This window comes from Stenotrophomonas sp. YJH_SMC_43 (assembly GCF_059372535.1).
In genome coordinates, this window is record NZ_JCAFVQ010000006.1 from 1 (window position 1) to 55,636 (window position 55,636).

Sequence of the window (55,636 nt, forward strand, 5' to 3'; positions counted from 1 at the left end):
CGGGGCCCGGCCCAGCCGCTGGCGGCTGTGCGTTCGGGCGCTTGCGAAGCAGTGCTTCGCAAGCAAAGCGCCCTCACCCATGTAAGCTCGGTCGCCGCATCCATGCGGCTCACGCCCCCGCAACCGGACCCACCCCGCCTTCGACAGTTTCCCGCTATCTGTCGGAACCTGCTGCTGATGGTGGGTGCCGACCGTTGGTCGGCACGGGGTCAGAGCCCGTTGCTGCGCAACGGGCTCTGACCCCACTGTTTGATGATTAGGTATCTGTGGGTTTGTTCATGTCGTGCTCGAACAATTCCCCCTGCACCACCGGCTCCTTCTCGCGGAAGCCGCCGAGCCCGACGCCAACCAGGCGGTAACGCGTCTCCGCCGGCAGGTCGACGCGGGCGCGCAGGGCCAGCGCGATGTCGCGCAGTTCTTCCATCGATTCCGGCGGGCGCTCCGGGGTGAAGCTGCGGGTGAGGATGCGGAACTGCGCGGTCTTCAGTTTCAGCACCACGGTGTGGCCGACGCGTTCGGTCTTGCGCGTGGCCTTCCAGGTCTTCTCCGCCAGCTGCACGATCGCTTCGCCCAGGTCTTCCAGCGGCAGGTCTTCGGCGAAGGTGTCCTCCGAGGAAATCGACTGCACCTGCTGGTCCGGTTCCACCGGCCGCTCGTCGATGCCGCGTGCACGGTTGTACAGGCTGCGGCCGAAGCTGCCGAATGCTTCTTCCAGGTCGATCAACGCCCACTGCCGCAGATCGCCGCAGGTGACGATGCCGCGCGCGGCAAGTTTTCCTTCCATCACCTTGCCGACGCCGGGCACCCGGTTCACTGGCAACGGCTGCAGGAACGCGTCCACCCGCTGCGGGGGGATCACGAACTGGCCATCAGGTTTGCGCCAGTCCGAGGCGATCTTGGCCAGGAACTTGTTTGGCGCGATGCCAGCTGAAGCAGTCAGGTTCGTTTCCTCGCGGATCTGCGCGCGGATGGTGCGGGCGATGTCGGTGGCCAGTTCGATGCCGCTCTTCGGCTCGGTCACATCGAGGTAGGCCTCGTCCAGCGACAACGGCTCGACCAGGTCGGTATGCCGCAGGAAGATCGCGCGCACCTGCTGTGACACCGCCTTGTAACGTGCGAAGTCCGGCGGCACGAAGATCGCATCCGGACACAGGCGCTCGGCACGCACGGCGGGCATCGCCGAACGCACGCCGAACACGCGTGCCTCGTACGAGGCCGCGCACACCACCGAACGCGCGCCACGCCATGCCACAACCACCGGCTTGCCGCGCAGTGACGGATCGTCGCGCTGCTCCACCGACGCGTAGAACGCGTCCATGTCGACGTGGATGATCTTGCGCAGTCGGGTCATGTCAGGCGGAAAGGGCGGGGGCGTGCCGGACGGGCCACACGCCGAAGTATGGTCGTTGCACATCAACAGGATGCGCGTATTCCATTGAAAACACTACGGTTGCGTACGGTTGAAATGTTTGATCGGCGCAGTTTCCACGGGCATCCTCGAGCGCTTGTTTCCCTGTTTCCCCGCTTCCAGGATTGTGCTTCATGACCCGTCTCCACGCGTTCAACCGCGAACAGCTGCTGGCCAGCGCACGCGGTGAACTGTTCGGCACCGCCGCCGGCCGTTTGCCCAACGACCCGATGCTGATGTTCGACCGCATCACCGACATCCGCGAGGACGGCGGACCGCATGGCAAAGGCATGGTACGCGCCGAACTGGATATCCGCCCGGACCTGTGGTTCTTCGGCTGCCACTTCATCGGCGACCCGGTGATGCCCGGCTGCCTGGGCCTGGACGCCATGTGGCAGCTGACCGGCTTCTTCCTGACCTGGCTGGGCGCCCCCGGCAAGGGCCGCGCGCTGGGCTGTGGCGAAGTGAAGTTCACCGGCCAGGTGCTGCCGGAGGCCAAGCTGGTGCGCTACGAGATCGATATCAGCCGTGTCATCAACCGCAAGCTGGTGATGGCCCAGTCGGACGCGCGCATGTACGTGGATGACCGCGAAATCTACAGCGCGCGCGACCTGCGCGTCGGCCTGTTCACTGAAACCGGGAGCTTCTGATGCGTCGCGTCGTCATCACCGGCATGGGCATCACGTCCTGCCTCGGCAATGATCTGGATACCGTTTCGGCTGCGCTGCGCGAAGGGCGCTCGGGCATCACCGCCTTGGCCGACCACGCCGAAGCGGGCCTGCGCAGCCAGGTCGGCGGCCGCGTCGACCTCGACCTGGACGCGCTGATCGACCGCAAGCAGAAGCGCTTCATGAGCGATGCAGCGGCCTTCGCCTATCTGGCCATGCGCGATGCCATCGCCGATGCCGGGCTCAGCGCCGATCAGGTCAGCAATCTGCGTACCGGCCTGATCGCCGGTTCCGGTGGCGGCTCCAGCGAGTGGCAGATCGGCGCGGTCGACTTGCTGCGCGAACGTGGCGTGCGCAAGGTCGGCCCGTACATGGTGCCGCGCACGATGTGCTCGACCGTCTCGGCCTGCCTGGCCACGGCCTACCAGATCAAGGGCGTCAGCTACTCGCTGTCGGCCGCCTGCGCCACCTCGGCGCACTGCATCGGCGCTGCCGCGGACATGATCCGCCATGGCGCGCAGGACATCATGTTCGCCGGTGGCGGCGAAGATCTGCACTGGTCGATGAGCGTGATGTTCGACGCGATGGGCGCGCTGTCGACCAGCTTCAACGAGACCCCGGCCAGCGCCTCGCGTCCGTACGACAAGGACCGCGACGGCTTCGTCATCGCCGGCGGCGGCGGCATGCTGGTGCTGGAGGACTACGACCACGCCGTTGCGCGCGGCGCGCACATCCATGCCGAGCTGATCGGCTATGGCGTGACCTCCGACGGCGCCGACATGGTCGCCCCGTCCGGCGAAGGCGCGGTGCGCTGCATGAAGATGGCGCTGCAGGGCGTCGATCGCCCGCTGGACTACCTCAACACCCACGGCACCTCCACGCCGCTGGGCGACGTCACCGAGCTCAATGCGATCCGCGAAGTGTTCGGCGATGCGGTGCCGCCGCTGTCCTCGACCAAGGCGCTGTCCGGCCATTCGCTGGGTGCGGCCAGCGTGCACGAGGCGATCTACTGCCTGCTGATGATGCGCGATGGCTTCGTCGCCGGTTCGGCCAACATCGGCGAACTGGACCCGAAGGTGGAGAGCTTCCCGATCCTGCGCGAAAGCCGCGAGCAGAAGCTGGATACGGTGATGTCCAACAGCTTCGGCTTCGGTGGCACCAACGCCGCGCTGGTGTTCGGGCGGGTGTGATGGGGAAGGCGTGCCGACCAACGGTCGGCACCCACCAATAGATGTAGAGCCGAGCCATGCTCGGCTCAGTGCCGGCCAACGGTCGGCACCTACCGCTTATTTCGGCAACAACGGCACCAGCAATGCGCGCGCGTCCACCAGCGACCCTACGATGCGGTGGCCCAGTGCGCGCAGCTCTTCATCAGGATGCACCAGGTCCGGCACCTGGATCACGGTCATGCCGGCCGCCAGCGCCGCGCGCGTACCGGCCGGTGAGTCTTCCAGCGCCAGGCAACGCTCCGGCGCCTGGCCCAGCCGCTGCGCGGCCAGCAGGTAGATATCCGGCGCCGGCTTCGGCCGCGCCACGTCGCCGCTGGTGATCACCGCATCGAAGTACGGCAGCAGGCCAGCGGCGGCCAGCTTGCGGTTGGCCCGCGGCTGCCGCGTGGTGGTTGCCACCGCACGCGGGATCGCATGTGCCTTCAGCAGCTCCAGCAGCTCCAGGATGCCCGGCCGCAGCGGCAGACCGGTCTGCGTGCGTGCTTCGTACAGCTCATGGCAACGTGCCGCCACGGCGTCGATCACGCTGTCCTCGATGCCCTGCGCACGCAGCAGCGCGTGCGTATCGCGGTCACCGAGGCCGACCATGCGCAGGAACACCGCCTCGTCCAGGCCCAGCCCGAATTCGTCGGCGGCCTCGCTCCAGCAGGCCAGCGAGACCCGCTCGCTGTCGATCATCAGGCCGTCCATGTCGAAGATGACGGCGTCGGGGAGGAACGGCAGCGCAGCGATGGTGGTCATGGAGCGAACAGCGTATCCAGGTCGGTGGAAGTGAGCTGCCGCCATTGCCCTTCGTCCAGCCCCTGCAGGTCCAGCCCGCCGACGCGGCTGCGGTGCAGGGCCTGCACGTGGTTGCCGGTGGCGGCGAACATGCGGCGTACCTGATGGTAGCGGCCTTCGTGCAGCACCAGGCGCGCGCGACGCGCATCCAGCACCTCCAATTCAGCCGGCAGCAGGGGCGTCTTCTCGGACTCCAGCATCAGCGTACCGCTGGCGAACAGCGCCACCTCGTCGCCGCGCAGGTCATCGCTCAACTCGACCTCATAGACTTTCGGCAGCTTCGACTTCGGCGAGATGATCCGGTGCAGCAGGCCACCGTCGTCGGTCAGCAGCAGCAGGCCACTGGTCTCGCGGTCGAGGCGGCCCACCGTGGACAGCACCGGATCCCGGTCGCGGAAGCGCGGCGGCAGCAGGTCGTAGATCAGGCGGCCGGTGTCCTTGGTCGAGCAGGTGTAGCCGGCCGGCTTGTGCAGCGCGATCGACAGGCCCACCGGCGGGTCCAGCGGCTCGCCGTCGACGCGGATCGCCTCGTGCGGCACCTGGTCGTCGGCATACAGCACCTCGCCGTCGGCGTCGGTGACGCGGCCTTCGCGGAACATCCACTGCACCTGCTTGCGGCTGCCATAGCCCAGGTTGGCGATGAGCTTGACCAGCTTCACTTGCCCTTCCCCTTCACCGCTTCCACCAGCTTGAAGCCATCACGCTCGGCGATCACGCGCACTGCGCCAAAGCTCTCGTTGAGCGTGTACTCGTACGGCAGGTGGCGATTGGCCACCACGTACAGGCGTCCGCCCGGGCGCAGCGCCTGCGCGGCCACGGCGATGAAGCGCTGGCCGATGTCCGGGCGATCGGCGCGCGAGGGCGTGTGGAACGGCGGATTGCTGATGATGACGTCGTAGCCCGGCTCGATGCCGGCGGTGACGTCCTGCCACAGGAAGCGCAGCGGCAGCGGACGCGGCGGCGGTGCCAGGTTCAGCTCGGCCAGTGCCAACGCGCGCTGCTCCGCTTCGTACAGGTCCAGCGCGGTGATCTTCGGGCAGCGCTCCAGCAGCTCGCGCGACAGGTAGCCGTAGCCGGCACCGAGGTCGGCGGCGCGGCCGGCCAGGTCGGCCGGCAGGTGCTCGGCCAACAGCGCCGAGGCCGGATCGATGCGATCCCAGGCGAACACGCCCGGGCGGCTGAGGAAACGGCCGCCGACGATCGGCCGCACCGCATCCAGTGCCGACCAGCGCTTGGCCAGGTCGGCGTCGTGCTGGCCCTGCATCGGGGCGGTCCAGTACACGCGGCAGTGGTTCTTGGTCAGGCTGCCGCCGAGGCCGGTCAGTTGCTTGAGGTCGCCCTCGCCCGAGCGCGCACCTTCGTTGTTGGACTGGCAGGCAACGATGCGGCCGCCGTCGGCGACCAGCGCCAGCGCGCGGGCGAACAGCGCGCGGGCCTCTTCACGCTGGCGCGGCGGCAGCACCAGCACCAGCGGGTAGCGGCCCTTGCCGGCCACATCATCCAGCTGGCCGCTGACGGTCCAGCCGGCGGCCTGCTGCAGCGGCTGCGCGAACGGGGCGAAGCTCTGCTCGCAGTGCACCTCGCGGTTGCCGGCCGCTTCACGCAGCGGCCAGCCGTCGCGGGCACGCAGGAAGGCCACCGGGCCCTCCGGCCAGCGCAGGGCGCCTTGGGAGAACGGCAGGAACAGGGTCTGCAGGGGGGCGTCGTCGCTAGAGGCCATCGGCGCGGGTACTTCAAGCGTGAGGGCCGTCCATTGTACCGGCTTGGCCGGGCCGGCCCCGGTATGCCGCTTTGCGAAACCCGAACGGGGCCTTGATCTGCCAGCAACATTGAAACGTTCAGGGTAGAGGCTCCCCCGGAAACCCAGGAGAACCTGCATGCGAGCCTTGTTCGTCGGTGGCGTGGTCGACAACAGTGAGATGGACCTGGAAGGCAGCCATCCGCCCGTGCATTACCCCGAGGACACCGGCGGCGGCCACTCGCGCTACCGGCTGCACCAGGTCGGTCATGGCGCCGACGGCAGCGTGGCCTATGCGGTGTACGGCGCACCGGACCTGGCCGATGACGAGGTGGCCCGGGTGGCGGAAGAACGCGCCTATGCGCGCCGGTTCGAGGCGACACCGACCTTGTTCGAGCACTGACACACCGGTAGCGCCCGAGCCCACGCTCGGGCGACGGCGCAGCCGAGCGTGGGATCGGCTCTACATCCGATCAAGGCGCCCTGGGTGGCAGACGGTTGACGCTGGCGATCTCGTCCAGCCACACATGGTGCTGCTGCACCGGCGTGTCGTAGTCATCCAGGCGCAACTGGCCGTTGCTGCCTTCGTCGCCGGCGTCGTTGCGGTACTGCTGCACGGTCGGTTTCACCGCCACGGTGCCGAGCAGGCGGCGACCATCGTGCAGGGTCAGTTGCACCTGCGTTTCGCCTTCCAGCTGCGGCAACAGGGCTTCCAGGCGCGCGATCTGCGCCGGATCGGTATGGATGCGGGGAGCTATACGGGACATCGGCGACCTCCTGCGTGCAGGGTCGCCGATCGGCCGTGAATGCTCAGTGCAGCGCGCTGTCCGCGCGTGGCACCTGCACCTTGCGTACCGCAGCCACCAGCTGTGCCACCGAGTACGGTTTGGCGACATGTTCCTGGAAGCCTGACGCCAGCGCTCGGCGCCGGTCATCGGCGCGTGCCAGCGCGGTCACGGCAACCGCCGGCAGGGTCATCGCATCCACGCCCATGTCCTCGCGCAGCGTGCGCACCAGACCATAGCCATCCATGCCCGGCATGCCGATGTCGGTCAGCATCACGTGGTACTGCAGGTGCCCGGTATCGGCCAGCAACGCCAGCGCTTCACCGGCCGAGCTGGCGGCCGACACACTCGCGCCCTGCTCTTCCAGCATGCGCCGCAGGTACTCCAGCACTTCCGGCTGGTCTTCCACCGCCAGCACATGCATGCCACGCAGCGGGTACGGTTCGACGATCACCGGCTCCAGGATCGGCCCGCTGATCACTTCGCGCAGCGGGCGTCGCTCGGCATCGGGAATGTGCTGCGGCAGGCGCACGGTGAAGGTGGCGCCGTGGCCATGGCCTTCGCTGGCGGCGGTGACGGTACCGCCATGCAGTTCGACCAGCTGCTGCACGATCGCCAGGCCCAGGCCGAGGCCGCCATGGCGTCGGGTGGTGGTGCCATCGGCCTGGCGGAAGCGGCTGAACAGATGGTTGAGGAACTCCGGTGCGATGCCATCACCGGTATCGCGCACCGTGATCACCCAGTGGTTGCCGTCGGCCTGCAGCTGCACGTCGATGCGGCCTTCGGCCGGGGTGAACTTGATTGCGTTCGACAGCAGGTTCCAGAACACCTGCTGCAGGCGGGTGGCATCGCCCAGCACCAGGCTGGGCTGCTCCGGCAGCAGCAGACTCACGTCCAGCGCCTTGCCTTCGGCGACCAGTTCCTGCGCACCGATGGCTTCGCCCAGCAGGTCGCGCAGGTCCAGTATCTCCACCTCCAGCTGCACCTTGCCCAGCAGCATGCTGCTGAGGTCGAGCATGTCCGAGATCAGCCGCTTCTGCGCACCGGCGCTGTTGGCGATCACATTCAGGCCCTTGTACAGCGGGCTGGTGTTGTCCACGCGCTGCAGCAGCAGCTCGCTCCAACCGAGGATGGTGGTCAGCGGCGTGCGCAGCTCGTGCGACAGCGTGGCCAGGAACTCGTCCTTCAACCGCGCCATGTTCTCGGCGGCGCTGCGCGCGGCACGCTCGGACTGCAGCAGCTCCTCGCGGGCCAGTTCGATCTCGCGGCGTTCGGTCACGTCCGGGCTGCTGCCGGCCAGGCCGATGAAGCGGCCCATCCGTGAGAAACGCGGGCGTGCGTTCATCTCCAGCCAACGCCACTCGCCATCGGCACGTCGGGCCCGCACCAGCGCATGCATCGACCGCTGCGCCTTCAGTGCTTCCTGCAGTTCGTACTCGAACACCGATGCATCGTCCGGATGCACCAGGCCGCGCCAGACATCTTCCGGCACGCGTGTTTCGTCACCGCCAAAGAACTCACTGAAAGCGCTGTTGACGAAACGGGCATGGCCGCGCTCGTCGAGCACCCACACCGGCATCGGCAGGCCGTCGGCCAGTGCGCTGAAGCGGGCTTCGCTTTCGCCCAGCTCCACTTCCATCTGCTTGCGTGCGGTGATGTCGAAGAACAGGATGCCGACCTTGTCTTCGCCCGGACGGCCCACGCGCACCGCATCAACCGCGAACGAGCGGCCCAGCGCACGCGCTTCCATCTCGAACTGGGCGGGGCGGCCACTGCGCGCGACCTCGCCGTAGATGCGGAACCAGTCCTGCTCGTGGCCCGGTTCCAGCGCCGTCATGCGCTGGCCACGCGCGTCCTTCAGGCCGGTGTGGCGCTCGAACGCATCGTTGACCTCGATGAAACGGTAGTCCACCGCGCGATCGCCCTCGAACAGCACCTGGATCACGCAGAAACCGGCGTTGATGCGCTCAAGCACGCCATGATGCAGGTCGGGTTCGGGCGCTGGCACCATCATCGGTGGGCGCTCCACGAGGGGCGGCAGTGTGGACAAGGGGCGTCTGTGCAGGCCGGATTGGAAGCACAGCATCTTCCAAAGCGCGTATTCACAGCGTCAAGCGCCGTCAGTCATGGTTGACGTCGATGAATTGGCGGCAACCACCCTTGCGCACGACGCAATCGGCCATTGCGGTGGCCCGGCCACAGGATCACACTCGATCTGTGATCAACATCGTCCCCAGCACGGGGACGCAGGAGACCGTCATGAAACGCTCACTCGCGATTGCCCTGCTGGCAGGCGCCCTGGTGGCGGGCGGCGCCAACGCTGCACCGCGCACCGTGACCGATGCGGACGCGCCGCGCGCGTTGCAGGCCGATGGCCCGGTCAGCGTGAAATGGGAGGATCCGGCCAAATTCACCGAGATCCGCCAGAGCACCAACCGCTTCGAGGCCGAACGCGGTGACTGGGTACAGCAGCTGGCCCGCTACCTGCAGACCACCGCTGCCAAGCCGCTGCAGCCTGGGCAGACCCTCGATGTGACCCTGGTGGACATCAAGCGTGCCGGTGACTACGAGCCGTGGCACGGCCCGCGTGGCCGCGACATCCGGATCATGCGCGACATCTACCCGCCGCGGATCAGCCTGCAGTACACGTTGAAGGACGCCAGCGGCCGTATCGTCAGCGAGGGCGATGCGCGCCTCAGCGATACCGGCTACCTGCACAACCTGGGGCTGAAGAGCGACAGTGATCCGCTGCGCTACGAGAAGCGCCTGATCGATGACTGGGTGAAGCGCCAGCTGGCCAGCCAGGCCACCGCTGCGCGTTAGGCCACTCGGTAGGTGTCGACCTTGGTCGACACGCATTACACGGCGCCGACCAAGGTCGGCCGCTACCGAAGCCGAGCGTGGGCTCGGCTCTACACGTATACCTTGCCCACGCGCTTGACCGCGCACGGCAGCTGGTACGCACTCACGCCACAGCGCGGCGCCAGTTCGGACAGCGTCGGTGCGCTGCCCCACAGTTCCACCACGCTGCCGATGCCGGCCTGCGCATGCGCGGTCAGGTCCACCGTCAGCATGTCCATCGACACGCGCCCGATCAGCGCACCGGGCTGGCCGTCGATCAGCACCGGGGTGCCATTCGGGGCGAACTGCGGATAACCGTCGGCATAGCCGAGCGCGACCACACCCACGCGGGTGCGTGCCTTGGCCACGAAGCGTGCGCCATAACCCACCGGCTCACCCGCCTCGATCCAGCGCTCGGCGATCACCTTCGACTGCATCGTCATCACCGGGCGCAGGCGCTCGGTCAGTGCCGTGTTGTCCGGCAGCGGATTGGCGCCATACAGCATCAGGCCCGGGCGCACCCAGTCGCTGCGTACATCCGGCCAGCCCAGCAGCGCCGGCGAGTTGCACACGCTGGTCTCGCCGTCCAGGCCGTCGATGGCCCGCGCGAAGGTCGCGGCCTGTTCGTGGGTGCGTTCGCTGTCCAGCTCATCGGCGCGCGCCAGGTGGGTCATCAGCACGATGCGCTCGACCTGCGGCAGCGCCGACAGGCGTGCATGCGCGGCACGGAAGCTGTCCACGTCCAGGCCAAGGCGATGCATGCCACTGTCCAGCTTCAGCCACACCGTCAACGGGCGCGGGCTGTCGAAGGCAGCAACGGCCTCCAGTTGCCACGGCGAACCGACAGCGAACCAGAAGTCATGCTCGGCCACCAGCGCCATGTCGCTGCGCTCGAAGATGCCTTCCAGCAGCAGGATTGGCGCACGGATGCCGGCCTGGCGCAGCTCCAGTGCCTCTTCGATGGTAGCCACGCCGAAGCCATCGGCCTCGTCTTCCAGCGCCTGCGCACAGCGCACCGCGCCATGCCCATAGGCATCGGCCTTGATGATCGCCAGGGCCTTGCCACCGCCCAGTTCACGGGCGAGCCGGTAGTTGCTGCGCAGGGCGCCCAGATCGATCAGCGCGCGGGCAGGACGCATGTGCGGTTCTCTTGTTGCGGCGCGTGACCGTACTGGCCGTAGCGGAAAATATCCAGGCCTTCGGTGCTGATCTGCGGCTGGCGCGCGCTCATCAGGTCGGCCAGGTAGCGACCCGAGCCGCAGGCCATGGTCCAGCCCAGCGTGCCGTGGCCGGTGTTGAGGTACAGGTTGCGGAACGGCGTGGCGCCGATCACCGGCGTACCGTCCGGCGTGGCCGGGCGCAGGCCGGTCCAGAACTGCGCACGCGACAGGTCGCCGCCCTTCGGGTAGAGATCGCTGACCACCAGCTCCAGGGTTTCGCGGCGGCGCTGCGACAGCGACAGGTCGAAGCCGGCCACTTCGGCCATGCCACCGACGCGGATACGGTCGTCGAAGCGGGTCACCGCCACCTTGTAGCTCTCGTCGAGAATGGTCGAGGTCGGCGCCATCGCCGGGTCGGTGATCGGCAGGGTCAGTGAGTAGCCCTTCAGCGGGTACACCGGCAGTCGCATGCCCAGCGATGCGACCAGCGCCGGCGAATAGCTGCCGAGCGCGACCACGAAGCGGTCGGCGGTTTCCAGCTTGCCGTCGATGCGCACACCGGTGATGCGGTCGCCATCGAACTCCAGGCCGGTGATGTCCTGGTCGAAGCGGAACTCGACACCGGCATCCACGCACATCTGCGCCAGGCGGCGGGTGAACAGCTGGCAGTCGCCGGTCTGGTCACGCGGCAGGCGCAGCGCGCCGACCAGGCCATCGACGTGGGCCAGGGCCGGTTCGGCCTGGATGATGCCGGCGCGGTCCAGCACCTCGTACGGCACACCGTACTGGGCCAGGATCTCGATGTCCTGCGCCGAGGCATCCAGCTGCTGCTGGGTGCGGAACAACTGGGTCGTGCCCAGGTCGCGGCCTTCGAATTCGATGCCGATCTGTGCGCGCAGCTCGTTCAGGCAGTCGCGGCTGTACTCGGACATGCGCACCATGCGCGCCTTGTTGATCGCGTAGCGCTCATGGGTGCAGTTGCGCAGCATCTGCCACAGCCAACGGTACTGGGCCAGGTCCATGCCCGGCTTGATCGCCAGCGGCGCGTGCTTCTCGAACAGCCAGCCGATGGCCTTCTTCGGCACGCCCGGGGCCGCCCACGGCGAGGTGTAGCCAAACGACAGCTGGCCAGCATTGGCGAAGCTGGTTTCCAGCGCCGGGCCGGGCTGACGATCGATGACCGTGACTTCAAACCCGGCCTGTCGCAGGTACCAGGCACTGGTGGTGCCGATCACGCCGCTGCCGAGAACTAGGACTCGCATGGGACTTCTCCAACCCGATCATTCCCTGCACTGGAGCGTGCCGGGACCATAATTGGGGAAGTATAGACAGCCATTCCCAGTTGATTTGCCTGTTTTGAAATCAACCGGCAGGATGTTCTCCTGCAATTCATTCCCCAAGGTTGACGGCCATGGCCACCCGTACCCGCGAACTGGACAAGATCGACCGCAAGATCCTGCGCATCCTGCAGGCCGAGGGCCGCATCTCCTTCACCGAACTCGGCGAGCGGGTCGGCCTGTCGACCACGCCATGCACCGAGCGTGTACGCAGGCTCGAGCGCGAAGGGGTGATCACCGGCTACCACGCCCACCTCGACCCGGCCGCGGTGAAGGCCAGCCTGCTGGTGTTCGTGGAGATCAGCCTGGCCTACAAGTCCGGCGACATCTTCGAGGAGTTCCGGCGCGCGGCGCTGAAGCTGCCCAACGTGCTGGAGTGCCACCTGGTATCGGGCGACTTCGATTACCTGCTGAAGGCGCGGATCAGCGAAATGGCCTCCTACCGCAAGCTGCTCGGCAGCACGTTGCTGACGCTGCCGCATGTACGTGAGTCGAAGAGCTACATCGTGATGGAAGAAGTGAAGGAAACGCTGAGCCTGCCGATTCCGGATTGAGGCGCTCGCAGGATGGGGTCAGAGCCCGCGGTGCGGGATCCGACCCCCGGAGTCCCTCAGCGCTGCTGCGGATGCTTCTGCGAGCGCTGTTCCTGCTGCTTGCCGCCCTTGTGCGGCTGCTGTGGGTCCATCTGTTGCTGCTGTTGCTGCTGCGGGTTGCGGCCCTGCGGTTCCTTGCCGGGATGACGGTTCTGCTGGTTTTTCATGATCGCGATCCAGTGGACGAAGGACATGCGGCGGCGGAATGCCAGCGCAGGGCCACGGTGGTCCCGGAACGGTTAATCGCAGGCGAAAAAGCAGTGATCGCCAAGAGGCTGTTTTCGTGCGTTCAGCCCGCACGACGCGCAGGAGCTGCCAACCTTGCTTGGCCCATAGGTCAGCGCCTGATCTGCTGGCCATCACCGGCAGGCACGCTGTCGTAATAACGGCCTGTACGCGAGTCGAACACGCGGTTCGGGCCGGCCGGGCGCACGCCAGGCACGATGCGGCCATTGCGGTCATAGACCTTGTCGGCCGGCTTCGGTACCGGCGCCGGCGCGATCCGGGCGGGGCCGGTGGACTTGATCGGCTGTGCCGGCTGCGGCGACGGCAGCACCTGCGGCTGCGGGCGGGCAGCCTGTGGCGGAGGTGCCACCGGTTGCGGTGCCACGGTGGTGGCACTGCGGGTGGCGGTCGGGCTCGACGACGTCGGTACCTGGGCCTGCGCAACCAGGGGCAGCAGGCCCATCAACAGCAGGGGAAGGCTCGGTTTCATGTCACGCTCCGGCGTGGATCGCATTCACCTTGCGCCTGCACCTGTGTGCCGCCCATGAACGGCCGTCACACTTGCAAGTGCGCGCCGGCACCCCCACGTTTTCCGGCATCCCCAGGCCATCGACCCCACGGAGCGCCGCCATGACCGCCTTCGACCTGACGCCCCCCACCGCCACCCAGACCGAGGCGCTGGTCGCCGGTCTCAGCGGCGAAGAACGCCGCGTACTGCTGCAGCACGGCACCGAGGCGCCGTTCTGCGGCGTATTCCTCGACAACAAACGCGAGGGCGTCTACTGCTGCCGTCTGTGCGCACTGCCGCTGTTCCGCTCCAGCACCAAGTTCGATTCCGGCACCGGCTGGCCCAGCTTCTTTGCCCCGTTCGACCCGGCGCACGTGCGCGAGATCCGCGATACCAGCCACGGCATGGTGCGCACCGAGATCACCTGCGCGCGCTGCGGCAGCCATCTGGGCCACGTGTTCCCGGACGGTCCGCCGCCCACCTACGAGCGCCACTGCCTGAACTCCGTCTCACTTTCGTTCACCGGCAATGGCGAGCCCTGGCCCGACCCGTTGCAGCGTGGCGGCGCGGAAAGCGGCGTGGCGGGCTGAAACACCCCGCTGACCGGTTTCACAGAATTCCCTCTTCAGAAAACCGGGCGACGGGCCGACAAGGAGATATCCCCTCTCCTTGCGTCGCCCCATGCTCATCATCGTTGGATTCCTGGTCGTCATCATCAGCGTGATCGGGGGCTATCTCGGTGCCCACGGCCGCCTGGGTGCCCTCTGGCAGCCCTACGAGCTGGTCATCATCGGCGGCGCCGCGCTCGGCGCCTTCCTGGTCGGCACGCCGGCCAAGACGGTCAAGCAGACCCTGCAGGCCATGGTCGGCGTGTTCAAGGGCCCGCGCTACAAGCAGCAGGACTACATCGACGTCCTCAGCCTGCTCTATGAACTACTCAACAAGGCCCGCCGCGAAGGCTTCATGGCCCTGGAAGACCATGTCGAGCGGCCGGCCGAGAGCGCGCTGTTCGGCAACTACCCCAAGGTGCAGGCCGACCACCACCTGATCGACTTCATCACCGACTGCCTGCGCCTGATGATCGGCAGCAACATCGAGCCGCACGAGCTGGAGCCGCTGCTGGAACTGGAGCTGGAAAAGCACCATGCCGAGGCCATGGCGCCGTCGCAGGTGCTGACCAAGGTCGCCGACGGATTGCCCGGTTTCGGCATCGTGGCGGCGGTGCTGGGCATCGTCATCACCATGGGCTCGATCGGTGGCGACATCGTCGAGGTCGGTGGCCACGTCGCCGGTGCGCTGGTCGGCACCTTCCTCGGCATCCTGCTGGGCTACGGTTTCGTCGGCCCGATGGCAGCCGCGATGGAGGCCCGCGCCGAGCAGGACAGCCGCATCTACGAATCGGTGAAGACCGCCCTGCTGGCCTGCCTGCGCGGCTACAACCCGAAGATCGCGCTGGAATTCGCCCGCAAGACGCTGCCGTCGAACGTGCGCCCGGCCTTCTCCGATTTCGAGCAGCACCTGAAGACGGTCAAGTAAGCCATGGCCGAGACCAAGCCCACCGTCATCGTCCGCCGGGTCAAGAAGGCCGGCCACGCCGCCCATCATGGCGGTTCGTGGAAGGTGGCCTATGCCGACTTCGTGACTGCGATGATGGCGTTCTTCCTGGTGCTGTGGCTGATGGCCACCACCAACAAGAACGACCGTGCTGCCATTTCCGAGTACTTCCGCAACCCGAGCCCGCTGAGCGGGCAGAACGCCACGCCGGCACCCGGCATGGCCGGCCCGGGCGGCGCCAGCACCTCGATGATCAAGCTGGGCGGTGCCACCGACGTTTCGCGTGGCAACAGCAACGATCCCTTCCAGAACCAGAAGGAAGCAGTACCGCAGCCGGTGGACCAGCAGCAGCGCGACAAGCAGCAGCTGGAACAGCTGATGAAGGAGCTGCAGGAAGCGATCAGCAGGAGCCAGGCGCTGGAACCGTTCAAGGACCAGCTGCTGCTGGACCTGACCCCGGAGGGCCTGCGCATCCAGATCGTGGACAAGCAGAACCGGCCGATGTTCGACCTTGGCAGCGCCACGCTGAAGCCGTACACGCAGCAGATCCTGCACGAGCTGGCCGAGTACCTGAACCATGTGCCGAACCGAATCAGCCTGACCGGTCACACCGACATCACCGCCTATTCCGCCGCTCGCGGCTATGGCAACTGGGAACTGAGCGCCGACCGTGCAAATGCCGCACGCCGCGCGCTGATCGATGGTGGCCTGGACGACAGCAAGATCACCCGCGTGGTCGGCCTGTCTTCGTCGGTGCTGTTCGACAAGGTCGACCCGCAGAACCCGATCAACCGCCGCATCAGCATCGTGGTGATGACCCAGGCCGCCGAAGCGGCCGCCCTGGCCGGTGCCGGGCCACAGGTGGGGCTGTCGGCGCCGACCGCCGACCCGGACGTGCAGGCCGCGCAGGGTGAGGCGCACTGAACCGGGGTCAGATCCCTTTCCCCTGGAAAGGGATCTGACCCCACCTGCGTGCGGCCGCTACAATGGCGGTCTTTCCGTTTCCAGGTGATCCCCCCCATGTCCCAGAACTCCAAGGCCAAGCGCGACAAGCGCAAGAAGCAGCAGGCCAAGCGTCCGTTCCTGCGCCTGAACGCCCAGCAGCAGGTGCAGAACCATGCCGTGCTGACCAACGAAGACGGCCAGGTGGTCGCGGCCATCGGCCTGCAGGGCCGTGAGTGGCTGCTGGCCATCGGCGGCCAGACCATGGGCAACGCCGAAAACCCGGTGCCGATGCTGGCCATGCTCAAGCACCTGTCCAACGTGCAGGAAAAGGAAGGCCGCAAGGTCAACCTGGAGTACTCCGAGCTGCTGCAGAAGCTGCTGGACACCCTGGCAGCCGAATCCGAGCAGACCGCTGACGAGTACCTGGACAAGCTGGTCGCCGAGTTCGAGACCGTGGAAGCCGAAGAAGGCGAAGAAGCCGCTGAGGCCGCCGAAGGCGAAGTGGTTGAAGCTGCTGCCGAGGCCACCCCGGCCGCTGACAGCGACAGCAAGCCGCAGGCCTGAACCGGCCGCGGCGGTGACGGTCTACGTCGATGACGCGGTGCATCCCTGGCGCGGACAGCGCTGGGCGCACCTGATGGCCGACACCCTGGCCGAGCTGCACGCGATGGCGGCGCAGCTCGGCATTCCACCGCGGGCCTTCCAGAACAAGGCCAGCGGTGCGCACTACGATGTCACTTCCGAGCTGCGCGCGCAGGCCATCGCGCTCGGTGCGCGGGCGATTTCCCGGCACGCCGACCGTGACCTGGTCAAAGCGGTGATTGCCAACGCCAGGGCGCAGTACCGGCCGTAGGCGCGCTGCCGTTTGCCTCCTGTAGAGCCGAGCCCATGCTCGGCTGCTCTACGCGGACTGCAGCCGAGCGCGGGCTCGGCTCTACATGCGCAGCGCTGCCGGCCCGTTCAGAACGGGTCGCTGCCCAGGCGGATTTCAACGTTCAGCAGCGAGCACAGCGCCAGCATCGCGTCGTCGTCGCGGGTCAGCGCCATCACGCCGGTGAAACCGTCGCTGCCGGCATCCACGCTCCACAGCGTGTAGTTGTGCTCGCGCAGGCGGTCGAAGGCGGTGGACATCAGCTGCACGCCGTCCAGGTCTTCGGCGAAATCCTCGTCGTCCAGGTCGCCACCCCAGTCCAGCTGCAGGTTGAAGCGCGCAGACAGCTCGTTCACCGCTGACTGCAGCGAATCCAGATCATCACGTTCCACCTCGAAACCGGACTGCCAGGCAATGGCCGTGAACAGGGCCGGCAGCCAGTCACTGTCCGCTTCCAACGGCTGCCCGTCCTCGGCCAAGTGCTCGCGCCAGCGGTTGAACTGCTGCAGGGCCAGCTCTTCGTCGCCCGGGTTGATCAGCACCAGCAGGTTCCAGACCCGGGCCTCGAAGCCGTCTTCGTCGAAGTCGTGGATGTCTTCCTCGAAGTCGAAATAGTCGCTGTTGTCGGGCATGGCGGAACTTCCTCTGGGGCAGGCCGGCATTCTACGGTTTATCCTGTGCCGCTGAAGCCGGCCTTGGTGGCCGTCACTGTGAATGAAGCGATGAGCGATACCCCTCCCGACCACCTGGCGATCAACCCGGCCAGCCCCTTCCATGATGCGCAGGCGCTGGAGCGCGGCGTCGGCGTGCGTTTCAACGACGTCGAGCGCGACAACGTCGAGGAATACTCGGTTAGCGAAGGCTGGATCCGCGTGCAGGCCGGCAAGGCCCGCGACCGCCGCGGCAACCCGATGACCATCAAGGTCAAAGGCAAGGTCGAGGCGTATTTCCTGGACACGAAGCCGGAGTAACCGGCTTTTGTAGAGTCGAGCCATGCTCGACTCTACATCCGGCGTCATTCGCGCTTGCGCGACTCCAGCAGGTCCAGGTTGCGGATCAGGCGCCGCGAGATCTCATCGGAGATCACCCCGCGCCGGGTCAACCGGAACAGCTCCTCGCGCTCGGCATTGAGGCCGGCGCTGCGCAGCTGGCGGTAGCCCATTTCCATGCGCCGCACCTTCTCCGGGTCCACGTCGGGCCCCTCGCTGTCGCGCTCCAGGTGGCGCTGGTACAGCAGGCTCACCCGCGACGCGGCGTCGTTGTACAGCTGCACGTTCTCGGTGTTCTGGTTCATCACCAGCTGCTGGCGCATGCGCTCGACCCCGGCCAGCGCCGCCTTCGACGACAGCCGGCGCGCCAGGTCTTCTTCCTTGCGCTCGCCCGAGTCGGCCGGCAGCTGCAGGCCCTTCAGCAGCTGTGGCAGGGCGATGCTGGCGCCCAGCAGCGAGAACAGGATCACCGACGCAGCCAGGAAGATCACCAGGTCACGTGCCGGGAACGCACTGCCATCAGGCAGGAACAGCGGCAGGGTCAGCACGCCGGCCAGGGTGATCGCACCGCGCACACCGGCCACCGAGGTCGCCACCACGATGCGCCAGTTCGGTGCCTCGCCCCGCTCCAGGCCGCGACGGCGCGCGCGCAGCAGGTTCCAGCGCAGCGACAGCCACACCCACAACAGGCGCAGCACGACCAGCGCCAGATTGATCACCACCACATACACCAGCAGCCACCACGCACTCTGGTGGCCGGTCTCGTTCATGGTGGTGGTGGCGCGTTCGACGATGCCTGGCAGCTGCTCGCCCAGCAGCACGAACATGATGCCGTTGAAGCTGAACTGCAGCATGTTCCAGACCCCGGCACGCTGCACGCGCATGCTGCCGGAGACGCGGCCGGTCAGCTCGACATAGCTCATCGCGATACCTGCGGCGACCGCGGCGAGGATGCCGGAGGCGTGGATCTCTTCGGCCAGCAGGTAGGCCGCGAACGGAATGAGCAGGTTGACCAGCATCGCCGCGCCCGGCTCTTCGCCGAAGCGGCGCCACAGCCAGCGCTGGAAGGTCGACACACCAAGGGTGACCGCCACGCCCACCGCAAGGCCGGCCACGGCCACCCACACGAAGGTCAGCGAGGCCGTGGCCAGCGAGAACGTGCCGGTCATCACCGCAGCCACCGCGAACCGGAAGCAGACCAGGCCCGATGCATCGTTGAGCAGCGACTCGCCTTCCAGGATGTGCATCAAGCGCTTGGGAATCGGCGCCTTGGAGGCGATCGCACCCACTGCCACAGGATCGGTCGGCGACACGATCGCCGCCAGCGCGAAGCACACCGCCAGCGGCATCACCGGAATCAGCCAGTGGATCAGGAAGCCTGCGCCGATGACGGTGAACACCACCAGGCCGAACGCCAGCTCGAGGATCGCGCCCTTGTCGCGGAACAGGCCCTGCTTGGGAATGCGCCAGCCATCCAGGAACAGCAGCGGCGGCAGGAACAGCAGGAAGAACACTTCCGGCTCCAGCGCGTGGCCGCGGTTGAACACCCCGGCGATCACCGCGCCCAGGCCGATCTGCACCAGCGGCAGCGGCAACGAGAACGGGAGGACGCGAACCAGGTAGCCGCTGGCGACAACGGCCACCAGCATCGCCAGGACGACTTCAATGGTATGCATGCTTCTTCCAGGAAGCGGCGCGCGGGGAGGCTCGAAGGCCAGCGCCGGAAACCCGGAAAAAACTACCACATGCGGCCACGACCGCGATGGCCGGGGCCGCCGCGCGTCAGCCCCGGCTCATGCCCCGTCGAAGCGGTACAGATCCATGGCGAGGAAGCCGGCATCGATGCCGGCGTCGATGCGGCGTGCACCGAAGCCGCCCTCGCCGGCCGCGCCCATCGCGAAGAACAGCGGCAGCAGGTGCTCGTCGGTCGGGTGCGCGCGCTCGGCGAACGGCGCCTGCCGGCGATAGTCGAACAGCGCCTGGCGGTCATCAGCGGCCAGGCGCTGCTCCACCCACTCGATGAAGGGGCGCACGTACGGCGCTTCCTTGCCGTCCTGGTAGTCGCCCCAGTCGTGCAGATTGTGGGTGATGCTGCCGGAGCCGACCAGCAGCACGCCCTGTTCGCGCAGCGGCGCCAGCGCGCGGCCCAGCGCGAACTGATGCTCGGGGCCGAGCAGCGGCTGGATCGACAGCGGCACCACGGGAATGTCGGCCTGCGGGCGCAGCAACCGCAGCGGCACCCACGCGCCATGGTCGAGGCCGCGCTGCGGGTCGAGCGCCACCGGCAGGCCGGCGGCGGCGATGCGGCCGGCCACTTCTTCGGCCAGCGCCGGATCGCCCGGCGCCGGGTACTGCAGTTCGAACAGCGCGCGCGGGAAGCCGCCGAAGTCATGGATCGTCGGCGGCTGCGGATGCGCGCCGACCAGCGGCTGCCGGCCCAGCCAGTGCGCCGAGGCCATCACGATGGCACGCGGCGTCGGCAGGTCGCGCGCCAGCTCGGCCAGGCGCACACCGACCTGGCCCGGATGCAGGGCAGTCATCGGCGAACCATGGGAGATGTACAGCGAAGGCAGGCGGGACATGGAATGCTCCAGTTGCAGGATCAGGCGGCGATCAGCGCGAACGCAGGGTCCACTTGCCATCGCCGACCAGGAACAGCACCACCAGCGCCAGTGCCCAGAACGCCGGGTATTCCCAGCCGCCGCCGGCATTGGCGAAACCGAAACCGTTGGCGCCGTGCACGGTGACGATGGTGCCCAGCAGCAGCGGTACGCCGACCAGGCCCACCCAGCGCGCATAGACGCCCAGCAGCAGCGCGACAGTGATCACCAGCTCGACGCCGATGGTGAGGTAGCCGAGCGCGCCGGGCAGGCCCAGCGACTCGAAGTACGCCGCCGTGCCGGCCGGGGTGAATACCAGCAGCTTGGTCAGCGCATGGGCCAGGAACAGCACGCCCAGGGCCAGGCGCAGCAGGGTGGCGCCATACGGCGCCAGCGGCGAAACAGGAGCGGTCGTGGTGTGCATGGCAAAGCACCTTGAAGGGAGTGGGCACAGGTTATTGCACCTTCACGGACTGATAAATACGATCGATTGACCGTATTTATTTCAAAAGGCGCAACAATGGATACCCTCGAGGCGATGCGCGTGTTCGTGGCGGTGGTCGAGCGCAATGGCTTCAGCGCCGCCGCCCAGGCTCTGGACATGTCCACTGCCGGCGTCACCCGCCAGGTCGCCGCGCTGGAAAAGCGCCTGTCCACCCGCCTGCTCCACCGCACCACGCGCCGGGTCAGCCCCACCAGTGCCGGCGCCGCCTACTACGCCCAATGCGTGCGCCTGTTGGCCGAATTCGACGCGCTGGAGGCCAGCATCGGTGCGCAGGCGCTGGAGCCCTCCGGCACGCTGCGCATCAACGCGCCGGTCAGCTGGGGCATCGCCCGCCTCGGCCCGCTGCTGGCCAGCTACCGCGAACGCTTCCCGCAGGTGGAACTGGACCTGGCCCTGTCCGACCGCCTGGTGGACATGGTCGAGGAAGGCTACGACGTGGCCATCCGCATCACCCGCGAGCCCAGCCCCACGCTGATCGCACGCCGCCTGGGCGAATCGCGGGTGAGCCTGTGCGCCGCGCCGGCCTACCTGGCCGCACGCGGCACCCCGCAGACCCCGCAGGACCTGCAGGCACACGCGTGCCTGGGCTACAGCTACTGGGCCGCCGGCAACAACTGGCCGCTGCAGGGGCCCGGCGGTGAGGTGAAGGTGGCGGTGAACAGCCTGCTGCACGCCAACAACGGCGACGTGCTGCGCGAAGCCGCGATTGCTGGCATGGGCGTGATCCTGCAGCCGGATTTCCTGCTGGAAGACGCGCTGGCCGATGGTCGCCTGGTGCGCATCCTGCCAGAGTGGGAGGCCTCGCCGATCGGCATCTTCGCGGTCTACACCAGCCGCAGCCACCTGGCACCGAAGGTGCGCAGTTTCATCGATCATCTGGTGGAGACCGGGGTATAGCCGAGTCTGGCGTTTGCCGGCCAACGGTCGGCACTACCGTCATGTTTCGGTCTGGTAGTGCCGGCCGCTGGCCGGCAAATACGAGATCCGCTCAGGCAGCGACTTCGTCCAGCGCATCGATGATCCGTTCCAGCGGTGCCGGCCGCCCCAGCAGGTAACCCTGCACCTGGTCGCAGCCGTGCGCGGCCAGCCAGTCCAGCTGCCCCGGCGTTTCCACGCCCTCGGCGATGATGGTCAGGCCCATGCTGTGGCCCAGCGACAACAGCGCGCGGCAGATCGAGGCATTGCGCGGATTGGTTTCCACGTCGGCGACGAAGCTGCGGTCGATCTTCAGGATGTCCAGCGGCAGGTGCTGCAGGTAGGACATGCTGGAATAGCCGGTGCCGAAATCATCCAGCGACACGCTGATGCCCTGCTCGTGCAGGCGCTGCATGGTCTGCATCGCCTGCGCCGGCTTGCGCATCAGGCTGCTCTCGGTCAGCTCCACGTGCAGGGCACCGCGGGCCAGGCCGAAGTCCTGCTGGGCACGGGTGAATTCGGCCACCAGGTCGCTGTTGAAGAACTGCACCGCCGATACATTGACCGCGATCGGCAGCTCGCCCCAACCGGCCTCGACCAGCCGGCGCTGCGCTTTCGCCGCCGCACGGATCACCCAGCGGCCCAGCGCGAGGATCAGCCCGGTCTCCTCGCACAGCTGGATGAACTCGTTGGGCGGGATGAAGCTGCCGTCGGCCTGCGGCCAGCGCAGCAGCGCCTCCAAGGCGGCCGGGGTGCCATCGCTGGCATGCCGGATCGGCTGGAAATAGAGCTGGAATTCGTTGTCGATGGCGGCATGGATGCGCCCGGCCAGGCGCAGCCGGTCGGCCAGCCGTGTGGTCACCGTCGCATCGAACCAGACCACCACGTTGCCCTCGGCGCGTGCCGCATGCGCGGCCTGCGCGGCCATGCCGATCACCTGCTCGGCACTGTGGCCGTCACCGGCAGTGCGCACGGCCACACCGATGCGCGGTTCGAACTGGTGCAGCGAATCCTTGCCACGCATCGGCGCCGACACGATCTGCAGCAGGTCGTCCAGCACGCGCGGGGTATCGTGCTCGGCCCCGATCGCGAACACGAAGTCTTCCGCCGGCTGGAATGCCAGCGTGCCGCAACGCGCGCCCAGTCCACCGAGCCGGGTCGCCATCGACTGCAGCACCGCATCGCCGATCTCACGGCCCAGCGTATCGGCCACCAGCTGCAGGCCACGCAACTGCACGAAGGCGATGGTGTAACTCTGTTCCTGCTCATCCAGCTGTTCGGTCAGGGCGCGCACGTTCAGCAGGCCAGTGGCCGGGTTGTGCCGTGCCCGATAGGCCAGGTCACGCTCGTAGGCCAGCCGTTCGCTGACATCCTCGGCCAGCACGAGGCACGCCGGCTGTCCGTCGAAATCGAGTTTGGACAGGTGTGCGCGCACCTCGAACACGCTGCCATCCTTGCGCCGGTGCAGGCGCACGGTCGCGTCCGGAGGATCGCCCACCTGTGCGCGCTGGATGGCACCACGCACTTCGTCCCAGCCTTCGCGCGGGCGGATGTCGAGGATGCTCATCGCCAGGAACTCGTCGCGGCTGTAGCCGTACTGGCGCACCGCAGCGTCGTTGACCTCGATGAAGCGCAGCGTATCCGGGTCGAACACCCAGAACGGTGCAGGATTGCGGTCGAACAGCAGCCGGAAGCGCCGTTCCACTTCGCTCACCTGCTCGCGCGCCTGGTAACGCTCGCTCAGGTCGGTCAGCGCGCCGATCATGCGCCGCTCGCTGTCGGCCACTTCCACCCGCTGCCCACGCGCGCCCACCCAGCGCACCTCGCCCCCGGGCAATACCAGGCGGAACACCTGGTCGAGCACGGCGCCGCCGGCGAATGCCTGGTCAAAGGCATGCTGCAGGCGCGCGGCATCGTCGCGGTGCACGCGTGCGAAGAAATCGGCCACCGGCAGCGCATCGGTCTGCACGCCAAAGATCTCGCGCGCCAGCGGCGACCAGCGCAGCAATGCGGCGTCCTCATCCACGTACCAGGTACAGACACGACCGACCTGGTGCGCAAGACGCAGCTCGGCGTGGCCTGTTTTCAGCTCCTCGGCCATCGCCTGCTGGCTGCGGGTGCTGCGCCGCACGGCGTACAGCAGCACCAGCAACACCGCGATGTAAGCCAGTACGATCGCCACCGACGCCTGCAGGTACGGCCACCACGGCGCCAGTACGTCTTCGTCGGCCAGGCCGACCTGCACCGCCAGCGGGCTGTGTTCCAGCGTGCTGATGGTCATGATGCGCGGTACGCCGTCGACCACACCCGGCACGCTGCCCAGCTCGACCACCGCCTGCGTGCCGAGCAGGTCACGGCGCGGCAGGCCGTAGCGGCGGCCCACCGTGCCGTGCGGATCAGGCACGCGGGCCAGCATGTAACCCTCGGCATCGCTGATCGAGACCAGTCCGTTGGGGCCGACATCGAGGCCGCCGACGATGCGCTGCAGTTCGCCACAGCGCAGCCGTGCCAGCAGCCAGCGTTCGCCGGCCATCGGCAGCGCCAGCGGCACCACCCAGCCGCCATCGCTGGCCCGCTGCGGCGGGCCGATGTACAGGGCGCTGCCCTGGCCACGACGCTGCGGGTCGGTCCACAGCGGCAGCTGCAGGTCGCCCTCGCCGGCCGTCAACGGTCGGCCATGGCGGTCGAGCACGGCGATGCTGTGCAGTTCGGCATGCCGGCCCAGCACCCCGCCGATGGAGGCATCCATCAAGGCCGGCGCCTGCGCCGGCACGCTGCGGAACAGCTCGGCGGCGTCGGCGGCGATGCCGGACATGGCCCGCTCCAGGTTGCGCAGTTCCAGCGCCAGCAGGCGCTCGCTGCCCACCGCCAGCGCCCGGCTCTGCCGCTGTGCCGCTTCCAGGCGGCGGTGGTAGTCATTGACCAGCATGAGGGTCAGGCCGGTTACCAGCAGCACGCCCAGCAGCACTCCGCCCCAGGTAATGGCGCGCAGCGGGCGGGCCAACGCGCGTTTCAGCGCGGGCATCGGCGGGTGTTCCTTGTGCAGTCGGCTGGCTTCATGCGCGAACGAATCCTCCACGTCCCCGACCTCAACGGCCGGCGGACGCCATTCTTGACGCCTGACCCCACCCCGCATGGCCACCTCCCCGTGCCCGCGCAGGGTTCCCGGGCCCAGCATGCACCACCCCGGTGACGGCGTGAAGATCGCTTCCGCGCGTTCAGCCAGATCCCGCACAGGGCAGGTGCCACAACGGGAGGGCCAGCTGGGGCGGAGCGGATTAGACTTGGGGTTTTCCGCTGCAAGAGAAGTCCATGTCCAAGCTGCGCCGTCCCACCCTGGCACTGGCCATTGTTGCCAGCCTGACCCTGGCCGCCTGCGACCGCCCGGCCGATCCGGCCGCTGGCAACGCCAAGCCCGCCGAAGCTGCGCCCGCTGCGGCCAAGCCGATGCTGGGCAGCTTCGGCTTCGATGCCAGCGGCATGGACCGCAGCATTGCCGCCGGTGATGACTTCTTCGGCTTCGCCAACGGCACCTGGGTGAAGAACACCGAGATCCCGGCCGACCGCTCGCGCTTCGGCAGCTTCAACGTCATTGCCGAGAAGACCCTGGCCGACACCCGCGCCATTCTTGAGGGCGCCGCCGGCAACACCCAGGCCAGCGGTGACGACAAGCTGATCGGCGACTACTACGCTGCTTACATGGACGAGGCCGGCATCGAGCAGCACGGCATTGCGCCGGTACAGCCGCAGCTGAAGGCGATCGACGCGATCGCCGACAAGGCCGGCCTGGCCCGTGCCCTGGGCGGCGACGTGCGTGCCGACGTCGACCTGCTCAATGCGACCAACTTCTACACCGACCGCCTGTTCGGCCTGTGGGTGTCGGTGGACCTGCTGCAGCCGGACCGCACCGCGCCGTACCTGGTGCAGGGCGGCCTGGGCATGCCCGACCGCGACTTCTACCTGGGCGGTGGCCGCATGGCCGAGCTGCGCAAGCAGTACCAGGCCTACATCGCACAGATGCTGCAGCTGGCCGGCGTCGCCGATCCGGCGGGCAAGGCACAGCGCATTCTCGCGCTGGAAACGAAGATCGCGCAGGCGCACGCCACCCAGGAAGAAACCAATGACGTGACCAAGGGTGCCAATCCGTGGACCCAGGCCGACTTCAATGCGAAGGCGCCGGGCATGGACTGGAGCGCCTTCCTCGACGCGGCCGCACTGGGCAAGCAGCAGGACTTCATCGTCTGGCAGCCCAAGGCCGTGGCCGGCCTGTCCAAGCTGGTCGCCACCGAGCCGCTGGATGCCTGGAAGGACTACCTGGCCTTCCACGCGCTGGACCGCGCCGCTGCCTACCTGCCGAAGAAGTTCGCCGATGCCCGCTTCGCCTTCCACGGCACCGCGCTGAGCGGCACGCCGCAGCAGAGCGACCGCTGGAAGCGTGCGGTGGACGACGCCAACCATGCCGTCGGCGAAGCGATCGGCAAGCGTTACGTCGAGAAGCACTTCGACGCCAGGACCAAGGAACGCGCGGACGAGATGGCGAAGAACATCATCGCCGCCTTCGCCAAGCGCATCGATGCGCTCGCGTGGATGTCGCCGCAGACCAAGGCCAGCGCCAAGGCCAAGGTGGCCGGCCTGACCGTGGGCATGGGCTACCCGGAAAAGTGGCGTGATTACACTGGCCTGGAGATCCGCCGTGATGACGCGCTGGGCAATGCGCAGCGCGCCGAACTGTTCGAGTACCAGCGCAACATCGCCAAGCTGGGCAAGGCAGTCGACCACAGCGAGTGGGCGATGCTGCCGCAGACCATCAACGCGATGAACGTGCCGCTGGAGAACCGCCTGGTGTTCCCGGCCGCGATCCTGCAGCCGCCGTTCTTCGACGGTGCCGCCGACGACGCGGTGAACTACGGTGCGATCGGCGCAGTGATCGGCCACGAGATCAGCCACGGCTTCGACAACGCCGGCGCGCTGTTCGACGAAACCGGCAAGCTGCACAACTGGTGGACCGCCGAGGACCTGAAGCAGTTCAACGCCGCCGGTGATGCGCTGGCCGCGCAGTTCAGCAGCTACGAGCCGTTCCCGGGCGTGCATGTGAACGGCAAGCTGACCCTGGGCGAGAACATCGCCGACGTGGCTGGCCTGGGTACCGCCTACGACGCCTACCAGCTGTCGCTGCAGGGCAAGCCGGGCCAGACCCTGGAGGGCTTCACCCCGGACCAGCGCTTCTTCCTCGGCTTCGCCCAGGCGTGGCGCAGCAAGAGCCGCGAACAGGCGCTGCGCAACTCGCTGCTGACCGATGTGCATGCACCGGGCCAGTTCCGCGCACTGACCGTGCGCAACATCGACGCCTGGTACCCGGCGTTCGAGGTGAAGGAAGGCCAGAAGCTGTACCTGGCGCCGGACAAGCGGGTCAAGGTGTGGTGATGTAACCGGAACGGGCGCCGCAAGGCGCCCGTTTCACTTGCGGGTAGCTGCCAACCTTGGTTGGCGCTTCCGCGGCACCGCGAAAAGCGTGCCAACCAAGGTTGGCACCTACCAGGCAACCGCGGGCCACTCGCGCAGGATCTCCACCGGCGCGCCCATGCGTGCACAGGCGCGGCTGGCGAGGCCGTCGGGCAGCGCACGGCGGAACAGCGGCGCCATACCCTGCATCAGCTTCGCAGACGCCGCAGCCTGGGCGCGCTGACGGCCACTGCGTTCCAGCATGCCCTCGGCCCAGTCCGGCAGCAGCGCCGCGCCCGCACCGAGGAACACCTCGCGCGACAGCCCCGGCACCGGTACCGGCAGGCGCACGCCGGACAGCACCTCCAGCACCTCGCGCGAGCGCTCATCCACACGCAGCTCCGGCTGACGTGCACAGAAGTACGCCGCCACTTCCGCTTCGCTGCGCGGCACATCCACCGCGCCCAGTGCCTCGGCCACGCAACGGTACTCGTCGTAATAGCGATCGGCGATGTGCGCCGGCACCTCGCGCCCGTAGCGTCGGAACCCCTGCAGGAAACCGAAGGCTTCGGTCACGTGCACCCACGTCAGCAACTGCGGATCGTCGGCGGCGTAGGGCTCGCCCTGCGCGGTCTGGCCGCGGATCTGCGCATGGATGCGGCGCACCCTGGCCACCAGCGCCTCCACCTCGCCGCTGGGCGCATAGCTGGTGCCGGCAACGAAGGCCGTGGTGCGGCGCAGCCGACCCACCAGGTCCTGGCGGAAATTGGAGTGGTCATAGACCCCGGCCAGCGCGCGTGGGTGCAGGGTCTGCAGCATCAGCGCGCACAGGCCACCGGCGAGCATCGAGGGAAATTCGGCGTGCAGCCGCCAGGTGACGCTGTCCGGGCCGAACCAGCCCGGATCGCCCTGCGGATGGTCGTAGTCGATACCACTCTGGCCGCGCGGGAAGGCGTCCAGTACCCAGCGTCGGATCGGCGCCGTGACGGGGCGGGAGAGTCGCTGCAGCAAAGCCGGCATCACAGGTCCAGGAGAGGCGGAAGAACAGTCGCGTCTTGCGCGGTTGGCTCCGATTCTCGGCGATCACGCCTCCGGCGGCGAGCCTCCCCGCTCAGCGACGGTTTCATGTGCGGTCGCAGCACGTTTCACCCTGCGACATCCTGTCGCAGGCCGTGACTGCGATGCTGCATCGCATCAATTTTCACTCCCACCGGTCAAACCCTTGCGCCGCTTGGCATTGCCCCCATTGCACGGCTCGCTGGAAGTGCTAGAACTGGATCCGCCACACCGTCCAATGCTGATCGACGCACGTTCCACAAGGAGCCAGCCATGATTGCCTTGTTCAAGGGTTTGGGAATTCTGCTTCGCGACAACGAGCTCTACAGCAGCCCGTTCGACAAACAGGTGGCGCACTGGCGCAACCTCAGCGAGCAGCAGATCCGCGATGAAGTGGCTGTGCTGGCCCAGGCCAAGTGCCAGTGGCTGATCGCCTCGATCGTCGGCTGGCAGGCGGCCTCGCTGCTGATCCTGGGCCTGATCGCCAACTACCTGTGGCGCGACGACTTCCATATCACCTTCACCCGCGTGGTAATCGTGTTCGGCTCGTGGGTGTCGATCCTGTTCGTGATCTGGTTCATGGCCAACATGTTCGATCAGCAGGCCGGCTTCGAGCGCTGGATGAAGGCGTTCAACAGCCGCGCCCGCATCAGCTCCAAAGCCGACAGCGTCGAGCACGTGGCCGAGGCGCTTGACCTGGCCGAGCACTATCCGGAAGTGCTGGACTACAAGCAGGCGGTCACCGCCAAACGCGAGCTGCGCCACGAGGACATCCGCATCATGACCGAGATCGGGCGCATGAAGCAGCACTCCGAACTGGTCGGCCGCCTGAACCATGTGGGCGAGAACGAGCACCACCACGACCTGACACTGCAGCCTGCCTACTGACCCTTCAGGGAAGCGGGGGGACCCACACTGCCACCGTGATCACTCACGGTGGCAGTGTTCTATCGGGTCCTGGCTGACGCACTGGTGGAAGCCGCTGGGCAGGTCACGCATCGCCTCGGTCTTCCCCACCGCCACGGCAAACCGGCGCAATGGTGGCGTCGCACACGCGGCGTCGGTACTGCACGCTGGGTCCAGCACCAGGTAGTGGCATTGGCCACTACTGCTGGCGATGCACTGGAACCGTGCCTCGCCGTCGACCACGCTGCCCTTGCTGTAAAGCGTGTCCACGCCATTGGCACGGGTGCGGGTGATCGAGGTATTGCTGGATTTCTCACAGCCGGCCAACGACAACGCAGCGATGCAGGCAAACAGGAACAGGCGCATGGTGCCTCCAGGATGCGGCTACATGCCGCGGAACAGGCTCATGAACGGTTGGCTGACCACCAGCGTCTCCGTGCGCCCACGCAGGCGCAGCACGCCGCGCCCGGTATCGTCGCGGCTGACCGCCGCCACCGCCTTCATGTTGACGATGGTCGAGCGATGGATCTGGCGGAAATGCTGCGGGTCGAGCACTTCCAGCAGTTCGCGCAGCGGCGTGCGCAACAGGCTCTCGCCGGCAGCGGTCACCACGGTGGTGTACTTGTTGTCGGCACGGAAGTAGGCCACGTCTTCCAGCATGATCAGCTGCGTCTCGCGGCCGTTGCTGGCGGTGATCCAGGCCAATGGCGGGCGCTCTGCCGCACCCTGCGATGGCCCCAGGCGCCGCAGCAGGCGCTCGAGTACGGCATCGTCCTGGCGCGTTGATGGCAGCCGCGACAGGATGCGTTCGCGGGTGGCCAGCAGGCGCTCGTCGCTGACCGGTTTCAGCAGGTAATCCATCGCGCCCTGCTCGAACGCGTCGATGGCGTACTGGTCGTAGGCGGTCACGAACACCACCTGGGTGCGCGGGCTCAGCTCGGACAGCGAACGGGCTACTTCAATGCCACTGATGCCGGGCATGCGAATGTCGAGGAAGGCGATGTCCGGCTGCTTCTCGGCCAGCTGCTCCAGTGCACTGGCGCCATCCTCGCACTCGGCCACCAGCTTCAGGTCCGGCCACAACCGGCCCAGCTGCTCGACCAGCGACTGCCGCAGCAGTTCCTCGTCTTCGGCAATGAGCGCCTCAAGCGGCATGGCTGCGCTCCTTGTTCGACTGCGGCAGGGTCATGGTTGCGGCCACGCCGCTGGGGAAGTTGGCGACGATCGCCACGCCGGCCTGCTCACCGCAGGTCAGGCGCAGGCGCTCGCGCAGGTTCTTCAGGCCGATGCCCGTACCGCTGGTGCCCTGGCCGAAGCCGAGGCCATCGTCGGCCACCGTCACCGTCACATGGTCATCGAAGCCACGCGCCAGGATCCAGATCGTGCCACCGCCGGGCTTGGGTTCCAGGCCATGCTTGATCGCGTTCTCCACCAGCGTCTGCAGCGCCATCGCCGGCAGCTGCACGCCGTGCAGCTCGTTCGGCACCTGCACCTCCACTCCCAGCCGTGCACCCATGCGGATACGCAGGATCTCCAGGTAGGCACGGGTGCGCTCCAGCTCTACGCCCAGCGTGGACAGCGATTCGTCCACCTGTGGCAACGAGCTGCGCAGGTACTGGATCAGGTGGCCCAGCATCTGGTCGGCACGTGCCGGGTCGGTGCGGGTCAGCACCTGCGCGTTGGCCAGCGTGTTGTAGAGGAAGTGCGGTTCCACCTGCGCATGCAGCAGGTTCAACCGGGCCACCGACAGTTCCTTTTCCACCTGGGTCTGCTCGGCCGCGGCCTGCTCGTCGCGGCGCTGGTCGGCCACGCGGCGGCTGATCGCGCGGGTGACCGCTTCGGCATTCTCGAAATTGCTGCCCTCATCCAGTGCCAGCAGGTCGGCCCACCAGCCGGCATCCGGTTCAAACAGCAGGGTGACGGTACTGGTGCCCTGCCCCGGCGTGACCGTCGCCAGCACGCTGTTGCGCTTGATCGCCAGCCGAGCCGGCAGATTCCAGCGCGACGGCTGGCGGCCGTTCCAGGCATCCACGCGGCGCACGTAGGCCCGTACCTGCAGGCTGCCGGCCGAACTTTCCACGTCTTCAACGCGCGGCAGTTCGGCGATGGCCGCTTCCACCACCGAGAATGCCTGGCCGGCATCCATCGGCAGTTCCACCTGGCGGCGCTGGCGGCCGGAGAGCGTGGTCGAATCCAGCCGGCCGGCGACCAGCCAGACGCGGCGTACATGGGTAATCGCGCTGCCCAGCGCGGAAATCATCAGGAACATCGCCAGCAGGCCGAAGATCCAGCCCGGGCCATCGTTCATGCCACTGAAGATGCCGCTCCAGACCATGCCGGCGACGAACAGCGCCGCAGCCCAGGCCAGCAGGTGACGAAGCAGGAGAGAGAGGCTGGCGAACACGGCGGCGCCTTGGAGGAAGGGGGTGAGCCGAGCATAGGGCGGCCCGCCGGGCAAACAAGCGGGCTGCGACGAAGGGCCGGAATCCGGGGATGGAAGCCGTTACTGAAACGCCGGACATGGCCCGGCGTTTCCGGGCGGGGGCAATGCCGGCCAGCGGCCGGCACTACCGAACGCCGTTATTTGCGCTGGTCGGCGCTGGCGTCACGCACGGCGCGGAACGACTCGTCCCTGCTCCAGTTCGGCCAGCTGCGCGAATTGGCCAGCTGGTTGCCCAGCGTGTACAGCACTTCCAGGTCGCGGGCGGCACCGGCGAACACCCAGTCCGGTTGCCATTCGTCGCCCTGCTGGTGGTAACGCTTGGCGGTGTAGTCCTCGGAGGCCTTCTTGCCCGCGGCCACGCCGCCATCCACCCAGTCCTGGCCGGCCGACCAGGACAGCGCCGGCACGCCACGCTTGGCGAACGGGAAGTGATCGGAGCGGAAGAACAGGCCGGCTTCCGGCTTCGGGTCCGGCGTGTAGCGGATGTCCCAGCCCTTGGCCACGTCCTTCAGCTGGTCCAGCAGCTCGAAGCGCGCGGCGCCGTAGATGCCGAAATCACGCGACGGCCCGAACGGTGCCATGCCATCCATGTTGATCACCGCCACGGTCTTTTCCAGCGGGTACAGCGGATGGGTGGCGTAGTACTCCGAACCCAGCAGGCCCTTTTCCTCGGCGGTGACCGCCAGGAACAGCACCGAGCGCTCGGGGCGCTTGCCCTTGGCGAAGCCGCGTGCCAGTTCGATCAGCGAGGCGGTACCGCTGGCGTTGTCCAGTGCGCCATTGAAGATCCGGTCGCCACGCGCGTCCGGCTCGCCCACGCCGATGTGGTCCCAGTGCGCGCTGTAGACGATGGTCTCGTCCGGGTGGCGGCTGCCTTCCAGGCGTGCGGCCACGTTGTGCGAGGTGATCACTTCGGTCTTCACCGCGTACTTCGCGTCCAGGCTGGCGCCGGTCAGCGGCACCGGGGTGAAGTCGCGCTGCTGCGCCTTCTTCTTCAGCGCTTCGAAGTCCTGCCCGGCAGAGCGGAACAGCTCCACGGCCAGGTCGCGCTGGATCCAGCCTTCCAGCAGCGGGTGGCTGTCGGCCGGGTTGTCACGCACCACGTCGAACATGGTGTTGGTGTTGGAGCCGGCCACGGTGGCCCAGCCGTACGACGCCGGTGCGGTCTCGTGCACGATCAGCACGCCCAGCGCGCCCTGGCGGGCACCTTCTTCGTACTTGTAGGTCCAACGGCCGTAGTAGGTCATGCCCTTGCCGTCGAAGTCGCCCTGGCCGGTCTCGAAGTCCGGGTCGTTGATCAGCACGACGGCGATCTTGCCCTTCAGGTCCACGCCCTTGAAGTCGTCCCAGTTGCGCTCCGGGGCCTTCACGCCGTAGCCGAGGAACACCAGCGGCGCCTTGCTGATATCGACGTTGCTGGCGCCGTTCATGGCGGCGCGCACGGCGATCTGCTTGCCCTGCTCCAGCGGCAGGGTCTTGCCGCCCTGGTGCAGCGCCAGCTGCGGTGCGCCGACGATGTCGCCCTTGCGCAGCGGCACGGCCTGGGTCCACAGGCGCTTGCCATCCTTGAGGTCACCGCCCGGCTGCAGGCCGGCATCGGCGAACTGCTTGCTGAGGAAGGCGATGGTCTTCTCTTCGCCGGCGGTGGCCGGGGAGCGGCCTTCGTAGGCGTCGGAGGCCAGTTCCTTGACGTCGGCGGAGATCCGCGCGCCGTCGAATTTCGGGGTGGCGGCCATCAGTGCGCTCGACACTGACAGGGCCAGCACGCCCAGTGCTACTCGCTTCATTGCTCTCTCCAGCAGGGAAATCTCTCTGGAGTGTAATGGGATTCGGCAGGGCTGCGCCCTGCACCTGCCGAAGCCAGGGCAGCAGCCAAAGCCAAAGCAACAGCGGCATCCCGTGGGATGGCGGGGTGGATCCCTTTCCCGTCGGGAAAGGGCTCTAACCCCATCTATGTGTTGCTTCAGCCTGTTACCAGTTCGGGTCTTCGGCGGGGACCGCCGCGGCCTTGGGCTTCGGCTTGGCGGCCGGGCGTGCGGCAGCTGCGGGAGCGGCCGAGGCGGTCGCGCCTGCGGCGGCCGTTGCCGGCTTGCTGCCCAGTTTCTGGCGCAGTTCGATCTGGCCCGGGCGGAAGCCGCCGCGCATCGCGTCGACGCCGTCTTCGATGGTGCCGTAGGACGTCTGTGCAGCCACGCGATCGATGCGGATGGTGCAGCACGGGTGTTCGCTGCGGCCCAGCGAGCGGCCGGTCTGCGGGTCCTTCAGTTCTTCGCCCAGGCGCACGGCCTGCCAGCGCTGGCCAGCCTGCAGCGTTTCGCCGCCCTGACTCAGTACCACCTGGTCGCCGTCCACCGAGACCACCGACACCGGGAACAGCGTGGTGACGATGGTGGTGCCGATCTGGCCGGACAGCGACTCCATCATCGCCGCCGCCATGTTGCGACCGTTGACCACGCGCGGCAGGGTGCTGGGGCCGGTCGAGGCCAGCTGGTGGTCGAAGCTGTCGGACATCACCACCTGGCCGGTGGTGGCGTTGATCAGGCGCAGAGTGATGCGCCCGCCACCGGAGTACGAGGTCACCTGGCGGTCGGACATGCGCAGGTTGCGCACGCTGCGCGGGTACTCGAAACGCTCGATGGTCGGGATCAGGATCAGGTCGGTCGCCAGCTGCTGGCCCACGCGTGCGGTGTCCTGCAGGCGCACGTTGCCGCTGTTGATGTGGTCGATCTCGGCCTGCAGCTCGTCACCAAACTCGCGGTCCAGCACGATGAAGCGCTGGGTCTGGGTCAGCGTGTCAGACAGGCGTGCGCGGATCGCGTCGGCCACTTCGTCCGCGTCCACGCGGCCGTCGCCCACGGCGTAGCTGCCGGCCTTGGTGCGCGGCAGTGCAACCACGATCTTCGGCTTGCCCTGCTCGTCCGGTGCACGGTACTGGGCGATCTGTGCGCGCACGCGCACCTTCCAGTAGCTGCGCATGCTGCGATGGGTCACATCGGAATCGTAGGAGCTGGCGCCACGCTTGGCATCAACACTCACCTTCTCGTCGTAGCTTTGCTTGACACTGGCCGAGGCCGAACCGCCCTTGGCCGAGGCTTCGCCGGACGCACTGGCCGACGCCGAGCCCTTGAAGCTCCAGCCTTCGTCGCTGGCGCGCACGCGGGCGATGGTTTCCTCGTCCAGCTGCCGCACTTCTTCCTGCGACAGGATTTCATAGCCCAGCACCGCGCCCTGCGAGCCGGCGATCATCTGCTGGGTGAACGCGTCGGCGCGGATATCGCCGACGTGTTCGTCATCCACATCCATATGCAGGCCTGCACGCAGGCTCTGCATCTGGCTGGCCACGCGTACGCCGTTGACCTGCGCCACCGCCGACTGCAATGCCGCCAGCACCGCCAGTTCCGGGGTGCTGCCGATGCCGTCGGCTTCGCGCGCGACCTGGGTGGTGCCGCCGAAATCCGGCGTGCCACGCAGGGGCGCTGCTTCCACGGGCGCATTGCTGGCCAGTGCACTGGTTGCCTTGTCCTTGGCGGGCGCGGCGGCCGGGGTGTCCTGCTTGCCACAGGCTGCAAGCAGCGTGGCAGCCAGGCCCAGGCCGATCAAACGGTAGGTCATACGCATGGAGATTCGCCTCGGATCAGAGCTTGTCGAGCATCGAATCGGCGTTGGACGGCACCTTCACCTTGCTCTTCCTGGCGAAGGTCACGGCCGACTTGGTCGAGCCGTACAGGCCCTGGATGAAGCCCGGCGATTCCTTGGCCACCCATGCACCTGCCGCCAGCTTGCGGCCGACGGTGGCCAGCTGGGTCGCGCCCAGGTTCTTCATGCCGGCGGTGAAGTTGCTGGCTTCGCCGCCCAGCTTCTGTGCTTCGGCCGCCGAGGACAGCAGCGAGACCAGGCCTTCGGCGTAGTGCTGCTTGGATTCAGCGTTCAGTTCCGGCTGTGCGGCCTGGCGCTCGTTGATCGCCGCCTGCGCCGCTTCGCTGACCGACACCGACTTCTTCATCGCATCGACGCTGACCGAACCCGACGACAGCGCCTGGCGCTCGGCTTCCAGCAGCTGCACCTGCTCGGCCAGGCCGAAGGCGCGGGCGAACGAGGTCTGGGCCTGCAGCGAGTGCGACTGCGAGGTAACGAAACGACGCACCAGCGCTTCCTGCGCGGCTTCGTCCGGAGCGGCGGCGCTGGAGGCGCTGCTGCTGGAGGTGCCGGTGGCGGCACCGGCCAGGTCCTTCAGCTTGCCCAGGCCAGCGTGGGCCGGCATCGACAGGGTGGCGGCAGCGATGGCCACGACAAGAGCGGTATTGCGGATCATGGGATTTCCTTTATGAGAAAGACGGCCGCAGCGCGGCACGCGAGATCGGGGATGGCAGCGAGTCAGTGCCGAGCAAGCTCGGCACCCACCAGAGCCGGTAGCGCCGGGCCATGCCCGGCGAGCGCAGCGGTAACGTCAGCGGACCGCCTTGACGTTCAGTTCGTTGATCATCTGCTGGGCAGCCTTTTCAGCCGCCAGCTGCAGCGCATTGGTACGGGCGACGGTTTCGTTCGGACCGGTACCGGAGAACTGCACCGGGCCCACCGACGACACGGTGCGCGGGAAACGACCGGTCACGTCCAGCACCTTGCCGGTGACGGTGACGAACACGCGGGTGTTGCCGCTGGCCGGATCGCGGTCGCGCATGCCGACGTCGAGGGTGCCGACGGCGATGTACGGAATGTTGGCCGCACGGATGCCGTTGGCGGTGTCACGCAGGGTGGCCGGAGCCAGGTCGTTACCGGTGCTGAAGTCCTTGCGGATGCGCTCGATGCTGAGCAGGCCACGCGACTCGCCTTCCACGTATTCGGCTTCGACCACTTCGTAGCCGGCGGCGCTGAAGGCACCGGTCATCGCGGTGTTCACTTCGGCCGCGTTGGCCACCTTCCAGCTGATGTTGTCGCTGCGCTGGGTGGTGCTGCCACCGCTGGTGACCGACATCGAACCGTTCTGGTTGATGCTGCCGTTGGTGCTGACCGAGTTGCCGCGGAAGCTGTCGCCTTCACGGGTGTTCTCGCTGTAGCTGCTGCTGGCGTCGACGCGGCGGTATTCCTTGTCCTGGAACGACTGCACGGTGTCCTGCGAGCGCGCCATGAACAGGAAGGTCAGCAGCGAACGCTGGGCGGCGGTGGCACCGGCCACGGCCGAACCCGCATCCAGCTTGGTCTGCAGCAGGGTGGTGTTGATCTCGGCGCGGACGGTGACGGTGTAGGTCTTGGCCTTCTTGTCTTCGGTGTCCGACAGCTGCACGGCACTGAGCACGTAGCGGTCGATCTCGCCGATGAACTCGGCGCGGCGCGCTTCGAACAGGCGCAGCTTGGCCGCACCGGTTTCGGCGATGTACGCCTCCAGTGCATTGACCTTGGCCTTGTTCAGGGCCTGGGCACGGGTATCGGCACTCAGGCGCAGGCCGTAGCTGGCCGAACCGGTACCGCGCGAACTGGCGGTCTGTGCAGCGACCGGCGAGGCCACCACCAGGGCGATGAGGATGAGCAGGATGGTACGCATCAACGACATGACTTGATCAACTCCTGGAGGGCTTGGGTCTGCTGCTGCAACGGGCGGCCGCCCGGCTTCTGTTCGTCCAGCCAGCCGCGCGAATCGGCGCGCTTGGCGGCGGCGCCGGCGAAGGCGTCGAAGCCGGCCAGCAGGGTTTCGTAGCTGGCCGACCACTGGTCGACCTGCCACTGCGTGACCGGCACCACCTTGGTGGCACCCTTGCGCAGCGGCTGTTCGAAATAGACCTTGCCGGAGAACGGCTCGGTCACCTTGGCGGTGAAGAACGCGCCGAACAGCATCGTCTTCATCGCCGGGGTTTCTTCGATCACGCCGTTCTTCAACGCATCCACCTGCAGGTTGATGACGTAGTCCGGCTCGGGGATCTTCAGCTGGTAGACCTTGCCGTCGGCAAAGCGCGCCGCCATCGCACCACCGATCGCCTGGCCCGAGGCCGGCGGCAGCAGGCCGACGCCGGTATTGGACGACAGCGTCTTGGACAGTTCATGGGCCAGCGTGGCGCGCAGCGGGGCGTCCCACTTCGGGTCGGGCAGCTTGGCGCGGACCGCGTCGGACAGGGTCACGCCACCGACCTGCAGGCGACGCACCGCGGCATCGGGCAGCTTGGCCTGGGCCAGGCTGGCGGCCAGCACCTGCGACAGGCTGGTATCGGCGCTGCCGTACAGGAGATCGGCGACGATCGCGTCGATATCGTCGTTGTCCGGCCGGTAATCCTGCACGTCGATGCGCTGCAGGGTCAGCGGATAGGACGCGATCACCTGGCGCTCGCGGAAATCGAAGAACAGTGCCTGCAGCGCCACTTCCACCAGCACCTTGTACTGGTCACCGATCGGCTCGACCGAGACCAGTTCACGGTCCAGTGCCGCGGCCAGCACGGTCGCGCTGGTGGTGCCGTCGAGCATCGCCACCGGCTGGTCGATCAGCTGCAGGTGGGCCGGGGCGCGGCGCTTGAGCGACTGTGCCAGCGCCTGGTTCAACGGAATCAGGCCGCGCTGTTCAAGCACCGCATGCGCATGCGGCGTAGTCGCCTGCACGGCGGCGGCATCAGCGGTGTAGGCAAAACCGGCCCAATAGGCCTGCTGTGATTTGTCTGCCGCCTGCACGGCCATCGGCCATACGGCCAGGCACAGGGCACAGGCAAGCAGGCGCGCAAAAGCGCGCGATGCGCTCTTCGTCCTTGAATACATCCAACCGCTCCTCGGTCAATACGCATGGAAAGTGGACGCTGACGCGTCCGCTGGGCGCGAAACATAACGGCTCGCGGGCCCGCCGACAAGTGCTGCCTTCGTCGGGGTCACTCCGTGGGAGGCAGGCCGGCCCGTTGCCGCAGCAGGCCCCGCTCTGCCTGATTCTGGCTGAGTCCGGCGGCTTCCGCAAAAGCGTGACGTGCGTCCAAGTCGCGTCCCAGCGCCTGTAGTAATTCCCCGCGCACCACCTGCAGCGGCGCGTACTCGCGCAGTCGCGCATCCACCAGCAGCGGCTGCAGCTGCGCCCACGCCGCGAAGGCACCGTCGCTGCGCAGTATCGCCACCACGCGGTTCAATGCGACAACTGGCGAAGGCTGCACCTGCAACAGCTGCGTATAGAGCGTTGCGATGCGCGGCCAGTCGGTATCTTCGGGACGCCGCGCCGCCGCATGGCACGCTGCGATGCGCGCCTGCAGCACATAGGGATCGTCGCCGCCACCGGCGGCCAGCGCGCGCGCCAGCACCTGCTGCCCGCGTTCGATCTGCAGCCAGTCCCAGCGCGCGCGGTTCTGCTGGTCCAGCAGCACCGGCACGCCCTGCGCATCGGTCCGTGCTGCGGCGCGCGAGGCCTGCAGCTCCATCAGCGCCAGCAGGCCCAGCACCGGCGGCACCGGCAGCCGGTGCGCCAGAATGCGCGCGAGTCGCAGTGCCTCCTCGCACAGCGCCGGACGCATCCAGTCGTCACCGGCACTGGCCGCATAGCCTTCGTTGAACACCAGGTAGATCGCCTCCAGCACCGAGCCGAGCCGCTCGGGCATCGCGTCAGCACGCGGGACCTCGTAGGGCACCTGCTTCTGCGCCAAAGTGCGCTTGGCGCGCACGATGCGCTGGGCGATGGTCGGCTCGGGCTGCAGGAAGCCACGTGCGATCTCAGTTGTGGTCAGGCCACCGAGCAGACGCAGGGTCAGTGCCACCCGTGCATCGGCCGGCAGCACCGGATGGCTGGCCACGAACATCAGCCGCAGCAGATCGTCACCCAGATCATCCTCCAGCGCCTGGCTGTCATCGGGTGCCGGCAGCGCCGCCGGATGCAGTTCCTCGCCCCACTGCGCATGCTGCTGCGCCACCCGCTGGTGCTGGCGCAGCACATCAATGGCACGGTTGCGCGCAGTGGTCATCAGCCAGGCTCCGGGATTGTCCGGGATGCCCTGCTCCGGCCAGCGCTCCAGCGCGGCCAGCCAGGTGTCCTGGGCCAGCTCCTCGGCACGGCCGACATTGCCCCCGAGCAGCCGCGCCAGGCGCGCGATCAACACCGGCGACTCCATCCGCCAGAGGGTTTCCAGACGCTGCGTCAGTGCGGGATCGGGCATGCGCCGATCACAGCACGCACGCCCGGCCCGCACAAGCGCCACGGCTCACGCTTCGACGATGGGCTTGAAGCCGCCCCAGAACATGCGCTTGGTATCGAACGGCATGTCCTTCGGGCCCAGCGACGCCAACCGTGGGTCGGCCATCACCCTGGCGTTGATGCGGTCGCGTGCCGCACGCGAGCGGAACACCACGAAGGCGACGATCACCGTTTCGCCGGGCTTTGCCTTGACCGCACGCGGGAACGACGTGTGTTTTCCCGGTTCCACATCGTCAGCCACGCATTCCATGTACTGCAGCGCGCCATGGTCCTTCCACACCGCACCGGCCTTGCGGGCAAGGCGGCGGTAGGCCGCCACCTTGTCCTGTGGGCACGGCAGCACGTAAGCATCCACGTAAGCCATGAGGGTTCTCCCTTGCGGCGGCCGTCAGCCCGGCTCGCCGTCCATGTGTGCGATTTCCCAGAGATGGCCATCCAGGTCCTGGAAGCCACGCTGGTACATGAATCCCAGGTCGCGCGCCGGCTGCGGTTCGCTGGCACCGGCGGCCAGTGCCTTGTCCACCAACTCGTCAACTGCCTTGCGACTGGGTGCCGAGAGCGCATTGATCACTTCCGTGTGGGTGTGCGCATCGGCAATCGGCTTGTTGGTGAACTGCTGGAAAAAAGGTTGGGTCAGCAGCATCACGTAGATGCTCTCGCTGATGACCATGCCAGCCGCATCGTCATTGGTATAGGTTGGATTGAAGCTGTAGCCCAGCGCGGTGAAGAACGCCTTGGACTTCTCCAGATCCTGCACGGGCAGGTTGACGAAGATCATCTGCGGTTGTGGTGCACTCATCGATAACGCTCCTTGTGGATGAAGAGGAAAGAGGGAGGAATCAGGGCTGCTTCATGCAATTGACCATCCACGGCTTGCCGTAGCGGTCGATCAGCATGCCCCAGCGGTGCGCCCAGAACGTTTCAGCGATCGGCATCTGCACCTGGCCACCTTCGGCCAGCGCTGCGAACACGCGTTCGGCTTCTTCGATGCTGTCGACGTCGACATTGATGGTGGTCGAGCCGCCCTCGCCACCGCCGGGACCGTCGGCCGCCATCACGATGGCGTTGCCGATTTCCAGCTGGCTGTGCGCGACGTGGTCGAGGGTTTCCGGCGGCATCTCGTTGCAGCCTGGCGAGCCATCGGAGGGCGGCATGTCGCGATATTTCATTTCCGACGTGACCTGGCCACCGAGTGCCTTGGCGTAGAACGCCATCGCCTCATGGGCCTGGCCGCTGAAGCCGAGGAAGGGAATCAGTTTCATGGCAATACTCCGTTGTGCGGTTCAGGGCAGTAGTGCCGGGTCCTGCCCGGCAGGGAGATGAATCGGGTCAACCTTCCAGCTGTGCACGCAGACGCTGTTCCTGCTGCTGTAAGTCGGGGGTGAAGGCTTCACCGAAGTCTTCGGCGGAGATCAGCGGGCGCAGTTCCAGCGTGCCGCCACTGCCGAACGGCGCGCGGCTGGCCCACTCGACAGCCTCCTCCAGCGAGCGCACGTCCCACAGCCAGAAACCGGCGATCTGCTCGCTGGCGGGACCGAACGGACCGGCCTCGACCCTGGGCGCGCCGCTGCCGAAGTGAATGCGGCGACCGCGCTGGGTGGCGTGCAGGCCTTCACCGGCCAGCATGATGCCGGCGGCCACGAGTTGTTCGTTGAAGGCGCCCATTTCGGACAGTTCCTGTTCGCTGGGCATGCGGCCGGCTTCGGAGTCGGCGTTGGCCTTCACGATCACCATCACTTTCATTGCAGTCTCCCGTGGGGACGCGTGGTGCGTGCCCTTCACTGGGTACAACGAACCAGGGTCATCGGAATCGACACGTTTCCGGAAATTTTTTTTCTGCGTGGAAAGCACGCCTTCGGCGGGAGGCGGCGAACGGCGGAGCCCCTCCGTGGCGGGTTTGGGTTGGTCGCTGAAAGCTCGGGTTCATGGGTTTGGCCGGGTGGGTAGGCGGGTCGGGGGACGCCGTAAACCCATCCATGGGGGCTTGGCCGCGGCATCCATGCCGCGGACACCCCCGCCCCGCCTACCCACCCGGCCTTGGACAGTTTCTTGCCTCCGGTACCCACCACGGGAAGATCAAGAGAAAAGGCAAAAGCAACAGCAACAGCAACAGCAACAGCAAAAGCAACGGCGGTTGGCTGGCGGCCTCTGCTTTGCGAGCGAAGCGACCCGCTTTTGCTCTTGTTGTTGATTTCCCGTGGTGGATCGGCCGCCGGAATCTGTCTGGGGCCGGGCGGGTGGGGTTGGCGGGGTATCCGCGCCATGGATGGCGCGGCTAAGCCCCCATGGACGGGTTCACGGCGTCCCCGCCAATCCCACCCGCCCGGCCCACCCTCAGGAAACCCGCTTTCAGCGACCAACCCACCCCACCACGGAGGGGCTCCGCCGTTCGCCGATCGCCCGCCGCAGGCGGCTTTTCGCGCTGCAGCATGCCGGCAGGCAAACCTGCGCCATCATGGACACCCGCCCCCGCCAGGACCGTGCCATGCAGCAGTACCTGCTTCTGATCTACATCGAGCCTGCCCTGCTGCAGGCCCTGCCCATCGAAGAATTCAACGCACTGATGCGCGACTGCCTCGCCCACGCCGACAAACTGCAGGCCGAGGGCACGCTACTGGTAGCGCAGAAGCTGCAGCCGGTCGACACCGCGCAGACCCTGCGCGTGCGCGATGGCCACAGCCGTGTACTGGATGGCCCGTTCGCCGAAACCCGCGAACTGCTGGCCGGCTTCAACCTGATCGTGGCTCGCGATCGCGACGAAGCCATGCGCATCGCTCGTGACTTCCCGTGGGCGCGCTTCGGCAGCATCGAGGTGCGGCCGCTGGAAGACATGGACGCCGAGCGCGAACGCTGCGGCGCCCCGGCTGCCGCTATGGCAGCAGCCGTACTCTGATCTCGCGCGGGCCGACGCCTTCGTTGCCGCTGTAGTCGCGCACGCTGGCGCGCACGATGTACTCGCCCGGCGGCAGCGCCGCCGGCTGCCAGCGCCCGGTTTCCATCAGGCCATCACGCACGGTGTTGGTGGCCAGGTACCGGAAACGGGTCACCGCACTGCCGTGCACGGTGATGCCGCTGTCGGGGGCGTAGGCCACCCGCACCGCTTCCTTCTGCGGCGGCATGCGGTTGAACACGATGTTCCAGCGCGGCTGTTCGTAGCCCTGCAGCGCCCGGCCACCGGCATCGAGGATCTGGTAGCCCACCTGGTACATGCCCAGACGGCGGCGCGGCAGGTTGTTGTCGACCTGGTCCCAGGCCTCGATCACGATCTGCACGCCGCGCCCCTGGCGCGCCACCATCACCACGCCATCGGTGCCGGCGGCCATCGGCTGGTCGTTGTCGTCCAGCAACGCTACATCGGTGATGCGCGGCGCGAAGTGGTCGGCGTAGCCCTGGAAGCCCAGCCCCACCGCGTTGGTCTCGAAACCACCGGTACCCACGGCCAGGTGCACATGCGCCTGGTTGTTGATGCTGCCCAGGCGATCGCCGACGTGGATACGCATGCCGCGGCGCACGCGCATCCGCTCCAGCCTGCCCTGCTCGTCGTACAGCGCCTGCCAGCGCGCATCGAACGGTTCATTGCGTGGGGTGCGGCCCACCCGCATGTGGATGTACTTGAGGCGATCCACGGCCAGGCCCTCGGCCTGCTCGCCCAGGCTCCAGGCCGCCATCGGGCTGCTGATCTTGCCATCGGCGATCGCCAGCACGGTCTGGCCCACATCACCGCGCACGTCGAAGCCACCGTGCAGGTGATGGCGACTCTCGCCCTTGAAGTTGCCGCGCACTTCACCCAGTGTGCCGACTACTTCGTGCCAGCCATCCTGCGGCGCCAACGGCCAGCGCCCGCCGGTATCGGGCAGGGCGGCATCGGCGGCCGGGCCGACCAGTGCCGGCGCGGGCAGGTCGCCTACCGGCAGTGGGCGCAGGCGATGCAGACGGTAGCTGGCGGCGTCGGCCACCAGCACGCTGCCATCGGCATCCATCGCCAATCCGCTGGGGCGGGCCAGGCGTGGCAGTCGACCGTTGCCGACCAGCGCGATCTGGTGGCCCTGGGGCGTCACCTGCACGATGCGGCCATCAAGATCACCCACGTACAGCACGCCGTCGTGGGTGGTGGCCAGCGACAGCGGCCCATTGATCACGCCACCGGCGGCGACCACGGTGCTGACCGTGCCATCAGCGCCTATGCGGCGTACCGCGTTGTTGAACAGATCGGCCACCAGCAGCGCGCCCTGCGCATCGAAGGCCAGTGCCACCGGCGTATCGAAGCGCGCCGCAGCGCCCACGCCATCGGCCATTCCCGGGCGCTCACCACCGGCCAGGGTGCGCACGTTGCCATCAGTACCGATCACCCGGATGCGGTCGTTGTAGGTATCGGCCACGTAGACCTGGCCCTGCGCGTCCACCGCGATGCCCATCGGCGCATCAAAGCGCGCCTGCGCGGCCGGCCCATCGGCATAGCCCTGTTCACCACCCGCCAGCGTGGTCACCTGCCCATCGGTGCCGATCCGGCGGATCGCATGGTTGCCGGTGTCGGCCACATACAGGTTGCCCTGCGCGTCGGCGGCAATGCCCGAGGGCGTATTGAAACTGGCCTGCAGTGCCGGGCCATCGACGCGCCCCTCGCCCTGCCCGGCCACCGTTTCAACACGGCCATCGGGAAGGCGGCGACGGATCCGGTTGTTGTCGCCGGCATCGGTGAAATAGACGCTGCCATCGGCACTGCGCAGCAACGCGTACGGATCGGCGAAACGTGCCTGCGCGGCGGCGCCGTCGCGGTTACCCGGGTGGCCATCGCCGGCCAGCGGTTCGATCTGCGCGGTCCACGCCAGCGGCGTTGGAACCGGACCCACCGGTTCAGCCAGCGTATGCAGCGGTGTCTCCCACCAGGTCGCAGCCAATGCCACTACCGTCGCCAACGCTACGCCTGCCGCCATCCATTGCCACCGTGCCATCGTGCTGCGCTGCCTGCCTGCTGCCTGAAGAGGCACCGACAATAGACGCTGAACGCACGATCCGCCATGGCCAATCGTACGGCCAAACGCCAGAGTTCCATCCATCGCGCTTGTTCTCGCTGGCTGCAGCGGGTTCAATGCGGTTCCCACGGATGGAGATCCTCCATGCCCCGCATCCTCCCCCTCGCCGCCCTGCTGATTGCCGCATTGGCCAGTTCATCCGCCACCGCCTCGATCACGTTGGTGCCACAGAAGCCGTCCGTCACCGCCGATGCAATGCACCAGGCCTATGCCACGCGATGGGATGAGGCCATCCAGCAGTCGCGCAGTGGCAACACGCTGGGCGCGCTGATCGCGATGGAACGGCTGATGGAAGATCCGATGCTGGATGACTTCGATGCCGAACATCGCGGCCGCGCCGCGCAGGTGGCTGGCTGGACCGCGATGGTGCAGAAGAAGCCGGATCAGGCCCGCCGCTACCTGCAGCGCGCTCAGGAAGCACTGCCGGACGATGCGCAGATCCTGCTGACCCTGGTCTCGGTGGAACTGTCCGAGAACCAACCAGCGCCCGCCACGAAGCACCTGGTGCAGGCACTGAAGCATGCCGACGCGCCGTTGCCGGTGGACCGCCACGCGATCAACTACCTGCAGTTCCGCCTGCGGGACCAGCCGCAGCAGCGCATGGAACTGCTGCAGGCGCTGTTCGACAACGGCTGGAAGAGCGGCGGCCTGGAACCCACCGGACTGTGGCTGGCACTGGCCACGCTGCAGGCCGACAACGGCCGTGGCGACGATATTCCCACCACGCTGGCGCGCATCACCGGTCCCGCCGAAATCATCCGCCTGCGCAGTGACAAACGGTTTGACCGCTATGTCGACCGCGCCGATGCCCGCTTCGATCCGGTGCAGGCTGCACAGAAGCACCTCGACGAACTGCGGGTTTCCGGCCTGCTCGACCGGGCGCTGGATGCACGCATGGCCGAGTTCAGCAGCACGCTGCTGATGCTGGACCGCAACGAGGAAGTGCTGGCACTGACCGATGGCATGGCCAGTGCGGCGGCCGAGGGCGAGTCGCCCTCGGCGGCGGAAGCCGAATGGGTGGCGTGGCTGCTCAACAGCCGGCTTACGGCGCTGCGCCGGCTGGGCCGTACCGATGATGCACTGGCCACGGCGAAACAGGCCGCACGCATCGGCGCGCTCGGCCCGGATGGTGTCGAGCACCAGATGAATGTCGGTTTCGTGTTCAGTTCGCTGGGGCGCATGCAGGACGCTGCGCAGGCAGTGAATGACATGCCGGGCCTCGCCGGTTACGGCAAGGCCGCACAGGCGCTGCTGCAGTTCGCCGCCGCCCGCGAGCGCGGTGATGCAAAGGCGCGCGACGCAGCACGTGCGGTGATCCTGGCCCAGCGCGATGACGCCCGCCTGTTCCATCGCGAAATGCTGCTGGAGGAAGGCAACCTGGACGGTGCCGCCGCCGTGCTGATCGAACAGCTGCGCTCGCCGGTCGAGCGTGGTGAAACCCTGGCCAGCCTGCAGGACATGCGCACCTATCCGTCCTTGCCGGGCGATGTGCGCATCGATGCCGCGTGGCGTGCACTCAAGCAGCGTGCCGACGTGCAGGCCGAGGTGGCACGCGTCGGCCGCATCGAGCGCTACGACCTGGTCAGCACCTCCACCTCGCGCTGAGGAGCTTTTGTGTAGCGCCGAGCCCATGCTCGGCTGCGCCAATTGCAGCCGAGCATGGGCTCGGCGCTACACCGCGCGTACAGCGCCACTGGCCTAGCGCGCCGGCACCTCGGTACGGATGCCCATCGCCTCGCGGTAGCGCGCGTACAGCGCCATCACCTTGTCCACATAGGCCAGGGTTTCGGCATAGGGCGGCACGCCCTTGTAGCGGGTGACCGCGCCGATGCCGGCGTTGTACGCAGCCGCCGCCAGCGGCCGGTCACCGTTGTAGCGACGCAGCAGCGCGCGCATGTAGCGGGCGCCGCCATCGATCGACTGCTGGGGCGAGAACGGATCATTCACGCCGTACTCCTGCGCGGTGTCCGGCATCAACTGCATCACGCCCTGTGCGCCCTTGCTGGACACCGCCAGCGCATCGAAGTTGCTTTCAGCATGGGCAATCGCGCGCAGCCACGCGTCATCGACGCCCGTAGCCTTGGCCGCAGCCTTGAACTGTTTGGCGTGCTGCGCCAGCTGCGGCTTGCCGACCTTGCCCAGGCCTTCGTGGGCCGGCTCGCCCGGCGGCGTGGCCATGGTGAACTTCAGGAACACCCGCGAGCCGGGCAGGTTGCGGGTGGAGTAGACCAGTGCGCCATCCTGCTCGCGCTCGTACAGCACGCCGCTGAACACGCCCATGTTGCCCCACAGGTTCGGGGTCTGGATGGCGTTGTCGTCGATTTCCTTCGGGGTGCAGCGTGAACCGGGTTCCGGCGCGGTGGCCAGGCTGACGGTGTTGCCCTGCACGCAGCGGTAGACGGTGCGCGCGGCGGCCAGCCCGGGCCACAGGCTGGGCAGCAGCAACAGCGCTAGCAGGAGAGGGCGACGGGACATGGCGGCCGGATCATCCGGCCGCGCCCGCTAATGTTGGGTGAATGGGGGCCGGCAGGGCTGCGCCCTGCACCTGCAGAGGCAACGTCAACAGCCAGAGCAGCGCTGGGCAGTTGAGGGCTGGTCGGGTGGGTGTGGCCCGGCAGGACACGCCGTAAACCCATCCATGGGGGCTCGATGGCGCCATCCATGGCGCCAACGGTCCTGCCGGGCCACACCCACCCGCCCTCGACAGTTTGCTGCGGCTGACAGTAGATCCACGCCATGCGTGGATGAAGCTGCCTGGAGACGATGGATCAATCGATGTGACGGAACACCTGGATCACTTCGCGGTCCTGCGGCGCACCCAATACCCCACGCCCAGCAGCACGAACCACACCGGGCTGGCGATCAGCGCCTGGCGGGTGTCGCCCTGCAGGCTCAGCAGCACCAGCACGGCGGCGAAGAACACCAGGCAGGCCCAGCACATGGCGACGCCGCCGGGCATCTTGAAGATCGAGGCAGCGTGGCGTTCCGGGTAGCGGCGGCGATAGGCCATGTAGGCCACCAGGATCAGCGACCACACGAAGATGAACAGCACCGTCGCCAGCGTCGTGACCAGGGTGAAGGCGGTCACCAGGTTCGGAATCAGGTAGATCAGCAGCGTGCCACCGAGCAGGCACAGGCACGAGAACAACAGGCCACGGGCCGGCACGGCGGCGCGTGACAGTTTCGACAACCCGCGCGGGGCGTGGCCCTCTTCGGCCAGGCCGTACAGCATGCGGCTGGTGGAGAAGATGCCGCTGTTGGCCGAGGACGTGGCAGAGGTCAGCACCACGAAGTTGATCAGGCTGGCCGCGGCCGGAATACCGGCCAGCACGAACAGTTGCACGAACGGGCTCTTGTCCGGCACTACCTGGCGCCACGGGGTGACGGCCATGATCGCGATCAGCGCCAGTACGTAGAAGATGATGATGCGCACCGGAATCGAATTGATCGCCTTGGGCAGGTTGCGCTCGGGGTCGGCGGTTTCGGCGGCGGTGGTGCCGACCAGCTCGATGCCCACGAAAGCGAACACTGCAATCTGGAAGCCGGCGAAGAAGCCGACCAGGCCCATCGGGAACATGCCGCCGTCATTCCACAGGTTCGACAGCGCCGCGGTATGGCCACTGGGCGAGGTGAAGCCCCATGCCACCAATCCGGCACCGGTGATGATCAGCGCGCAGATCGCCACGATCTTGATCAGCGCGAACCAGAACTCCATCTCGCCGAACAGCTTCACCGTCACCAGGTTCAACGACAGCAGCAGCATCACGCACGCCAGCGCCGGTTTCCAGGCTTCCAGCCCGGGGAACCAGAACTGCGCGTAGGCGGCAATGGCGATCACATCGGCGATGGCGGTGACAATCCAGCAGAACCAGTACGTCCATCCACAGAAGAAGCCGGCCCAGGGGCCGAGCAGATCGGTGGAAAAATCGATGAAGGATTTGTACTGCAGGTTGGACAGCAGCAGCTCGCCCATCGCGCGCATCACGAAGAACAGCATCGCGCCGATGATCAGGTAGACGAAGACGATGGACGGGCCGGCCAGGCTGATGGTCTTGCCCGACCCCATGAACAGGCCGGTGCCGATGGCACCGCCAATGGCGATCAACTGCAGGTGGCGGTTGGACAGGCTGCGGCGCAGGTGCTCGGGGGGCGTTGCGGGCTCGGTCATGGGCGCGGGCAAAAGGGCGGGCGAAGCGTTCGAAGGTAGTCCTCCTCAGGCAGGAGCGCCAGCGCCGGATGAGCCAATCCCGTCAAACTTGGCCGCTTTCATCACAATGTGACCAAATACCGGATTCATCCCATTCCGCCCGGCCCGGCGCCATGCTCAGATAGCCGCACCTGCCCAAGGATCGGCCCGACCATGCGCCCTGCCCTGCCCGCCCCGCTGGAGCCCCGGCCATGAGCCGGCTGCGCGTCATCATTGGTGGCACCGCACTGGCGCTGCTGGCCGCGGCCGTGCCGATCGCGGTGATGGCCTATGCCACCTGGGACCGTGCGGTCAGCGTCGAGCAGCAACGCCTGCGCGACATTGCCGGCCGTGCCCTGCGCCGCGCCGACCAGTCCTACCAGGAAGCACTGGCGGCACTGCAGTCGGCCGAGGTCGGCGCCCACAACGCCTGCGGGCCCGACCATATCCGGCGCATGCAGACGCTGGTGATGACCTCGCCGTCGGTCGACCAGATGGGCTACTTCGAGGGTGGCAAGCTACGCTGTACGTCGTGGGGGCCATTCCTGTCCGACGTCAACCAGCCCAAGTCCGACCACGTCACCAGTGATGGCGCCGGCATCGCCGTGGATGTGCGCCCCGAGGCAAGCGGACGGCGCCAGGTCCTGTCGATCCTGTACGGCAACTACGACGTGCTGGTCGATCCGCGCCGCTTCGTCGATGTCATCGCCGACCCGAACGTGCGCCTTGCCCTGGCCAGCCCGGACGGCCGCCTCCTGGCCAGGCAGGACGGCATGGATCCGGCATTGCTGGAGACCCTGCTGCGCGCGCCTGGTGAAGGCCTGGACCACAACACCCTGTACGCCACCGCCCGCAACGAAGAGTGGCTGGCGATCGCGACCACACCGCGTACCGCGCTCGCCGCGACCTTCCGCCAGCAGGCGTGGCTGTTCGTGCCGATCGGCGTTCTGCTGGCCGCTGTCGGTGCCGGCCTGGTGATCTGGCTGTCGCGTCGCCGCCTGTCGCTGCGCGGCGAGCTGGCCACGGCGATCCGCCGCCGCGAGCTGTACCTGCACTACCAGCCCATCATCGAACTGGATACCGGCATCTGCGTCGGCGCCGAAGCGCTGGTGCGCTGGCAGCGCCCGGATGGCACCCAGGTGCGGCCGGACCTGTTCATTCCGCTGGCCGAAGAGGCCGGCATGATCGGCGCGGTCACCGATCTGGTGATCGAGAACGTGGTGCGCGACATGCGCGAGCTGCTGGTGGCCGACCGCAGCGCGCACATCGCGATCAACCTGGCCGCCGAAGACATCAGCAGCGGCCGCGCGCTGAAGATGATCTCCAAGCACATGGCCGGCAGCGGCATCCTGCCGCAGCAGATCTGGATGGAAGCCACCGAGCGCGGCTTCCTCGACCTGGACCGCGCCCGCACGATGCTGGCACAGGCACGTCGGGCCGGGCACAGCGTGGCCATTGACGATTTCGGCGTCGGCTTCTCCAGCCTGCAGTACCTGGAACAGCTGCCGCTGGACGCGCTGAAGATCGACAAGTCGTTCATCGATGCGATCGGCACCGAGAGTGCGACCAGCCCGGTGACGCCGCACATCATCGACATGGCCAAGGAGCTGGGCCTGTGGGTGGTGGCCGAGGGCGTTGAAACCGAGGCACAGCTGGCGTATCTGCATACCCGCAAGGTCGAGTTCGCGCAGGGCTGGCTGTTCTCGCGGCCGCTGCCACGGGATGAGTTCGTGGTGTTCCATCACAAGCGGCAGCAGCGCTATGGCGCGGCGCGGGAGCACATGCAGAATCCGCGCAGCGTGCCGATCGAGCGTGAGGGAGTGGAGTAGGACGGCGAACGGCGGAGCCCCTCGTGGTGGGTCGCGCCCGGTGAATCCATCAGTTGGGGCCGGGTGGATGGGTCGCGCAGGGGGCGCTGCAAGTACGTCCATGTAAGCTCGGTCGCCGCATCCATGCGGCTCACGCCCCTGCGCAACCCACCCACCCGGCCACGGACACATTGCGGCGGCGTCCCACCACGGAATCAACAGAAGAAAGCAAAAGCAAAGGCAAACGCGGGTCGCTGCGCTCGGTGGATCCACGCCATGCGTGGATGGCGTGGACCACGGTAGTGCCGGCCGCTGGCCGGCACCGCGCCATCACCGATCGCCGCCTACGCCCAGGCCTTCGGCCGTGCCAGCAGCCACGCCACGCTCACTGCCAGCAGCAGCAACGGCAGCCATCCCAACTGGTTCGGGCCGCCCGCCTGCAGCAGCACACCCCCTGCAACGCCGCCGGCGGCGATGGCCAGGTTCCAGCCGGTCACCAGCATCGATTGCGCCAGATCCGCGGCGGCACCCGCTCGCCGTGCCAATGCGGTCTGGAACAACGTAGGCACCGCGCCGAAGGCCACGCCCCACAGGATCGTTGCCAGCAGCAGCGGCGTCGCGAGGCCCGGCCACAACAGCAGGGTCAGCACCGGCACGATGAAGCCGATCACCGCGGCCCACACCAGCGTGCGCAGATGACGGTCCACACCCCAGCCGGCAATGCCGATGCCGGCGATGGCGGCCAGGCCGAAGGCCAGCAGCAGGCGGTCCAGCCACGGGCCGGCACCGGCCTCCACCGCCAGCGGTTCGATGTAGGTGTAGAGCACGTTGTGCGCCAGCACGTACAGCACCATCACCGCCAACGCACTGCGCACGCCCGGCATGCGCCACACCGTAGCCAACGACGTACGCTGACCGGCCGCCGCCGCCGGCAACGCGGGCAATGCCCAGCGCCAGCCGATCTGCTGGCCCAGCAACGTGCCGGCCGGTACGCCCAGCGACAGTGCCAGCGGCGATCCGACCATCGCCACCGCGATTGCCCGACCCTGCAGCGAGGGCACCACCATGCGCGCGGCGTAGCCGGCCACCAGCGACCACAGCAGCCCGCCGCTCACGCCGGCCAGGAAGCGCGCGGCCAGGATCAGCGGGTAGCTGCTGCTCAATGCAGTCAGCGTATTGACCACCACGAAGCCGGCAATCGCGGCGAGCAGCAAGGGACGTCGCGGCAGGCGCTGGGTCAGTGCGGTCATCGGCAGTGCGGCCATCACCGAGCCGAGCGCATACACGCTGACCAGCTGGCCAACCGCCGCGTCGCTCACACCGAGGCTTTCGCCCATCGGCCGCAGGACGCCGGCCGGCAGGGTCTCGGTCAGCAGAGTGATGAAGCCGCCACCGGCCAGCGCCAGCAGTCCCGCCCACGGCAGGCGCGTGGCTTCACCGGCCGGGCCAGCCGCATCGATGGCATGGCCGCTCATCGCGCGGTCTCCAGATCAGCATAGACCGCATCGCGCAGCTCATCGACGAAGGCACCGTCCATGCCTTCGTACAGGGTGTTGGTCAGCGCCACCACGCTGAGCCCACGCGCAGGATCGACAAACCAGCTGTGCCCGTAGGCGCCGCCCCAACGCCAGGTGCCTGCGCTCTGCGGCGTACCGCTGGCGGCCGCATCGCGCAGCACCGCAAAGCCAAGGCCAAAACCCCAGCCGGCCGGTTCCGGCGGCCCCTGTTCGCCCACCTGCGGGCTGGCCATCTCCGCTGCCAGTGCGGGCGGCAACAGGCCTGAACGCTGCACATCACGCAAGGCCTCCAGCACCGCCATCACTTCATCGGCGCTACCGACCAGGCCTGCCCCGGCCGAGGGGAAACGGCTGGCATCGGTGGCGCGCGCGAGGCTGTACTCGATGCCGACGGTACCCTCGAACGGAGCGACCACCTCGCCTTCGCGCAGGCGGTGCGGCTGCGGTGTGTCGGTGACGTAGGGCGTGGCAAGCCGAGCCGCATCGTGGGTGGCGAAGGCGGTATCGCGCAGGCCCAGGGGTGCGGCCAGCAAGCGCTCGAACAGTGCCTGCAGGGATTCACCGGTCGCTGCTTCAGCCACGGCACCGGCAACGTCCACGCCCAGCGAGTACAGCCACTGGCTGCCCGGCGCGAACAGCAGGGGGGCCTGCGCGATGCGGCGCACGTTGTCGGCCAGAGAGAGCGGGTTCGCGTCCATGCCATCGCTGACGCCAGCGCGTGCGTAGGGACCCTTCGCATCGGCTTCGAGAAAGCGGTAGCCCAGCCCGCTGCTGTGGCTGAGCAGCTGGCGCAGGCTGATCGCTGGCGTGCTGCCATCAGCCAGCGCCGGGCGGAAGTCCCGCAGCCAGCGCTGCACCGGTGCATCCAGGTCGAGCACGCCCTCGGCCACCAGGCCCAGGATCACCGTGCTCAGCAGCGGCTTGCTCACCGAGGCCAGCCGGAACAGCTGGTCGCGCTGCATCGGCGTGGCCGACTCGCGATCCGCCAGGCCCGTGGCGCTGGCATGGCGCAGCGCGCCGTGCTCGCGCACCAGCACCACCGCACCGACCAGGCGCTGCGGGTGGACCTGCTGCAGCAGCCGCTGCACCGAAGGCAGTGTCGGCGCAGGTTCGAAGGAAGGAGCGGCATTCATCGCGGTGATCCGTGGGGGAGAGGCCGCCACGTTAGGCAGCGGGCGTCCGCGCAAAAAGCCGGTTGCCGCTCCGGGCATCATGGACCGTGTAGTCCGCAATCGGCATGATGGCCGGAACCGCAAGGCCGCAACGGTCTCCACGCCACCCCGCACCACAGTGTTGCGATGGCGGAGCCGCCCGCTACAGCCGCGCCGGCCTACCCTGCCGCTTTCATTGCCCGCACGCCCATGTCAGTCCTGGACAACCTCGCCAACCTGCAGACCTTCGTGCATGCCGCCGACACCCGCAGCTTTGTCGAGACCGGGCGCCTGCAGGGCATATCCGCCTCGGCAGCGGGCAAGTGCGTGGCGCGGCTGGAGCACGCACTGGGCGTGCGCCTGTTCCACCGCAGCACGCGCAGCATCACGCTCACCGCCGAGGGTCAGCTGTTCCTGGCGCGTTGCCGGCGCATCCTCGACGAGCGCGATGCCGCACGCACCGAGCTGGCACAGCCGCACGCCACGCCCCGCGGTACGCTGCGCATCAGCCTGCCGCTGGTGGGCGACCTCACCCTGCCGTTGATGGCCGAGTTCATGGCGGCGTATCCGGATATCCGCCTGGACCTGGACTTCAGTGACCGCCTGGTTGATGTCATCGAGGAGGGCTTCGATGCGGTGCTGCGCGTCGGCGAACCCAGCGACTCGCGGATGAACGCACGCCGGCTGGGGGTATTCCCGCGGCGTGTCGTTGCCTCGCCGGGCTACCTGCAGCGCTGCGGTGTTCCGCGCACGCCGGCAGGCTTGATGCAGCACACGCTGCTGCACTATCGCTTCCCCACCACCGGCAAGCTGGAACCGTGGCCGATCCACTGGCCCGACGATGAAACGCCGCAGGAGCTTCCGGTGCACATGGTGGCCAACACCATCGAAGCGCGGGTAGCGCTCGCACTGCGCGATATCGGCCTGGCCTTCGTGCCGGTGCACTCGGTGCGCGATGCCCTGGCCGACGGCCGCCTGGTCACGGTGCTGGACGAACACGTGCATTCCTGCGGCACCTTCCATCTGCTGTGGCCGTCGGGCCGACACGTACTGCCGAAGTTGCGGGTGTTCATCGACTTCGTCGGCGCCCGCCTGGGTACCGTGCCGTAGCCGCGAGCAATCCACCCATGCCCGGCCCACAGTAGATCCACGCCATGCGTGGATGCTTCTCGCGGCGAAAGGAAGCCGAGCATCGGCTCGGCTCTACAGAACCGCCCGATCATCGGTAGCGCCGGGCCATGCCCGGCGGCCGCGCACCCGACCATTCAGCCACTGCCGCTATACTGGCCGCTCATTCCTCCAAGAGGCTCGCGACCAATGCGCCATTGATGCCGCCGTCTTCCCACTAGACGGCCTGACTCTTCCCGCCCCTGCGCGCAGGGGAGAACCCGGCATCCATGGAGGTCGCATGACCCCGCATTCCCTCACGCTCGATCGCGTGTCGTATCGATTGGCCGACGGCCGCCCGCTGTTTTCCGATCTGACGTTTTCCTTCGAACCGGTCGCCACCGGCCTCGTCGGTGCCAATGGCGCCGGCAAGAGCGTGCTCGCACGCCTGCTGGCCGGCCGGCTGCTGCCCGACAACGGCCAGGTTCGCGGCAGTGGCCGCGTGTTCCTGTTGCCGACGCCCGGCTATCCACCCGCCGGCACGGTCGGTGAACTGGCCGGTGTCGGCGCGGAACTGGCCGCACTGCAACGCATCGAAGCCGGCAGCGTGGACGAGGCCGACTTCGCCCGCGTCGGCGACCGCTGGGATCTGCGCGAACGCCTGCAGCAGCAATGGCGTACGCTGCAGCTACCCGACGACCTCGATCCGGCCCAGCCGGCCGCGCGCCTCAGTGGTGGCCAGGCCATGCAGGTCGCGCTGTCCGGTGCCTGGGCCAGCGGTGCCGACTGGCTGATCCTGGACGAACCCAGCAACCACCTCGACGCACGCCATCGCCAACAGTTGTATGAACAGTTGCAGCAGTGGCGCGGCGGCCTGCTGGCGATCAGCCATGATCGCGAACTGCTGGCGCACATGCAGCAGATCGTCGAGCTCGATGCGCGTGGGCTGCATCGCTATGGCGGACCGTGGCAGCACTACGCCGACGCGCGCGCCGCCGAACGTGAAGCCGCCGCCGCCCAGCTTGATCATGCACGTGCACAGCACCGGCAGCAGCAACGCAGCGCGCGCGAACAACACGAACGCCAGCAGCAGCGCCAGGGACGTGGCAACCGTGATGCGAAGCAGGCCAACCAGGCCCCGATCCTGCTCGGCCGGCAGAAGCAGCGCGCCGAGGCCAGCCACGGCCGCGTAC

General features: G+C 67.7%; 53 protein-coding genes (1 of these 53 cut by a window edge). 19 read left to right on the forward strand and 34 right to left on the reverse strand.

All coding sequences use genetic code 11. The features are described from left to right. Positions 1-256: 256 nt before the first annotated feature. Positions 257-1,351, reverse strand: a complete 1,095-nt coding sequence (gene dinB, locus AC5QAH_RS19465) for a DNA polymerase IV (RefSeq protein ID WP_043398884.1) — start codon at positions 1,349-1,351, stop codon at positions 257-259. A gap of 191 nt (positions 1,352-1,542) precedes the next feature. Between dinB and fabA the strand changes: the two genes are divergently transcribed. Together fabA and fabB are read left to right on the forward strand one after the other, a co-directional pair. After that, positions 1,543-2,058 (forward strand): 3-hydroxyacyl-[acyl-carrier-protein] dehydratase FabA, encoded by a 516-nt coding sequence (gene fabA, locus AC5QAH_RS19470; RefSeq protein WP_005407930.1) that lies wholly within the window; start codon positions 1,543-1,545, stop codon positions 2,056-2,058. Beyond that, positions 2,058-3,266: a beta-ketoacyl-ACP synthase I gene (gene fabB, locus AC5QAH_RS19475; RefSeq protein ID WP_043398887.1), complete on the forward strand. Its 1,209-nt coding sequence runs from the start codon at positions 2,058-2,060 to the stop codon at positions 3,264-3,266. Before fabA ends, fabB begins: the two co-directional genes overlap by 1 nt. Before the next feature lie 96 nt (positions 3,267-3,362). On the opposite strand, the gene AC5QAH_RS19480 is transcribed toward fabB, so the two are convergent. From AC5QAH_RS19480 to AC5QAH_RS19490, 3 genes are read right to left on the reverse strand one after another with little or no spacing between them, the layout of a single operon-like run. Then, on the reverse strand, positions 3,363-4,046 hold the full coding sequence (locus AC5QAH_RS19480; protein WP_478421176.1) for an HAD family hydrolase: 684 nt from the start codon (positions 4,044-4,046) through the stop codon (positions 3,363-3,365). Beyond that, complete coding sequence (locus AC5QAH_RS19485; RefSeq protein ID WP_005407927.1) at positions 4,043-4,744, reverse strand: pseudouridine synthase; 702 nt, start codon at positions 4,742-4,744, stop codon at positions 4,043-4,045. Before AC5QAH_RS19485 ends, AC5QAH_RS19480 begins: the two co-directional genes overlap by 4 nt. Next, positions 4,741-5,805 carry a class I SAM-dependent methyltransferase gene (locus tag AC5QAH_RS19490; RefSeq protein ID WP_043398893.1) on the reverse strand — a complete coding sequence of 355 codons (1,065 nt, stop codon included), beginning with the start codon at positions 5,803-5,805 and terminating at the stop codon, positions 4,741-4,743. Before AC5QAH_RS19490 ends, AC5QAH_RS19485 begins: the two co-directional genes overlap by 4 nt. A gap of 157 nt (positions 5,806-5,962) precedes the next feature. Here AC5QAH_RS19490 and AC5QAH_RS19495 point away from each other — a divergent pair, with 157 nt between their 5' ends. Next, complete coding sequence (locus tag AC5QAH_RS19495; protein WP_005407925.1) at positions 5,963-6,226, forward strand: hypothetical protein; 264 nt, start codon at positions 5,963-5,965, stop codon at positions 6,224-6,226. Between the two features lie 70 nt (positions 6,227-6,296). On the opposite strand, the gene AC5QAH_RS19500 is transcribed toward AC5QAH_RS19495, so the two are convergent. Then, a complete protein-coding gene (locus AC5QAH_RS19500) occupies positions 6,297-6,590 on the reverse strand; it encodes a DUF3247 family protein (RefSeq protein ID WP_010484115.1) in 294 nt (97 codons plus the stop codon). A 43-nt stretch (positions 6,591-6,633) separates the two neighbouring features. Then, positions 6,634-8,622, reverse strand: coding sequence for a hybrid sensor histidine kinase/response regulator (locus AC5QAH_RS19505; RefSeq protein ID WP_043398895.1), 1,989 nt, complete (start codon positions 8,620-8,622; stop codon positions 6,634-6,636). Between the two features lie 245 nt (positions 8,623-8,867). Between AC5QAH_RS19505 and AC5QAH_RS19510 the strand changes: the two genes are divergently transcribed. Next, positions 8,868-9,431: a DUF3016 domain-containing protein gene (locus tag AC5QAH_RS19510; protein ID WP_010484117.1), complete on the forward strand. Its 564-nt coding sequence runs from the start codon at positions 8,868-8,870 to the stop codon at positions 9,429-9,431. Positions 9,432-9,520: 89 nt separating this feature from the next. Here the strand turns inward: AC5QAH_RS19510 and alr are convergent, their stop codons facing one another. Both alr and AC5QAH_RS19520 read right to left on the reverse strand, forming a co-directional pair. Continuing rightward, a complete protein-coding gene (gene alr, locus AC5QAH_RS19515) occupies positions 9,521-10,588 on the reverse strand; it encodes an alanine racemase (protein WP_495232521.1) in 1,068 nt (355 codons plus the stop codon). Next, positions 10,567-11,871 carry a D-amino acid dehydrogenase gene (locus tag AC5QAH_RS19520; protein WP_032128742.1) on the reverse strand — a complete coding sequence of 435 codons (1,305 nt, stop codon included), beginning with the start codon at positions 11,869-11,871 and terminating at the stop codon, positions 10,567-10,569. Before AC5QAH_RS19520 ends, alr begins: the two co-directional genes overlap by 22 nt. A 149-nt stretch (positions 11,872-12,020) precedes the next feature. On the opposite strand from AC5QAH_RS19520, the gene AC5QAH_RS19525 reads away from it, so the two are divergent. Further along, a complete protein-coding gene (locus tag AC5QAH_RS19525) occupies positions 12,021-12,500 on the forward strand; it encodes an Lrp/AsnC ligand binding domain-containing protein (RefSeq protein ID WP_005407919.1) in 480 nt (159 codons plus the stop codon). Positions 12,501-12,556: 56 nt separating this feature from the next. On the opposite strand, the gene AC5QAH_RS19530 is transcribed toward AC5QAH_RS19525, so the two are convergent. Both AC5QAH_RS19530 and AC5QAH_RS19535 read right to left on the reverse strand, forming a co-directional pair. Then, entirely contained in the window at positions 12,557-12,733 is a 177-nt protein-coding gene (locus tag AC5QAH_RS19530) for a hypothetical protein (protein WP_033833709.1), read from the reverse strand. A gap of 143 nt (positions 12,734-12,876) precedes the next feature. After that, on the reverse strand, positions 12,877-13,254 hold the full coding sequence (locus AC5QAH_RS19535) for a hypothetical protein (protein ID WP_043398903.1): 378 nt from the start codon (positions 13,252-13,254) through the stop codon (positions 12,877-12,879). Between the two features lie 140 nt (positions 13,255-13,394). On the opposite strand from AC5QAH_RS19535, the gene msrB reads away from it, so the two are divergent. The 5 genes from msrB (at position 13,395) to AC5QAH_RS19560 (ending at position 16,624) form a co-directional block, all read left to right on the forward strand. Then, positions 13,395-13,862 (forward strand): peptide-methionine (R)-S-oxide reductase MsrB, encoded by a 468-nt coding sequence (gene msrB / locus AC5QAH_RS19540; RefSeq protein ID WP_010484122.1) that lies wholly within the window; start codon positions 13,395-13,397, stop codon positions 13,860-13,862. A 91-nt stretch (positions 13,863-13,953) separates the two neighbouring features. Next, positions 13,954-14,808: a flagellar motor stator protein MotA gene (gene motA / locus AC5QAH_RS19545; protein ID WP_005407915.1), complete on the forward strand. Its 855-nt coding sequence runs from the start codon at positions 13,954-13,956 to the stop codon at positions 14,806-14,808. A gap of 3 nt (positions 14,809-14,811) precedes the next feature. Next, positions 14,812-15,750: a flagellar motor protein MotB gene (motB, locus tag AC5QAH_RS19550; protein WP_010484123.1), complete on the forward strand. Its 939-nt coding sequence runs from the start codon at positions 14,812-14,814 to the stop codon at positions 15,748-15,750. 96 nt (positions 15,751-15,846) lie between these two features. Beyond that, a complete protein-coding gene (locus AC5QAH_RS19555; protein ID WP_010484124.1) occupies positions 15,847-16,335 on the forward strand; it encodes a hypothetical protein in 489 nt (162 codons plus the stop codon). A 13-nt stretch (positions 16,336-16,348) separates the two neighbouring features. Then, entirely contained in the window at positions 16,349-16,624 is a 276-nt protein-coding gene (locus AC5QAH_RS19560; RefSeq protein ID WP_010484125.1) for a DUF4031 domain-containing protein, read from the forward strand. Positions 16,625-16,731: 107 nt separating this feature from the next. Here AC5QAH_RS19560 and AC5QAH_RS19565 read toward each other — a convergent pair whose 3' ends face one another. Continuing rightward, positions 16,732-17,274 carry a DUF6630 family protein gene (locus AC5QAH_RS19565; protein WP_010484126.1) on the reverse strand — a complete coding sequence of 181 codons (543 nt, stop codon included), beginning with the start codon at positions 17,272-17,274 and terminating at the stop codon, positions 16,732-16,734. Positions 17,275-17,364: 90 nt separating this feature from the next. Between AC5QAH_RS19565 and AC5QAH_RS19570 the strand changes: the two genes are divergently transcribed. Then, entirely contained in the window at positions 17,365-17,613 is a 249-nt protein-coding gene (locus AC5QAH_RS19570; RefSeq protein ID WP_010484127.1) for a DUF3297 family protein, read from the forward strand. A gap of 44 nt (positions 17,614-17,657) precedes the next feature. On the opposite strand, the gene AC5QAH_RS19575 is transcribed toward AC5QAH_RS19570, so the two are convergent. The 3 genes from AC5QAH_RS19575 to AC5QAH_RS19585 all read right to left on the reverse strand — a co-directional run bounded on the left by AC5QAH_RS19575 (position 17,658) and on the right by AC5QAH_RS19585 (position 20,655). Then, positions 17,658-19,307, reverse strand: a complete 1,650-nt coding sequence (locus tag AC5QAH_RS19575) for a Na+/H+ antiporter (protein WP_010484128.1) — start codon at positions 19,305-19,307, stop codon at positions 17,658-17,660. A gap of 117 nt (positions 19,308-19,424) precedes the next feature. Then, on the reverse strand, positions 19,425-20,213 hold the full coding sequence (locus AC5QAH_RS19580) for a dioxygenase family protein (protein ID WP_043398909.1): 789 nt from the start codon (positions 20,211-20,213) through the stop codon (positions 19,425-19,427). 31 nt (positions 20,214-20,244) lie between these two features. Next, positions 20,245-20,655: a DoxX family protein gene (locus AC5QAH_RS19585; RefSeq protein ID WP_049435172.1), complete on the reverse strand. Its 411-nt coding sequence runs from the start codon at positions 20,653-20,655 to the stop codon at positions 20,245-20,247. A gap of 96 nt (positions 20,656-20,751) precedes the next feature. Between AC5QAH_RS19585 and AC5QAH_RS19590 the strand changes: the two genes are divergently transcribed. Beyond that, entirely contained in the window at positions 20,752-21,633 is an 882-nt protein-coding gene (locus AC5QAH_RS19590; RefSeq protein WP_049454392.1) for a LysR family transcriptional regulator, read from the forward strand. Positions 21,634-21,724: 91 nt separating this feature from the next. Here AC5QAH_RS19590 and AC5QAH_RS19595 read toward each other — a convergent pair whose 3' ends face one another. Next, on the reverse strand, positions 21,725-24,787 hold the full coding sequence (locus tag AC5QAH_RS19595; RefSeq protein ID WP_049454551.1) for a bifunctional diguanylate cyclase/phosphodiesterase: 3,063 nt from the start codon (positions 24,785-24,787) through the stop codon (positions 21,725-21,727). Positions 24,788-24,963: 176 nt separating this feature from the next. On the opposite strand from AC5QAH_RS19595, the gene AC5QAH_RS19600 reads away from it, so the two are divergent. Then, positions 24,964-27,075: a M13 family metallopeptidase gene (locus AC5QAH_RS19600; RefSeq protein WP_049454393.1), complete on the forward strand. Its 2,112-nt coding sequence runs from the start codon at positions 24,964-24,966 to the stop codon at positions 27,073-27,075. Positions 27,076-27,183: 108 nt separating this feature from the next. On the opposite strand, the gene AC5QAH_RS19605 is transcribed toward AC5QAH_RS19600, so the two are convergent. Then, complete coding sequence (locus AC5QAH_RS19605; RefSeq protein ID WP_019336401.1) at positions 27,184-28,113, reverse strand: oxygenase MpaB family protein; 930 nt, start codon at positions 28,111-28,113, stop codon at positions 27,184-27,186. A 309-nt stretch (positions 28,114-28,422) separates the two neighbouring features. Here AC5QAH_RS19605 and AC5QAH_RS19610 point away from each other — a divergent pair, with 309 nt between their 5' ends. Next, the gene (locus AC5QAH_RS19610; RefSeq protein ID WP_010484135.1) at positions 28,423-29,037 is read left to right on the forward strand and encodes a hypothetical protein; all 615 of its coding nucleotides are present in this window, start codon (positions 28,423-28,425) and stop codon (positions 29,035-29,037) included. Positions 29,038-29,076: 39 nt separating this feature from the next. On the opposite strand, the gene AC5QAH_RS19615 is transcribed toward AC5QAH_RS19610, so the two are convergent. The 13 genes from AC5QAH_RS19615 to AC5QAH_RS19675 all read right to left on the reverse strand — a co-directional run bounded on the left by AC5QAH_RS19615 (position 29,077) and on the right by AC5QAH_RS19675 (position 41,384). Next, positions 29,077-29,421, reverse strand: a complete 345-nt coding sequence (locus AC5QAH_RS19615) for a hypothetical protein (RefSeq protein ID WP_043398917.1) — start codon at positions 29,419-29,421, stop codon at positions 29,077-29,079. Between the two features lie 18 nt (positions 29,422-29,439). Beyond that, positions 29,440-30,210 (reverse strand): LytR/AlgR family response regulator transcription factor, encoded by a 771-nt coding sequence (locus tag AC5QAH_RS19620; RefSeq protein ID WP_010484137.1) that lies wholly within the window; start codon positions 30,208-30,210, stop codon positions 29,440-29,442. Beyond that, positions 30,200-31,459, reverse strand: coding sequence for a sensor histidine kinase (locus tag AC5QAH_RS19625; protein ID WP_043398922.1), 1,260 nt, complete (start codon positions 31,457-31,459; stop codon positions 30,200-30,202). Before AC5QAH_RS19625 ends, AC5QAH_RS19620 begins: the two co-directional genes overlap by 11 nt. 176 nt (positions 31,460-31,635) lie before the next feature. Then, a complete protein-coding gene (locus AC5QAH_RS19630; protein ID WP_049454395.1) occupies positions 31,636-33,285 on the reverse strand; it encodes a M28 family peptidase in 1,650 nt (549 codons plus the stop codon). Positions 33,286-33,469: 184 nt separating this feature from the next. After that, the gene (locus AC5QAH_RS19635) at positions 33,470-35,116 is read right to left on the reverse strand and encodes a CsgG/HfaB family protein (protein WP_313412536.1); all 1,647 of its coding nucleotides are present in this window, start codon (positions 35,114-35,116) and stop codon (positions 33,470-33,472) included. Between the two features lie 16 nt (positions 35,117-35,132). Further along, complete coding sequence (locus tag AC5QAH_RS19640) at positions 35,133-35,810, reverse strand: hypothetical protein (RefSeq protein WP_019660899.1); 678 nt, start codon at positions 35,808-35,810, stop codon at positions 35,133-35,135. 135 nt (positions 35,811-35,945) lie between these two features. Continuing rightward, positions 35,946-37,046 carry a hypothetical protein gene (locus AC5QAH_RS19645; RefSeq protein ID WP_019337987.1) on the reverse strand — a complete coding sequence of 367 codons (1,101 nt, stop codon included), beginning with the start codon at positions 37,044-37,046 and terminating at the stop codon, positions 35,946-35,948. After that, on the reverse strand, positions 37,037-38,233 hold the full coding sequence (locus AC5QAH_RS19650) for a hypothetical protein (protein ID WP_197646512.1): 1,197 nt from the start codon (positions 38,231-38,233) through the stop codon (positions 37,037-37,039). The genes AC5QAH_RS19645 and AC5QAH_RS19650 overlap by 10 nt, the downstream gene beginning before the upstream one ends. Positions 38,234-38,340: 107 nt before the next feature. Next, entirely contained in the window at positions 38,341-39,603 is a 1,263-nt protein-coding gene (locus AC5QAH_RS19655) for an RNA polymerase sigma factor (protein ID WP_495232522.1), read from the reverse strand. 45 nt (positions 39,604-39,648) lie between these two features. Continuing rightward, entirely contained in the window at positions 39,649-40,005 is a 357-nt protein-coding gene (locus tag AC5QAH_RS19660) for a DUF1428 domain-containing protein (RefSeq protein WP_313302388.1), read from the reverse strand. A gap of 24 nt (positions 40,006-40,029) precedes the next feature. Continuing rightward, positions 40,030-40,440, reverse strand: a complete 411-nt coding sequence (locus AC5QAH_RS19665; protein WP_021202152.1) for a VOC family protein — start codon at positions 40,438-40,440, stop codon at positions 40,030-40,032. Positions 40,441-40,480: 40 nt separating this feature from the next. Continuing rightward, the gene (locus tag AC5QAH_RS19670) at positions 40,481-40,903 is read right to left on the reverse strand and encodes a VOC family protein (protein ID WP_241885893.1); all 423 of its coding nucleotides are present in this window, start codon (positions 40,901-40,903) and stop codon (positions 40,481-40,483) included. A gap of 67 nt (positions 40,904-40,970) precedes the next feature. After that, on the reverse strand, positions 40,971-41,384 hold the full coding sequence (locus AC5QAH_RS19675) for a YciI family protein (RefSeq protein WP_313302391.1): 414 nt from the start codon (positions 41,382-41,384) through the stop codon (positions 40,971-40,973). Between the two features lie 742 nt (positions 41,385-42,126). Between AC5QAH_RS19675 and AC5QAH_RS19680 the strand changes: the two genes are divergently transcribed. Further along, positions 42,127-42,534, forward strand: coding sequence for a YciI family protein (locus tag AC5QAH_RS19680; RefSeq protein WP_495232536.1), 408 nt, complete (start codon positions 42,127-42,129; stop codon positions 42,532-42,534). Here AC5QAH_RS19680 and AC5QAH_RS19685 read toward each other — a convergent pair. After that, complete coding sequence (locus AC5QAH_RS19685) at positions 42,512-44,593, reverse strand: NHL repeat-containing protein (RefSeq protein ID WP_495232523.1); 2,082 nt, start codon at positions 44,591-44,593, stop codon at positions 42,512-42,514. The two genes, AC5QAH_RS19680 and AC5QAH_RS19685, sit on opposite strands and share 23 nt — an antisense overlap. A gap of 165 nt (positions 44,594-44,758) precedes the next feature. Here AC5QAH_RS19685 and AC5QAH_RS19690 point away from each other — a divergent pair, with 165 nt between their 5' ends. After that, positions 44,759-46,279 carry a tetratricopeptide repeat protein gene (locus tag AC5QAH_RS19690; protein ID WP_171953770.1) on the forward strand — a complete coding sequence of 507 codons (1,521 nt, stop codon included), beginning with the start codon at positions 44,759-44,761 and terminating at the stop codon, positions 46,277-46,279. Positions 46,280-46,372: 93 nt separating this feature from the next. Here the strand turns inward: AC5QAH_RS19690 and AC5QAH_RS19695 are convergent, their stop codons facing one another. Beyond that, entirely contained in the window at positions 46,373-47,149 is a 777-nt protein-coding gene (locus tag AC5QAH_RS19695; protein ID WP_032130442.1) for a lytic transglycosylase domain-containing protein, read from the reverse strand. 319 nt (positions 47,150-47,468) lie between these two features. Then, positions 47,469-48,842, reverse strand: a complete 1,374-nt coding sequence (cycA, locus tag AC5QAH_RS19700; protein ID WP_010484152.1) for a D-serine/D-alanine/glycine transporter — start codon at positions 48,840-48,842, stop codon at positions 47,469-47,471. Between the two features lie 230 nt (positions 48,843-49,072). Here cycA and AC5QAH_RS19705 point away from each other — a divergent pair, with 230 nt between their 5' ends. Next, complete coding sequence (locus AC5QAH_RS19705) at positions 49,073-50,689, forward strand: EAL domain-containing protein (protein WP_010484153.1); 1,617 nt, start codon at positions 49,073-49,075, stop codon at positions 50,687-50,689. Positions 50,690-51,012: 323 nt separating this feature from the next. On the opposite strand, the gene AC5QAH_RS19710 is transcribed toward AC5QAH_RS19705, so the two are convergent. Together AC5QAH_RS19710 and AC5QAH_RS19715 are read right to left on the reverse strand one after the other, a co-directional pair. Beyond that, entirely contained in the window at positions 51,013-52,143 is a 1,131-nt protein-coding gene (locus AC5QAH_RS19710) for an MFS transporter (protein WP_495232524.1), read from the reverse strand. Next, the gene (locus AC5QAH_RS19715; RefSeq protein ID WP_043399859.1) at positions 52,140-53,318 is read right to left on the reverse strand and encodes a serine hydrolase domain-containing protein; all 1,179 of its coding nucleotides are present in this window, start codon (positions 53,316-53,318) and stop codon (positions 52,140-52,142) included. The genes AC5QAH_RS19710 and AC5QAH_RS19715 overlap by 4 nt, the downstream gene beginning before the upstream one ends. Before the next feature lie 228 nt (positions 53,319-53,546). Between AC5QAH_RS19715 and AC5QAH_RS19720 the strand changes: the two genes are divergently transcribed. Together AC5QAH_RS19720 and AC5QAH_RS19725 are read left to right on the forward strand one after the other, a co-directional pair. Continuing rightward, entirely contained in the window at positions 53,547-54,446 is a 900-nt protein-coding gene (locus AC5QAH_RS19720; protein ID WP_019337977.1) for a LysR family transcriptional regulator, read from the forward strand. Between the two features lie 298 nt (positions 54,447-54,744). Next, positions 54,745-55,636, forward strand: partial view of an ATP-binding cassette domain-containing protein gene (locus AC5QAH_RS19725; RefSeq protein ID WP_495232525.1) — the 5' portion only. It continues 716 nt past the right edge of the window; the window shows 892 of its 1,608 coding nt (coding positions 1-892); its start codon is at positions 54,745-54,747; the stop codon falls past the right edge of the window.

Excerpts from the sequence above, each read along its gene's own strand:
- AC5QAH_RS19535 (WP_043398903.1), bottom strand. The coding sequence starts at position 13,254 with ATGAAACCGAGCCTTCCCCTGCTGTTGATGGGCCTGCTGCCCCTGGTT.
- fabA (WP_005407930.1), top strand. The coding sequence starts at position 1,543 with ATGACCCGTCTCCACGCGTTCAACCGCGAACAGCTGCTGGCCAGCGCA.
- AC5QAH_RS19615 (WP_043398917.1), bottom strand. The coding sequence starts at position 29,421 with ATGCGCCTGTTCCTGTTTGCCTGCATCGCTGCGTTGTCGTTGGCCGGC.
- AC5QAH_RS19585 (WP_049435172.1), bottom strand. The coding sequence starts at position 20,655 with ATGCACACCACGACCGCTCCTGTTTCGCCGCTGGCGCCGTATGGCGCC.
- AC5QAH_RS19705 (WP_010484153.1), top strand. The coding sequence starts at position 49,073 with ATGAGCCGGCTGCGCGTCATCATTGGTGGCACCGCACTGGCGCTGCTG.
- alr (WP_495232521.1), bottom strand. The coding sequence starts at position 10,588 with ATGCGTCCTGCCCGCGCGCTGATCGATCTGGGCGCCCTGCGCAGCAAC.
- AC5QAH_RS19575 (WP_010484128.1), bottom strand. The coding sequence starts at position 19,307 with ATGCATACCATTGAAGTCGTCCTGGCGATGCTGGTGGCCGTTGTCGCC.
- AC5QAH_RS19520 (WP_032128742.1), bottom strand. The coding sequence starts at position 11,871 with ATGCGAGTCCTAGTTCTCGGCAGCGGCGTGATCGGCACCACCAGTGCC.
- AC5QAH_RS19655 (WP_495232522.1), bottom strand. The coding sequence starts at position 39,603 with ATGCCCGATCCCGCACTGACGCAGCGTCTGGAAACCCTCTGGCGGATG.
- AC5QAH_RS19510 (WP_010484117.1), top strand. The coding sequence starts at position 8,868 with ATGAAACGCTCACTCGCGATTGCCCTGCTGGCAGGCGCCCTGGTGGCG.
- AC5QAH_RS19555 (WP_010484124.1), top strand. The coding sequence starts at position 15,847 with ATGTCCCAGAACTCCAAGGCCAAGCGCGACAAGCGCAAGAAGCAGCAG.
- AC5QAH_RS19505 (WP_043398895.1), bottom strand. The coding sequence starts at position 8,622 with ATGATGGTGCCAGCGCCCGAACCCGACCTGCATCATGGCGTGCTTGAG.
- AC5QAH_RS19630 (WP_049454395.1), bottom strand. The coding sequence starts at position 33,285 with ATGAAGCGAGTAGCACTGGGCGTGCTGGCCCTGTCAGTGTCGAGCGCA.
- motB (WP_010484123.1), top strand. The coding sequence starts at position 14,812 with ATGGCCGAGACCAAGCCCACCGTCATCGTCCGCCGGGTCAAGAAGGCC.
- AC5QAH_RS19660 (WP_313302388.1), bottom strand. The coding sequence starts at position 40,005 with ATGGCTTACGTGGATGCTTACGTGCTGCCGTGCCCACAGGACAAGGTG.
- AC5QAH_RS19565 (WP_010484126.1), bottom strand. The coding sequence starts at position 17,274 with ATGCCCGACAACAGCGACTATTTCGACTTCGAGGAAGACATCCACGAC.
- AC5QAH_RS19645 (WP_019337987.1), bottom strand. The coding sequence starts at position 37,046 with ATGTCGTTGATGCGTACCATCCTGCTCATCCTCATCGCCCTGGTGGTG.
- AC5QAH_RS19685 (WP_495232523.1), bottom strand. The coding sequence starts at position 44,593 with ATGGCACGGTGGCAATGGATGGCGGCAGGCGTAGCGTTGGCGACGGTA.
- AC5QAH_RS19525 (WP_005407919.1), top strand. The coding sequence starts at position 12,021 with ATGGCCACCCGTACCCGCGAACTGGACAAGATCGACCGCAAGATCCTG.
- cycA (WP_010484152.1), bottom strand. The coding sequence starts at position 48,842 with ATGACCGAGCCCGCAACGCCCCCCGAGCACCTGCGCCGCAGCCTGTCC.
- AC5QAH_RS19610 (WP_010484135.1), top strand. The coding sequence starts at position 28,423 with ATGATTGCCTTGTTCAAGGGTTTGGGAATTCTGCTTCGCGACAACGAG.
- AC5QAH_RS19480 (WP_478421176.1), bottom strand. The coding sequence starts at position 4,046 with ATGACCACCATCGCTGCGCTGCCGTTCCTCCCCGACGCCGTCATCTTC.
- AC5QAH_RS19715 (WP_043399859.1), bottom strand. The coding sequence starts at position 53,318 with ATGAATGCCGCTCCTTCCTTCGAACCTGCGCCGACACTGCCTTCGGTG.
- AC5QAH_RS19720 (WP_019337977.1), top strand. The coding sequence starts at position 53,547 with ATGTCAGTCCTGGACAACCTCGCCAACCTGCAGACCTTCGTGCATGCC.
- AC5QAH_RS19690 (WP_171953770.1), top strand. The coding sequence starts at position 44,759 with ATGCCCCGCATCCTCCCCCTCGCCGCCCTGCTGATTGCCGCATTGGCC.
- AC5QAH_RS19670 (WP_241885893.1), bottom strand. The coding sequence starts at position 40,903 with ATGAAACTGATTCCCTTCCTCGGCTTCAGCGGCCAGGCCCATGAGGCG.
- AC5QAH_RS19675 (WP_313302391.1), bottom strand. The coding sequence starts at position 41,384 with ATGAAAGTGATGGTGATCGTGAAGGCCAACGCCGACTCCGAAGCCGGC.
- AC5QAH_RS19500 (WP_010484115.1), bottom strand. The coding sequence starts at position 6,590 with ATGTCCCGTATAGCTCCCCGCATCCATACCGATCCGGCGCAGATCGCG.
- AC5QAH_RS19595 (WP_049454551.1), bottom strand. The coding sequence starts at position 24,787 with ATGCGGGGTGGGGTCAGGCGTCAAGAATGGCGTCCGCCGGCCGTTGAG.
- AC5QAH_RS19590 (WP_049454392.1), top strand. The coding sequence starts at position 20,752 with ATGGATACCCTCGAGGCGATGCGCGTGTTCGTGGCGGTGGTCGAGCGC.
- msrB (WP_010484122.1), top strand. The coding sequence starts at position 13,395 with ATGACCGCCTTCGACCTGACGCCCCCCACCGCCACCCAGACCGAGGCG.
- AC5QAH_RS19600 (WP_049454393.1), top strand. The coding sequence starts at position 24,964 with ATGTCCAAGCTGCGCCGTCCCACCCTGGCACTGGCCATTGTTGCCAGC.
- AC5QAH_RS19710 (WP_495232524.1), bottom strand. The coding sequence starts at position 52,143 with ATGAGCGGCCATGCCATCGATGCGGCTGGCCCGGCCGGTGAAGCCACG.
- AC5QAH_RS19620 (WP_010484137.1), bottom strand. The coding sequence starts at position 30,210 with ATGCCGCTTGAGGCGCTCATTGCCGAAGACGAGGAACTGCTGCGGCAG.
- dinB (WP_043398884.1), bottom strand. The coding sequence starts at position 1,351 with ATGACCCGACTGCGCAAGATCATCCACGTCGACATGGACGCGTTCTAC.
- AC5QAH_RS19635 (WP_313412536.1), bottom strand. The coding sequence starts at position 35,116 with ATGCGTATGACCTACCGTTTGATCGGCCTGGGCCTGGCTGCCACGCTG.
- AC5QAH_RS19650 (WP_197646512.1), bottom strand. The coding sequence starts at position 38,233 with ATGTATTCAAGGACGAAGAGCGCATCGCGCGCTTTTGCGCGCCTGCTT.
- AC5QAH_RS19605 (WP_019336401.1), bottom strand. The coding sequence starts at position 28,113 with ATGCCGGCTTTGCTGCAGCGACTCTCCCGCCCCGTCACGGCGCCGATC.
- AC5QAH_RS19580 (WP_043398909.1), bottom strand. The coding sequence starts at position 20,213 with ATGTCCCGCCTGCCTTCGCTGTACATCTCCCATGGTTCGCCGATGACT.
- AC5QAH_RS19665 (WP_021202152.1), bottom strand. The coding sequence starts at position 40,440 with ATGAGTGCACCACAACCGCAGATGATCTTCGTCAACCTGCCCGTGCAG.
- AC5QAH_RS19495 (WP_005407925.1), top strand. The coding sequence starts at position 5,963 with ATGCGAGCCTTGTTCGTCGGTGGCGTGGTCGACAACAGTGAGATGGAC.
- AC5QAH_RS19530 (WP_033833709.1), bottom strand. The coding sequence starts at position 12,733 with ATGTCCTTCGTCCACTGGATCGCGATCATGAAAAACCAGCAGAACCGT.
- AC5QAH_RS19680 (WP_495232536.1), top strand. The coding sequence starts at position 42,127 with ATGCAGCAGTACCTGCTTCTGATCTACATCGAGCCTGCCCTGCTGCAG.
- motA (WP_005407915.1), top strand. The coding sequence starts at position 13,954 with ATGCTCATCATCGTTGGATTCCTGGTCGTCATCATCAGCGTGATCGGG.
- fabB (WP_043398887.1), top strand. The coding sequence starts at position 2,058 with ATGCGTCGCGTCGTCATCACCGGCATGGGCATCACGTCCTGCCTCGGC.
- AC5QAH_RS19570 (WP_010484127.1), top strand. The coding sequence starts at position 17,365 with ATGAGCGATACCCCTCCCGACCACCTGGCGATCAACCCGGCCAGCCCC.
- AC5QAH_RS19490 (WP_043398893.1), bottom strand. The coding sequence starts at position 5,805 with ATGGCCTCTAGCGACGACGCCCCCCTGCAGACCCTGTTCCTGCCGTTC.
- AC5QAH_RS19695 (WP_032130442.1), bottom strand. The coding sequence starts at position 47,149 with ATGTCCCGTCGCCCTCTCCTGCTAGCGCTGTTGCTGCTGCCCAGCCTG.
- AC5QAH_RS19640 (WP_019660899.1), bottom strand. The coding sequence starts at position 35,810 with ATGATCCGCAATACCGCTCTTGTCGTGGCCATCGCTGCCGCCACCCTG.